Source organism: Corynebacterium provencense, from assembly GCA_900049755.1.
In the GTDB taxonomy this organism is placed as follows: Bacteria; Actinomycetota; Actinomycetes; order Mycobacteriales; family Mycobacteriaceae; genus Corynebacterium; species Corynebacterium neomassiliense.
Genome location: LT160592.1, coordinates 822866 through 880536, shown reverse-complemented (window position 1 = coordinate 880536; position 57671 = coordinate 822866). Strand labels below are relative to the sequence as shown.

Genomic DNA, 57671 nt, shown 5'->3' with positions numbered 1-57671 from the left:
CGGGGGAACTCCTGCATGTCGACAACAGTGACGTCCATCCCGGCGAGAGCCGCGGAGGCCGCCACCGCTGATCCGGCGGGGCCCCCGCCGATGACAAGGAGGCTGCAGTCGGACGGAAGGGGGGTGGTGTTCACAGCGGACCATTGTCGCATGCGGCAGGCACCGCGGTATAGGAACACCGGGCTCCGCTGGGATATGGTTGTTCCTCAGTGTGCGACCGTGCGCGGGCGGCACGGTGACTGACGGACGACGGACAGAGGCTACGGAATTCATGGCACGTACTAACTCCGGTGAACAGATGGGGTTGGATCTGGGGGACGCCGCCCTCAACGACTTCATCACGGAAGGGATGGCCCGTGTCGAGTCGACCCTCCAGACATCCCTGTCGACGGGGGAGAGCTTCCTCACCGACAAGGTGCGGCATCTGGCTCTCGCCGGCGGCAAGAGGTTCCGCCCCATGTTCGCGCTGCTGGCGTCACGCTACGGCGACAGTGCGGGTTCTGCGGGTGACGGCGCCCCGGCACCGGCGCCCGGGCAGGTCATCAACGCCGCCGTGGTCGTCGAACTGACCCACCTCGCCACCCTGTACCACGACGACGTGATGGACGAGGCGGACCGCAGACGGGGCGCACCGAGCGCGAACGCACGGTGGGACAACTCGGTGGCGATTCTCGCAGGCGACTACATCTTCGCGGTGGCGTCCTCGATCATGGCGGACCTCGGCACCGACACGGTCAGGCACTTCTCCGAGACGTTCGGCGAACTCGTCACCGGTCAGATGCGCGAGACCGTCGGCTGCCCGCCCGACGAGGATCCGGTGGAGCACTACATGACCGTGATCCAGGAGAAGACCGGGGTGCTCATCGCCTCGGCCGGGTTCCTCGGAGCCCTGCACGGCGGGGCCACGGAGGACACCCGGGACGCGCTGTTCAACTTCGGCCGCAACCTCGGACAGGTCTTCCAGATCGTCGACGACATCATCGACGTGTGGTCCGACCCGGAGGAGTCGGGGAAGACCCCCGGCACCGACCTGCGGGAGGGCGTGTTCACCCTGCCGGTGCTCTACGCGCTGAAGGAGGACAGTGCGGGAGGTGCCCGGCTGCGGGAGATCCTCACCGGCCCGGTGACGGAGGACGCTCTCGTCGACGAGGCGCTGGAGCTCATCCGGGCGTCGCAGGGCCGTGAGCGCTCCCTGGCGGACGTGGAGCACTACCGCAGGCGCGGGGAGGCGGAACTGTCCCGGCTGCCTGAGGGGGCCGTCACGACCGCACTGCGCAGGCTCATGGACTTCTCGCTGGAGCGGCTGGGTTAGCGGGGACACCGGGGTGGGCGGGGCAGTCCCTGCCGTCCCTGCCGGACGGGTCCTCTCATTCTCTGATTTGTAGGTCGTTACCTGCAGGTTTGCGGAGGACTACAGGGTTCGTAGTAACGTATCCGGCGCAACGACAAGTGCTTGCCAGGTTGCCCGAGCGGCCAAAGGGAGCGGACTGTAAATCCGCCGGCATTGCCTTCAGAGGTTCGAATCCTCTACCTGGCACTGGTTGAGACACCAGGAACAACCGCCTTCCGGAAGTTTTCCGGGAGGCGGTTTTTCGTCTGCGGTCGCTTAGGCGGTGCCGGGTCTGGTCAGGCTGTGCCGGGCTGTCCGGAGTTGCGCCGGGCTCCTCGCGCGTCGTTCTCTGCCGTTCTCTGCCGTGACCTGTGGATTTGGTGTACTGTGGAGCAGCTGGTTATGCTATCCCAGGCTTCAGACGAGCGGCATATGCCGGGTGTCTGTGAGCATGCCCCCTTAGCTCAGTCGGCAGAGCGTTTCCATGGTAAGGAAAAGGTCGACAGTTCGATTCTGTCAGGGGGCTCCAGTCATTTTGCGATGACCGTGGCGGTGTAGCTCAGATGGTTAGAGCGCACGACTCATAATCGTGAGGTCCGGAGTTCGATCCTCCGCATCGCTACCAGATCTGGCCGGGGAACGCCCCGCGTCCGTCACAGACGGCCGCGGGGCTTTGCTCTGTCCGGGCCCGGGGCAGGAGTCCGTGTGCGCCGGACCATTTGTCCTCCCGCCCGGGCTACTGCTACACTTTCCGGGAGCTCACCCCGGCAGGAGTGAGTGGCACCGTCTAGGGGCGTGGCTCAATTGGCAGAGCAGCGGTCTCCAAAACCGCAGGTTGCAGGTTCAAGTCCTGTCGCCCCTGCACTGATCCCCGGCCCGGGGGACGCCGAAGAACATGATCGGCTAACCTGGGTCGGGGACTACTACGTTAAGGAGCACCGCCCGTGTCCGACGAGAACACCACCAACACCCGTCTGCGGCCTGCCGGTAAGCGGCAGATCACCGGTGCAGAGCAGGGGAGGACCGACAGGGTCGCATCCTCCAGGGCCACCGATGACGCAGACGCCCGCGGCTCCCGCGGACCGGTCGCCTACGTCAGTTCGGTGGGCAGGGAGATGAAGAAGGTCATCTGGCCCACCGGCCGGGAAATGGTCTCCTCGGTCATCATCACGGTGATCTTCCTCGTCATCATGGTCGCGCTGTGCGCTTCCGTCGACTTCCTCACCCACGAGGGCGTGGAGTTCATCTTCGGCTTCTGACCGTGCTAGAATCGGCGCAGATCACGACCGCCTCCGCCACTCCGGCGAGGCGGATTTTTCATGCGGGACCGTTGACCGGCAGGTGGTCGCACACGCCCCCGCAGAATGTCGAAAGGAGCAAGCCATGAGTGAGCAGAACGAGGCTTCGGCCGAGAAGCTCAGCGCGGAGGGTCTCGCGGCAGCCGCGCAGGAGGACGTCCAGCAGTCCGTGACGGAACTGCAGTCCTCACCGGAGGGAGAAGAGGCCGAGGTCAGTCCCGAGGACGCCGCCCTCGAGGCGTACAAGACCCGGCTCCGGGAGTTCATGCGGGCCCTCAAGAAGCTGCCCGGCCAGTGGTACATCATCCAGTGCTACTCCGGTTACGAGAACAAGGTGAAGACGAACCTCGAGATGAGGGCGCAGACCCTCGGGGTCGACCAGCAGATCCACGAGGTGGTCGTACCGATCGAGGAGGTCACCCAGGTCAAGGACGGCAAGCGTAAGCAGGTCAAGCAGAAGCTCCTGCCCGGCTACGTGCTGGTCCGCGTGGAACTCGACGACCCTTCCTGGTCCGTCATCCGTGACACCCCGGGTGTGACGTCCTTCGTCGGCAATGCCGGTGAACCGACCCCGGTGCGTATCCGCGAGGTCGCCAAGTTCCTTCTCCCCCCGGAGACCGCGACGGTCTCCCCGGACGCCGGGACCGATTCCGCGTCCGGTGTGGACGTCTCGTCCACGGGTGTGGCCATGGCACCGACCCCGGCCGCCAACCAGGTCGAGGTCGACTACGAGGTGGGGGAGTCGGTGACCGTGCTCTCCGGACCGTTCGCCTCTGTGTCGGCGACCATCTCGGAGATCGACGCGGCCAACAGCAAGCTCAAGGCACTGGTGTCCATCTTCGGTCGCGAGACCCCCGTGGAGCTGGAGTTTGATCAGGTGGAGAAGCTCAACTAAGATCTGGCAGGTTGCCTGCACGGTTCAGAGACCGTGCAGTCGGCATGACATGACATTCCCACCCGGTGGCCGGTACACAATCCGGCATCCGGTCAGACCGTCCCGTCGTCGCCACGACCGGACACGCTGAGTCTGATACCACGTGAAGAGGTGCAACATGGCGAAGAAGAAGAAGGTCACCGGCCTGATCAAGCTGCAGATCCAGGCAGGTGCCGCGAACCCGGCTCCTCCGGTCGGCCCGGCGCTCGGTGCGCACGGCGTCAACATCATGGAGTTCTGCAAGGCCTACAATGCGGCGACCGAGTCGCAGCGCGGCAACGTCGTGCCGGTGGAGATCACCGTCTACGAGGACCGTAGCTTCGACTTCAAGCTGAAGACTCCTCCGGCCGCCAAGCTGCTCCTCAAGGCAGCCGGCATCCAGAAGGGATCCGGCGTCCCCCACACCGACAAGGTCGGTGAGGTCACCTGGGAGCAGTGCCGTGAGATCGCCCAGACCAAGTTCGAGGACATCAACGCCAACGACCTGGAGAACGGCGCCCGCATCATCGCCGGCACCGCCCGCTCCATGGGCATCGTCGTCACCGGAATCCCGGCCAAGTAAGGCCGTCTCCGGTCACGTCCGGTGGTCCGCCATGCAGGTGGGCCACAGGACCGTCACCGTGGCAGGGCCCGCTCCGGCCCGCACCACATTCCCGTCCACACTGATTGGAACCTGAAATGAGCAAGAACTCGAAGGCCTACAAGGCCGCCGCCGAGAAGATCGACTCCGATCGTCTCTACCGTCCTCTCGAGGCAGCGAAGCTGGCCAAGGAGACCTCCTCCAGCAATTTCGACGCCACCGTCGACGTCGCTGTCCGCCTGGGAGTCGATCCCCGCAAGGCTGACCAGCTGGTCCGCGGTACCGTCTCCCTCCCCAACGGCACCGGCAAGAATGTCCGGGTCATCGTCTTCGCCGAGGGCCCGAACGCCACCGCCGCGGAGGAGGCCGGGGCCGACGCCGTCGGAACCGCTGAGCTGATCGAGAAGATCCAGGGCGGCTGGACGGACTTCGACGCCGCCATCGCGACCCCGGACCAGATGGCCAAGGTCGGCCGTGTGGCACGCGTCCTCGGCCCGCGTGGTCTGATGCCGAACCCCAAGACCGGCACCGTCACCACCGACGTCGCCAAGGCCGTCACCGAGATCAAGGGCGGCAAGATCTCCTTCCGCGTCGACAAGGCTGCGAACCTGCACGCCGTCATCGGCAAGGCGTCCTTCTCCGAGAAGGCACTGGCAGAGAACTACGGCGCCCTCGTCGACGAGCTTCTCCGCCTGAAGCCCTCCGCGTCGAAGGGCATCTACCTGAAGAAGATCACCGTCTCCACGACCTCCGGTCCGGGCATTCCCGTGGACCCGACCGTGGTCAAGGCGTACGCAGAGTAGTTCTGCCCGGTCGGCCCGGCTCCGGCCAGGCTCCGGTCTGACCTGACTGCTTCTCCGGCAGGCCCCGTCCGCGTTCACTGACGCAGGGCGGGGCTTTCCGCGTCCGCGGGGGAGTTTCCGGCGGCAGTCGCCCCTGTGCCCGCAGGGGCGGTGGCGGAGACGGTGGAGGACGCCGCATTCCTCCGTTTCCCGACCGCCCCCCACAGCGGTACCACGGCGCCCCTGACCGTCGGACGACGTCTGCGGTAGTCCCCCTCGGGGCCGTGGTCGAGTGCCTCCAGCGCGATGTCGAGGGCACGGGGCGAGTAGAGCAGCGCGAGATGTTCGCTGAAGTCCCGCCCGTTGCCCTCGTCCTGGACGAGGATGTTGCGAACCACCGCTCCCTCTCCGGCGTCCATCTGCTGGGTCCGCCACGGGGTGACGACCTCGTCGTAACGTGAGCAGATCATGGTGTAGTCGACACCGGGGACGGTGTCGCCGTCGCGGTTGATGTGGGCCATGGTGGCGGAGCCTGTCATCTGGTCTTCGGCACACCGTCCCAGGATCCTGCGCAGGGGTGCGTACCATCCGCGTGCGAGGAGCGTCTTTCCCAGGGTCCCGACCCCGGAGGCGGTGGTGCCGTGATGGGACGCCGCGAATCCGACGAGTCGCCGTACTTTCGGCGCGACGCCGTCGCCGGGTCTGCCGGCCCCACCGAAATCGGTGAGGTAGAGCCTGGCCTGGGCCACCCCCTGGGAGTGACCGACCAGGTCGACCTGGCGGGCACCGGTCCGCTCCAGGACGGAGTCGATGAATTCCGCGACCTCCGGGGCAGAGTCCAGGAGCGCGGCATTGCCGAAACAGGCCGGTGACCTTCCGAGGAGGCATGAGGGGTCACGCCCGTAGTCGAGGGCGAAGACCCGGTGGCCGGCGGCGAGCAGTTCCGGTACCAGTCCGGACCATGTGCAGTAGCTGTTCATCCAGGTGCCGTGGATGAGGATGACCGGGACTGATCCGGGTCCGTCGGGGTCCAGCGGGGTGTCCCAGTCGTTGATCCCCCGGGGCATCAGTCCCGGATGTCGTCGGGACTGGAGGAAGGCGCGCAGGAAACTGTGTGATCCGGCGTCGGTGTGTGCGCCGGTGGTTGTCCGGGTCGACGATTTCATTTTCCGCACCATACCGTACGACCGGATGTCGGGGGCGTGATGCCGCAATTTTGACTTCCGGCCCGGAGGGTCTAGAGTTCAGCACGAAGTTTGACCGCGGGGTACACCCGCGGACGTTCAAGTTTCACCGAAGACCGTCGGTCACCGCCGTCCCCCAGGGGACAGTGGCGAAGGACCATCGACAGTGATGGCGGCCCGCGCAGGAGAAACACGAGGAACGTCAGGTCGGTCAGCCGGGTCACGCCCGGGGAAGACGACCTCCGACGCGCCCCGTGCCTCTGCGGCACGGGGCGCGTCGTCGTTCCGGTGGCCCGGCGGTCACGACACTGACAGACATCAGGAAGGAGGCGAGAGTATGGCAAACGCGAAGAACACCGAGTCCGTGGCGGAGCTCACCGCACGTTTCGAGGACGCGTCCGCCGCGATCCTCACCGAGTACCGCGGACTGACGGTCGCCGAGACCACCGAGCTGCGCAAGGCGCTGGGTGCCGACGTGACCTACTCCGTCGCCAAGAACACCATGATCAGGCTGGCCGCGAAGCAGGCCGGCGTGGAGCTCGACGATGCTCAGCTGACCGGACCGACCGCTATCGCGTTCGTCCGTGGCGAGGCTGTCGACGCCGCCAAGGCCATGAAGGCCTTCGGTGGCGAGCACAAGAGCTTCGTGATCAAGGGCGGCAACATGGACGGCAACACGCTGTCCGCCGCCCAGGTTGAGGCAATCGCCGAGCTGGACAACCGCGAGACCACCCTGGCCAAGCTGGCGGGCGCCCTGCAGGGCTCCCTCACCAAGGCCGCGCAGCTGTTCAACGCCCCGGCTTCCCAGGTCGCACGGCTCGCTGCCGCGCTCCAGGAGAAGAAGGAGGCCGCGTAAGCGGCGTCCTTCGGCAGAAGACCTGTTCCACACCCCACTGTCCCGCCGACCGGCGGGTCACATGAACGAAAGGAAGCCATCATGGCTAAGTTCACCAACGACGAGCTCCTCGAGGCTTTCAAGGAAATGACCCTCATCGAGCTCTCTGAGTTCGTCAAGCTCTTCGAGGACACCTTCGACGTCACCGCCGCCGCTCCGGCCGCCGTCGCTGTCGCCGCCGGCCCCGCTGCCGCCCACCTCATCCACCACCGTCAGGCGGTGTGTCACCGGTAGGAGATCCCGCGTGTGTCGAGGATGTTCTTCAACCGGGTCGGGTAGTCGGTGATGATGCCGCCGGCGCCAAGAAGATCGGCGTCATCAAGGTCGTCCGCGAGATCGTCTCCGGCCTGGGTCTGAAGGAGGCCAAGGAGCTCGTCGAGTCCGCTCCCAAGGCCATCCTCGAGGGCGCCAACAAGGATGACGCCGAGGCCGCCAAGACCAAGCTCGAAGAGGCCGGCGCCAAGGTCACCCTGAAGTAGCTCTGCACGGGAACGGCTCCGCCGTACCCCTCCGACCCCCGTCCACCGCACCACGAGTGCGGAGGCGGGGGTTGTCGCATATACGATGGTCCGCATGCTCCCGAAGTCCCGTATCACCGCAGTGCTCGTTCTCGGCCTGGGCTGTGTCCTCCTGGCGGTGGGACTGCTCCTTCCGCGGTTCGTGGACGCCAGGGGTCCGGTGCCGCTGGATCTCGCCGAGACGTCCCTGTCGGTGACGGACCCGGCGGCCACCATCGGCAGGGCCTATCTGGCGGGTGCCGGTGACCGGGACCCGGAGACTGTCACCGGGGAAGTGTCCCGGAACTTCGCGGTGACCTTCGGCGAGCCGGTCGACGGTGACGAAGCGGCGGCGACCGTGGGTGTCTCGACCCTGCGTGACGACATGGCGAAGTCGTTCGGGGACCAGGCCGGGCTGCTGGACGCCGAGGTCTGGACCATGCGTGTGGACCGCCGGACCGGGGAGGCCGTGGGGGAGGGGGACACCAAGGTCGCGGAGACACTGGGGTCTCCGGCGCAGGACGCGACCGTGGAGGGGCAGTGGCTGAAGTTTCCCGCCGACCCTGAGAAGCGCGACTACCGCTACTTCGATCCGCTGCTGAGGCGGGCGGTCCCGGCGTCCTTCAGCAGGGAGGACGAGGTCGACGGCCACCGGGTCTACGTGTACCGCCAGGAGATGACGGCGGAACCGGTACTGACCGCCCACCCCGGGTATGCGCGCTTGACCAGCACTGTCGTCACACCTGCGCGCAGGGACGCCGAGGGCAGGGAGACCGCTCCGGCGACCTCGACTGTCTCCACCCTCCATCGCAGCGGTACCCGCGAGATCACCGTGGAGCCGTCGAGCGGTCTCATCGTCTCGGTGCGGGAGGATCTCCACGACTACTACGCGGCCGCGGACGGCACCGAGACCGGGCTGCTTCTGGACATGCACGGTGAGACGCCCGGGGACGAGAGGACGGCGCTGCTGGAACAGGCGGTGTCGGTGGGCGGGGAGCGACACGTCGGGGCGTGGGGTATTGCGCTGGCGGCGATCGGTGCTATCGTGACTGTCGCTGCAGGAATTGCGGCTCTCCGACCGCAGCGGAGAGACGAACGGGCAGGGGGCCCGCGGGGACGGGGGAGCGGGGACTGACCGGAGGGGACCGGGCAGACCGGGGCGGGTGGACTTTCGCGCGCATGTGATATAGGGTTGACGTTTGCGCTGGACTGACTTCCGGCGGTTCTGCGGAGAACACCGACGACCTTGGCGGGTGATGCTTGTGAAAACACCACTTGACAAGGTCCATCAGTTGTCTCTGCCTGCGGGTTGACTCCCGCTGCCCGCAGACCCGACGGGACGTCAGTCCCTCACAGACCATCACAGACCGTACGCTCAAGCAACCGTGCCCCGTCGCGACGTCAGTCCCGGCGGACACGTGAGGTGCTGGAAGGACCCATCTTGGCAGTCTCCCGCCAGACCAGTTCCACGGCCGGAATCCCCGGGGCTTCACATCGTTACTCCTTCGCGAAGATCGATGCCCCGATCGAGGTACCCGGTCTTCTCGACGTTCAGAGAGAGTCCTTCGCCTGGCTCGTCGGCACGCCCGAGTGGCGTGCCCGCCGGCAGGCAGAGGCAGAGGAGGGGACCCGCGTCACGAGCGGTCTCGAGGACATCCTCGACGAACTGTCCCCGATCGAGGACTACTCCGAGAACATGTCCCTGACCCTGTCCGAGCCCCGCTTCGACGACGTGAAGAACACGATCGACGAGTGCAAGGACAAGGACATCAACTACTCCGCGCCGCTGTACGTGACCGCGGAGTTCACCAATGCGCTGTCCGGTGAGATCAAGAGCCAGACCGTCTTCATCGGTGATTTCCCGATGATGACCGACAAGGGCACGTTCATCATCAACGGCACGGAACGTGTCGTCGTCTCGCAGCTCGTCCGTTCCCCGGGCGTCTACTTCGACGAGTCCATCGACCCGTCCACGGAGCGTCCCCTGCACGCGGTGAAGGTCATCCCGTCCCGTGGTGCATGGCTCGAGTTCGACGTCGACAAGCGTGACACCGTCGGTGTCCGTATCGACCGCAAGCGTCGTCAGCCCGTCACCGTCCTGCTCAAGGCACTGGGCCTGACCACCGAAGAGATCACCGAGCGTTTCGGTTTCTCCGAGATCATGATGTCCACCCTCGAGAAGGACGGCGTCGCCAACACCGACGAAGCCCTGCTGGAGATCTACCGTAAGCAGCGCCCGGGTGAGTCACCCACACGTGACTCCGCCCAGGCCCTGCTCGAGAACAGCTTCTTCAAGGCCAAGCGCTACGACCTGGCCAAGGTGGGCCGGTACAAGGTGAACCGGAAGCTCGGCTTCGACGGCGACACCGGTGCCATGACCCTCACCGAGCAGGACATCCTCACCACCATCGAGTACCTGGTGCGCCTGCACGCCGGCGAGAAGTCCATGACCTCGCCCGACGGGGTGGAGATCCCGCTCGGCGTCGACGACATCGACCACTTCGGCAACCGGCGTCTGCGTACCGTCGGCGAGCTGATCCAGAACCAGATCCGGGTGGGACTGTCCCGCATGGAGCGCGTCGTCCGCGAGCGGATGACGACCCAGGACGCCGAGTCGATCACCCCGACTTCCCTGATCAACGTCCGCCCGGTCTCCGCCGCGATCCGTGAGTTCTTCGGCACCTCGCAGCTGTCGCAGTTCATGGACCAGAACAACTCACTGTCCGGCCTGACGCACAAGCGGCGTCTGTCGGCGCTGGGTCCCGGCGGCCTGTCCCGTGAACGCGCGGGCCTCGAGGTCCGTGACGTCCACGCGTCCCACTACGGCCGTATGTGCCCGATCGAGACCCCTGAGGGGCCGAACATCGGCCTGATCGGCAACCTCGCCACCTACGCGCGGGTCAACCCCTTCGGATTCATCGAGACCCCGTACCGCAGGGTCGTCGACGGTGTGATCACCGACCAGGTGGACTACCTCACCGCTGACGAGGAGGACCGTCACATCATCGCGCAGGCGAAGACCGCGGTGGACTCCGAGGGCCGTTTCGTCGACGACGAGATCGAGGTCCGTCTGCGCGGCGGTGACGTCGAGGTCGTTCCCGCCGGCGAGGTGGACTACATGGACGTCTCCCCGCGGCAGATGGTCTCCGTGGGTACCGCCATGATTCCCTTCCTGGAGCACGACGACGCCAACCGTGCCCTCATGGGTGCGAACATGCAGAAGCAGGCCGTGCCGCTGCTCCGCTCCGAGGCCCCGTACGTCGGAACCGGTATGGAGCTCCGCTCCGCCTACGACGCCGGTGATGTCGTCATCACCCCGAAGGCCGGTGTCGTCGAGTACGTCTCCGCCGACTACATCACCGTGATGGACGATGACGGCGTGCGTGACACCTACATGCTGCGCAAGTTCGAGCGCACCAACCAGGGCACCTGCTACAACCAGAAGCCCCTGGTCGACCAGGGTCAGCGAGTCGAGGCAGGTCAGGCCATCGCCGACGGTCCCGGCACCCACAACGGGGAGATGTCCCTCGGACGCAACCTCCTCGTCGCCTTCATGCCGTGGGAGGGTCACAACTACGAGGACGCCATCATCCTCAACCAGCGGATGGTGGAGGAGGACCTCCTCACCTCCATCCACATCGAGGAGCATGAGATCGATGCCCGGGACACCAAGCTCGGTCCCGAGGAGATCACCCGTGACATCCCCAATGTCGGTGACGACGTGCTCGCGGACCTCGACGACCGGGGTATCGTCCGCATCGGCGCCGACGTCCGCGACGGCGACATCCTGGTCGGCAAGGTCACCCCGAAGGGTGAGACCGAGCTGACCCCGGAGGAGCGGCTGCTGCGCGCTATCTTCGGTGAGAAGGCCCGCGAGGTCCGTGACACCTCCATGAAGGTTCCCCACGGTGAGACCGGCAAGGTCATCGGCGTCCGCGTGTTCTCCCGCGAGGACGACGACGATCTCGCCCCCGGCGTCAACCAGATGGTCCGCGTCTACGTCGCCCAGAAGCGCAAGATCCAGGACGGCGACAAGATGGCGGGACGCCACGGCAACAAAGGCGTCGTCGGCAAGATCCTGCCGGCAGAGGACATGCCCTTCCTGCCGGACGGTACCCCGATCGACATCATTCTCAACACCCACGGTGTGCCGCGTCGTATGAACATCGGTCAGGTCCTGGAGACCCACCTCGGTTGGCTGGCGAAGAACGGCTGGAAGGTCGACACCCAGTCCGAGGACCCGAAGGTCCGTGCGATGCTGGAGACCCTTCCGGAGGAGCTTTACGATGTTCCGCCGGAGTCCCTCGTGGCGACACCCGTGTTCGACGGTGCCGAGAACGAGGAGCTGTCCGGTCTGCTGCGTTCGGTCCGTCCCAACTCCGACGGCATGGCACTGACCGACGAGTTCGGCAAGGCCGTGCTCATCGACGGCCGTTCCGGCGAGCCGTACCCGTACCCGATCTCGGTCGGTTACATGTACATGCTGAAGCTGCACCACCTCGTCGACGAGAAGATCCACGCCCGTTCGACCGGTCCGTACTCCATGATCACCCAGCAGCCGCTCGGTGGTAAGGCACAGTTCGGTGGCCAGAGGTTCGGTGAGATGGAGGTGTGGGCCATGCAGGCGTACGGTGCGGCCTACACCCTCCAGGAGCTTCTCACCATCAAGTCCGATGACGTCGTCGGCCGCGTGAAGGTGTACGAGGCGATCGTGAAGGGCGAGAATATCCCGGATCCGGGTATCCCGGAGTCTTTCAAGGTCCTCCTCAAGGAGCTGCAGTCCCTGTGCCTCAACGTCGAGGTTCTCGCGGCTGACGGAACTCCGATGGAGCTGAGCTCGACCGACGACGACGAACTCGACCACGCGAATGCTGCTCTCGGGATCAACCTGTCCCGGGACGAGCGTCCTGACGCCGAGAGCGACGCGATCTAGCTCCCAGCCCCGGTCCCGCCGCCCCGCCGACGGGACCCCCAGACACCTTCCCACTTTTCACCGCACTACCGCCCTCCGTACACCGGAGGGGAAAGGGAGTCCACGTGCTGGACGTCAACTTCTTTGACGAGCTCCGCATCGGTCTCGCCACCGCCGACGACATCCGTCGTTGGTCCCACGGCGAGGTCAAGAAGCCCGAGACGATCAACTACCGCACCCTGAAGCCCGAGAAGGACGGCCTGTTCTGCGAGCGCATCTTCGGCCCGACCAGGGACTGGGAGTGTGCCTGCGGCAAGTACAAGCGTGTCCGCTACAAGGGCATCATCTGTGAGCGCTGCGGCGTCGAGGTGACGAAGTCCAAGGTCCGTCGTGAGCGTATGGGCCACATCGAGCTGGCCGCGCCGGTCACCCACATCTGGTACTTCAAGGGCGTGCCTTCGCGCCTCGGCTACCTTCTGGACCTGGCTCCGAAGGATCTCGAGAAGATCATCTACTTCGCGGCGAACATCATCACCTCGGTGGACGAGGAAGGTCGTCACAACGACCAGTCCACCCTCGAGGCTGAGATGCTCCTCGAGAAGAAGGAGGTCGAGAACGACCGCGACGCCGAACTGGCCGAGCGTTCCGAGAAGCTCGAGGCCGACCTGGCAGAGCTCGAGGCCGCCGGCGCCAAGGCCGACGCCAAGCGTAAGGTGCAGACCGCCGCTGAGCGGGAAATGCGTCACATCCGTGAGCGTGCGGAGCGTGAGGTCGCCCGCCTCGACGAGATCTGGAACACCTTCGTCAAGCTCGCACCGAAGCAGATGATCGTCGACGAGGGCATCTACAACGAACTTGTCGACCGTTACGAGGACTACTTCACCGGCGGTATGGGCGCGGAAGCCATCCAGACCCTGATCCGGTCCTTCGACCTCGAGGCCGAAGCGGAGAAGCTCCGTGAGACGATCCGCTCCGGCAAGGGACAGAAGAAGCTCCGTGCCCTGAAGCGGCTGAAGGTCGTCGCCGCGTTCCTGCGTTCGGGCAACGATCCTGCCGGCATGGTCCTCGACGCTGTCCCGGTGATTCCGCCGGAGCTGCGTCCGATGGTCCAGCTGGACGGCGGCCGTTTCGCGACCTCGGACCTCAACGACCTCTACCGTCGCGTCATCAACCGCAACAACCGCCTCAAGCGCATGCTGGATCTCGGTGCCCCCGAGATCATCGTGAACAACGAGAAGCGCATGCTGCAGGAGTCCGTTGACGCCCTGTTCGACAACGGCCGTCGTGGCCGCCCGGTCACCGGGCCGGGTAACCGGCCGCTGAAGTCGCTGTCTGACCTGCTGAAGGGTAAGCAGGGCCGGTTCCGTCAGAACCTGCTCGGCAAGCGTGTCGACTACTCCGGTCGTTCCGTGATCATCGTGGGTCCGCAGCTGAAGCTGCACCAGTGCGGTCTGCCGAAGCAGATGGCGCTGGAACTGTTCAAGCCCTTCGTGATGAAGCGGCTGGTCGAGAAGCAGTACGCGCAGAACATCAAGTCCGCCAAGCGCATGGTGGAGCGTCAGCGTCCGGAGGTGTGGGACGTCCTCGAGGACGCCATCTCCGAGCACCCGGTGATGCTCAACCGTGCACCGACCCTGCACCGCCTGGGTATCCAGGCGTTCGAGCCGATCCTCGTCGAGGGCAAGGCGATCCAGCTGCACCCGCTGGCCTGTGAAGCCTTCAACGCCGACTTCGACGGTGACCAGATGGCCGTGCACCTGCCGCTGTCCGACGAAGCGCAGGCCGAGGCGCGCATCCTCATGCTCGCCTCGAACAACATCCTCTCCCCGGCGTCCGGAAAGCCGCTGGCCATGCCCCGTCTGGACATGGTCACCGGTCTGTACTTCCTGACCCTGGAGAAGAAGCCCGACGAGCTCGGGGGGCAGGGCAGGTACACCCCGGCGGACGAGAACGGTCCGGCCAGGGGTGTCTACACTTCCCTCGCCGAGGCGATCATGGCCCGCGACCGCGGCGTCCTCGGACTCCAGGCACCTATCCAGGTGCGGATCAGCCACCTGCGTCCGACCCCGGAGATTGAGGCGGAGCAGTTCCCCGACGGCTGGAAGAAGGGCGACACGTGGACCGCGCACACCACTCTGGGACGTGTGCTGTTCAATGAGCTGCTGCCGTGGAACTACCCGTTCGTCGACGGTGTGATGGCGAAGAAGCCGCAGGCCGCGATCATCAACGACCTGGCTGCCCGCTATCCGATGATCACTGTCGCCCAGACGGTGGACAAGCTGAAGGACGCCGGCTTCTACTGGGCCACGCGGTCCGGTGTGACCATCACCATGCACGACGTGCTGGTCCTGCCGAACAAGAAGGAGATCCTCGACAAGTACGAGGCCCGGGCGAGGGTCATCGAGAAGAAGATGGCGCGAGGCAAGATCAACTCCGCCGAGCGCTACAACTCCCTCGTGGACCTGTGGAAGGAAGCCACGGACTTCGTCGGTGAGTCTGTGGAGAAGCTCTACCCGGACGACAACCCGATCCCGATGATCGTGAAGTCCGGCGCGGCCGGCAACATGCGTCAGATCTGGACGCTGGCCGGTATGAAGGGCATGGTCACGAACTCGCGGGGTGACTACATCACCCGCCCGATCAAGACCTCCTTCCGTGAGGGCCTGTCGGTGCTCGAGTACTTCAACAACTCCCACGGTTCCCGTAAGGGCCTGGCCGACACCGCCCTGCGTACCGCAGACTCCGGTTACCTGACCAGGCGTCTCGTCGACGTCGCCCAGGACGTGATCGTCCGCGAGGACGACTGCGGCACCAGACGCGGGGTCACCATGCCTCTGGCAGCCCCGGTGCTGGACGCCGAGGGTGAAGAGACTGGCTCCTTCCGCAGGGCGGAGTTCGTCGAGACCGCGGTACAGGGCAGGTTCCTGGCTGCGGACGCCGTCAACGACGCCGGCGAGGTCATCATTCCTGCAGGTGTCGACCTCGGCGACCCGGAGATCGACCGGCTTGTCGCGGCCGGTGTGCGTGAAGTCAAGCTGCGGTCCGTCATGACCTGTGAGACCTCGACCGGTGTCTGTGCGACCTGCTACGGCCGTTCCATGGCGTCCGGCAAGAAGGTCGACATCGGAGAGGCCGTCGGTATCGTGGCCGCCCAGTCCATCGGTGAGCCCGGCACCCAGCTGACCATGCGTACCTTCCACCAGGGCGGTGTCGGCGGTGACATCACCGGTGGTCTGCCCCGTGTGCAGGAACTGTTCGAGGCCCGTGTGCCGAAGGCAAAGGCGCCGATCGCGTCCGTGGACGGTACCGTGCGTATCGAGGACGACGACAACTTCTACACCCTCACCATCGTCCCCGACGACGGTTCCGACGAGGTCGTGTACGAGAAGCTGTCGAAGCGTCAGGGTCTCGCCGTCATCAAGGTCGGTGACTTCGAGCGCCAGATCAGGCAGGGTGACCACGTCTCGGTCGGTCAGCAGCTGCTCAAGGGTTCCGCCGACCCGCATGAGGTCCTCCGGGTCCTCGGTCGTCGCGGTGTGCAGCAGCACCTCATCAACGAGGTGCAGAAGGTCTACCGCGACCAGGGTGTGGCCATCCACGACAAGCACATCGAGATCATCGTCCGTCAGATGCTCCGTCGCGTGACGGTCATCGACTCCGGTTCGACGGAGTACCTGCCCGGTTCTCTCGTCGATCACGCCGACGCGGTCGCCGCGTCCAAGGCTGCCGTGCAGGCGGGCGGGCGTCCGGTCGAGGTGCGCGCGGAGATCATGGGTATCACGAAGGCTTCACTGGCAACCGACTCGTGGCTGTCGGCCGCCTCCTTCCAGGAGACGACGAGGGTTCTGACGGACGCCGCAATCAACAAGCGGTCCGACAAGCTCATCGGTCTCAAGGAGAACGTGATCATCGGTAAGCTGATCCCGGCCGGTACGGGTATCGCGAAGTACCGGAACATCTCCGTGGAACCGACCGCCGAGGCCCGTGCCGCGGCGTTCCAGATGCCTGACAGCTACGGCTCCGGCTTCTACGGCGACGACGGTTTCGGTGACTTCACCGGTGCCGCGGTGCCGCTGGACGACATCGACATGAACTGATCCCGTGTCACCGGGGTGAGGGCTCTGAGGCCGCTCCCGGTGTCGTCCGGTCATCCGTGAGGGGGTGTCCGTGCGGTGAGGAACTTCTCACCGTGCGGGCACCTCCTTTTCGTTTCCCTGCACAGTCGGCACAGTCGGTACAGTCACATTGCCAGCAGTGCGTCTCCTCGGGCAGAGGGACGCCGGCAGCCGGGACGGTTCAGTCCTGATTTGGCTGCGTACGTGTGATGCGGTAGTGTCGGCACTCAGTCCCCGTATATCAGGACCATCCGGCCGCCGGGAGGCGGTGCGATCCCTGGATCGCCGAGAAAATTCAGCAGGATGAAACTCACCCCGTAGGCCAGCGAGAGCGGCTGAGGGGTTTCGGCACGTTTAAAATAAAGTGCGCCGAGGTTCCGGGGAGAGGTCTCGTTGGCCGGCAGTGTCGACGGCACCGTCGACCGAAGTACTGAACAGAACAAGAAAGTCGGTTCATGCCTACAATCCAGCAGCTGGTCCGTAAGGGCCGCCACGACAAGACGGCGAAGGTGGCCACCGCCGCCCTGAAGGGTTCCCCGCAGCGCCGGGGTGTGTGCACCCGCGTGTACACCACGACCCCCAAGAAGCCGAACTCCGCGCTCCGTAAGGTCGCGCGTGTCCGGCTGACCTCGGGTATCGAGGTCTCCGCCTACATCCCCGGTGAGGGCCACAACCTCCAGGAGCACTCCATGGTGCTTGTCCGCGGTGGTCGTGTGAAGGACCTCCCGGGTGTCCGCTACAAGATCGTCCGCGGTTCCCTCGACACCCAGGGTGTCAAGGACCGCAAGCAGGCCCGTTCCCGCTACGGCGCGAAGAAGGAGAAGTAGAGCATGCCTCGTAAGGGTCCCGCCCCCGCACGCCCGATCGTCAAGGATCCGGTGTACGACGACGTCATCGTGTCCCAGCTGGTCAACAAGATTCTGCTGGACGGCAAGAAGTCCACTGCCGAGCGCATCGTCTACGGCGCTCTGGAGACCTGCCGGGAGAAGACCGGCACTGATCCGGTCCTCACCCTCAAGAAGGCACTCGACAACGTGAAGCCGGCCCTCGAGGTCCGCTCCCGTCGCGTCGGTGGTGCCACCTACCAGGTCCCGGTCGAGGTCCGCCCGGGTCGTGCCACCACCCTCGCACTGCGGTGGCTGGTGACCTTCACCCGTCAGCGTCGCGAGAACACCATGACTGAGCGTCTGGCCAACGAAATCCTGGACGCGTCCAACGGTCTCGGTGCCTCCGTCAAGCGTCGTGAGGACACCCACAAGATGGCCGAGGCCAACCGCGCCTTCGCCCACTACCGCTGGTAACACACAGACCTTAAGGAACCACAGTGGCACAGGAAGTGCAGAAGGATCTCAGCAAGGTCCGCAACATCGGCATCATGGCCCACATCGATGCCGGTAAGACCACGACCACCGAGCGCATTCTCTTCTACACCGGTATCAACCGCAAGGTCGGAGAGACTCACGACGGAGCCTCCACCACCGACTGGATGGAGCAGGAGAAGGAGCGTGGTATCACCATCACCTCCGCCGCCGTCACCTGTTTCTGGAACAGCAACCAGATCAACATCATCGACACTCCCGGTCACGTCGACTTCACCGTCGAGGTTGAGCGCTCCCTGCGTGTCCTTGACGGCGCTGTCGCCGTCTTCGACGGCAAGGAGGGCGTGGAGCCCCAGTCGGAACAGGTGTGGCGCCAGGCGGACAAGTACGACGTCCCGCGCATCTGCTTCGTCAACAAGATGGACAAGCTCGGTGCGGACTTCTACTTCACCGTGCAGACCATCATCGACCGGCTGGGTGCGAAGCCGCTGGTCATGCAGCTGCCTATCGGTGCCGAGGATGATTTCGACGGCGTCGTCGACCTCCTTCAGATGAAGGCCATCACCTGGCGCGGCAAGGTCGAGGTCGGTGCTGAGCCGACCATCGAGGAGATCCCCGCCGATCTCGCCGACCGGGCCGCCGAGTACCGCGAGAAGCTGCTCGAGACGGTCGCCGAGTCCGATGAAGGGCTCATGGAGAAGTACTTCGCCGGTGAGGAGCTCTCCCTCGAGGAGATCAAGGCCGCCATCCGGAAGATGACCATCGCGTCGGAGATCTACCCGGTGTTCTGTGGTACCGCGTACCACAACAAGGGTATCCAGCCGGTTCTGGACGCCGTCGTCGATTTCCTCCCGTCCCCGCTGGACGTCGAGGCGATCGAGGGCCACAAGCCCGGCCACGAGGACGAGATCCTCACCCGGAAGCCCTCTGATGACGAGCCGTTCTCCGCGCTCGCCTTCAAGATCGCCGCCCACCCGTTCTTCGGCAAGCTCACCTTCGTGCGTGTCTACTCCGGTTGCGTCGAGCCCGGTGAGCAGGTCCTCAACGCCGTCACGGGCAAGAAGGAGCGCATCGGGAAGCTCTTCCAGATGCACGCCAACAAGGAGAACCCGGTCGACAAGGCCCATGCAGGCAACATCTACGCCTTCATCGGTCTGAAGGAGACCACCACGGGTGACACCCTGTGCGACATCCAGAACCCGATCCAGCTGGAGTCCATGGACTTCCCGGATCCGGTGATCAAGGTGTCCATCGAGCCGAAGACGAAGTCTGACCAGGAGAAGCTCGGTGTGGCCATTCAGCGCCTCACCGAAGAGGATCCGACCTTCACCGTCGAACTCGACGAGGAGACCGGCCAGACCATCATCGGTGGCATGGGCGAGCTGCACCTCGACGTTTTCGTCGACCGGATGAAGCGTGAGTTCAAGGTCGAGGCCAACGTCGGCGCCCCCCAGGTGGCCTACCGTGAGACGATCCGTAAGGCTGTCGACAAGGTCGAGTACACCCACAAGAAGCAGACCGGTGGTTCCGGCCAGTTCGCGAAGGTGATCATCGGTATCGCCCCGTACAACCCGGATCCCGAGGAGCTTGAGGAGGGTGAGAACCCGAACTACAAGTTCACCAACGCTGTGACCGGTGGCCGTATCCCCCGCGAGTACATCCCGTCGGTGGATGCCGGTATCCAGGACGCCATGCAGTACGGCTACCTGGCAGGGTTCCCGCTGGTCGACATCGAGGCGACGCTCATCGACGGCGCCTACCACGAGGTCGACTCCTCCGAGATGGCGTTCAAGATCGCCGGTTCCCAGGCTCTCAAGGCCGCTGTCGCCAAGGCGAAGCCGGTCCTGCTCGAGCCGTTGATGGCTGTCGAGGTCACCACACCCGAGGAGTTCATGGGTGAGGTCATCGGCGACATCAACTCCCGTCGCGGTCAGATCTCCGCGATGGAGGACCGTTCGGGCGCCAAGATCGTCAAGGGCAAGGTTCCGCTGTCCGAAATGTTCGGGTATGTCGGTGACCTGCGGTCGAAGACCCAGGGTCGCGCGAACTACACGATGATCTTCGACTCCTACGGAGAGGTCCCCTCCTCCGTGGCACAGGAGATCATCGCCGAGCGCAACGGCAACGCCTGACATACTGTCACGTTGTCCTGTCACCTTGTCTCCCGTGGACCGGTCGGGCGCGGATTTCCGCCGCCGTCGGGTCCGCGGGGGGTAGGGGCCTGCACTCCGTATACCTCACGTCCACCCCGTTTTTCACCGTCGGGGGAAGTGCGTTAGGATGCTGGGTGCTGGCCGTTACCCAGCCGCAGTGTGTCCGGTGGGACCGACCTCGGTTCGGCCGGAAGGTCCGGGTGTAACCCGTCCGACAGCACACTGTCAGATGCTGTAACCGGCACTAGTAAGGCCCGGAACAGATCACCGCAACCGGCGGTGCACCCCTGTAGCGGGAGTTTCAGTCAAGTGGTCGCGAGAGTCGTGGCCACCGAGAAGTCCAGGAGGACAAAAGTGGCGAAGGCTAAGTTCGAGCGTACGAAGCCCCACGTTAACATCGGCACGATCGGTCACGTCGACCACGGCAAGACCACCACGACCGCCGCCATCACCAAGGTTCTGGCTGACACCTACCCGGACCTCAACAAGGCCTTCGCCTTCGACGCCATCGACAAGGCGCCGGAGGAGCGTGAGCGCGGTATCACGATCAACATCTCCCACGTGGAGTACCAGACCGAGAAGCGCCACTACGCCCACGTGGACGCCCCGGGTCACGCCGACTACATCAAGAACATGATCACCGGTGCGGCTCAGATGGACGGTGCCATCCTCGTGGTCGCCGCCACCGACGGCCCGATGCCGCAGACCCGTGAGCACGTGCTCCTGGCCCGCCAGGTCGGCGTTCCCTACATCCTCGTCGCCCTGAACAAGTGCGACATGGTTGACGACGAGGAGCTCATCGAGCTCGTCGAGATGGAGGTCCGGGAGCTCCTCGCCGAGCAGGACTACGACGAGGACGCCCCGATCATCCGCATCTCCGCCCTGAAGGCTCTCGAGGGCGATCCCAAGTGGACCCAGTCGATCCTCGACCTCATGCAGGCCTGCGACGACTCCATCCCGGATCCGGTGCGCGAGACCGACAAGCCGTTCCTCATGCCGATCGAGGACATCTTCACCATCACCGGCCGCGGTACCGTGGTCACCGGTCGTGTGGAGCGTGGCGTCCTGAACATCAACGAGGAGGTCGAGATCCTGGGTATCCGCGAGAAGGCCCAGAAGACCACCGTCACCTCCATCGAGATGTTCAACAAGCTTCTTGACACCGCTGAGGCCGGCGACAACGCCGCCCTGCTGCTGCGTGGTCTGAAGCGTGAGGATGTCGAGCGTGGCCAGGTCGTCGCCAAGCCGGGCGCCTACACCCCCCACAAGAGCTTCGAGGGTTCCGTCTACGTCCTGTCCAAGGACGAGGGCGGCCGCCACACCCCGTTCTTCGACAACTACCGTCCGCAGTTCTACTTCCGGACCACCGACGTGACCGGTGTCGTCAAGCTGCCCGAGGGCACTGACATGGTCATGCCGGGCGACAATGTCGAGATGACCGTCGAGCTCATCCAGCCGGTCGCCATGGACGAGGGTCTGCGGTTCGCCATCCGTGAGGGTGGACGTACCGTCGGTGCCGGTCGTGTGACCAAGATCAACGACTAGTTTCTGCTTCACCTGCACAGTCCGGAGTTTCCGGACTGCCGGCGGGTGATCGCCGGTAGCACCGGCATGCAGGACGTGGGAACCCCCGTCCGTCCCTTTCAGAGGGACGGGCGGGGGTTTTGCCGTAGCTTCGCAGCCAGGGGAGGGGTCGGACTCACCGGGAGGCCCCGCTGAGGGGGTCAGTTCCGGTGCCGGACCTGTTCGACCTGAAGCAGGAAACGCGGCCGTATGTCCTGGTCCGGGAAAGCAGCGCGGATGTCGGCCGCGGCCAGGCGACAGGCGTCCCGTAGTGCGGTGATGTCTGTTTCCGCCGCGGACCGTACACGGATCTCGATGACGTCCGTGGCACGGTCCCGCAGGGCGCGGAAGGTGGCCGAGGTGACGTCCGGCCGGTTCTCGAAGGTCTGGGCGACGGCGGACCCCAGGTCGGCGGGGTGGAGGCGTAGTTCCCCTGAGGGGTCGGACAATGGGGAGGTGATCCGGCCGAGCCTGCGGCGTCCGACGTTGACGAGTAGGAGCAGCAGTCCGACGGTGACGAGGACGACGGCGGCGACACGCAGGATGTCGTCGTAATTGTCCCGGAGCGGCAGCTCCCGCCAGAAGTCTCTGTCGGCGTGGTCGGAGATGCGTGAGGCGAACGGCGCCCCCGCTGCCGTTCCGATACCCCATACCGCGAGGAACGCGAAAACAAGCGCGACGATGAAAATGACCAGTCTGTCGAAGGCTGCCCTGCCTCTGTTCATCTCTTGTCTCCTCCGGTGGTGGGTGAGGTGATTTTCACGGTGACGGTGGGCGTCGGGTCGAGTAGAGAGGCGACGTTTCCGACCTCCCGGGTGACGGCGGTGGTCACGGCGTCCCTGTCAGCGGTGTCCCGGGCCGCACTCGTGACGGTGACCGTGATCTTCTTCCTGGTCGCCACTGTCGAGGCCCTCAGTACGCCCCGCGCCCGTTCAGCTGCGGCGGTACTGAGGCGGGCGATGTCCACGGGACGCGCATGGAGTGCCGAATCTCCCGCGAACGAGAGATGGGTCCGGGTGCGTGGCCGAAAGGCAGCGACCAGCAGCAGCAGCGCCAGTACGGCGCTGACAACGGACGCAGGAAAGATCCAGGGTGCGTAGTGCAGGTCGGCGATCCACGTGTACGCCGGGGTGAGCCACTGGCTGTCCGAGAGCGATCCGCGGACGACGAGCAGATCGTGGACGGCAGCTGCCCCGGCAGCGACGAGCAGAAGACCGAGCAGCATGGTCAGCCACCGGGCACGGGGGGACGCCGCGGGACGGGGAGCCGGGTCGGCAGAAGGGGGAGTGTCCCTGTTGTCCGTGACCGCCCGGTCAGTGGACGACGGTCGGGTTCCGGTGTCAGTGATCTCGGTGCGGCTCACGGTTGATCTCCTTGCTGGGACGCCTGTGCTGCGCCGGGACCCGGGGTGTCTCCGCGATCGCCGGCCTCCACTGCGGCCCTCCTGCCCGTCCTACTCCTGCGGTTGACGGTGACCGGGGTGAGTGGGGGATGGTTGACCGTGACCGGCGTGAGACCGCGCCGTGTCACCTGGGGAAAGACAGTCACAGGCAGTCCTTCCGGTGTGGGTATGTTGGACACAGGAAGGCCGTCGGGGGTGGGAACGTTCTCTATCCGCGGCCCCGGGGGAGTGGGGATATCGTGCAGTACGGGGCCGTGCGGGGGAATCTCCGGTGACCGGGGCGGTCGGTGCACGGTGATGACGGGCGTCGGTCGGGGGGTGGCCGGGGTCTCCGGGATCTGTACCGGTGGTCGCGGACTCACCGTCACCGGTGCCAACGCGCCATGGTAGGGGACAGTGACGGGCACCGGCAGGTGCGGTGGAGGTACCGGCACTCCCAGAACCGTGGGTGGTACGGGCGTACCGACAGGGCGCAGTTGCGGAGGCGGAGGTACCGGGACATGCTCCGGACGGACCGGGCGACCTGCGCGCACCCGGACAGGACGGGGGCGGACCGGTGCTGCAGGTCGCAGTGGGTTGACGACGGCCCTGTTGACCTGCGGTGTCGAGACGGCAGGTGGGACGGCGGTGACGGGTGTGAGGTGCGGTGCGGGTTTCACCCGGTCAAGGTCCCCGCCGGTGACGCGTTGTCCCGGAACGGGGACGACCGCGGCGACGTCGACGTTGACTACGGCGGCGTCCACTCCGACGGCCGCGGTGATCCAGGTGGACACGGTCGCGCGCACGGTGGCGGCGACATCCACCACCGGTGCCGGCCAGACGACGGCGATCTGGATGTCCACCCAGACACCTGTCCTGGCTGCGTTCCACCGCACGTCGGCCCGGGGAAGATGACGACCGGTGATCCTGTTGATCCCGGACGCGTGGTCGATGACGCCGGGGACGCTCAGCGCCGCCTGCATCGCATAGGCTCGGACCACACGGTCGTCGACGGTCACGGGGGAGTCAGACACGGCCGGTCACCCGCGTCCGCGGTGCCCTGAGCTGAAGACGGCCCGCAGGTCGATGATGCCTTCGAGATGTGCTCCGACGACTCCGCCGACGGTGCACAGGACGGCGACGACGAGGAATCCGGTGACGCCCGCCCACAGTGCCCCCACTGCAAGCAGGAAACCGAAGAGCACGCCGAGAACTGTCGCATACTTCATTTCTTCTCCGTTCTGTTGGTTCCGGTCGAGGTGTACCTTCGCGCCCCCGGGAACCGTCGGGGCAGGTGCTCCTGGACCGAGCGGACGACAGTGCCGGCGGTTCTGCCGGCTTCCCGTCTGAGCTTCCGGAGCCGGGGAGTCTGGGCCTCCACCACACGTCGTGCACGCTCCTGCATTTCCCCGGCACGTCTCAGGACTTCATCGGTGTACTGCTCGGCCAGGTCCGTGGCCTGACGGGCGACATCGTCCGGGATGAATCCCGGAAGCCGGATGTCCCCGAGCTCCGCACGGTGCCGGACACGGCGGCTCCAGCGCTCGTCAAGGTCAGCGAGTGCAGCGATGAGTGCCTCGTCCGACCCGCCCACATCGGGGTGGTTGTCCCGGATGATCCGGCGACGCGCGCGGAGGTACTCGGGATCGTCCCGGAAGGATCCGGATGATCCGGATGATCCGGAAGACCCGGCGGACCTGGAGGAGTGGGTCATGGTGTGTCCCTACTGGACGCGCGGGTTCTTCTCGGCGACAGGCTCCGGATCGTCCTCCTCGTCGTCACCGGGCAGGTGCACGTCGTGGACAGTGACGTTGACCTCGGTCACCTCGAGTCCGGTCATCTCTTCGACGGAGATGATGATGTTGCGGCGGATCGCCTCGGCAAGTTCGTGGATGGCCACACCGTATTCGGCGACGATGGAGATGTCGACGGCCGCCTGGCGTTCGCCGACCTCCACCGAGATGCCCTGCTGGACATTGACCCGACCACCGGGAATGCGCTCGCGAAGTGCTCCCAGTGCACGTGCGGTGGAGCCACCGAGATCATGGACCCCGGTGACCTCCCGGGCGGCCATGCCGGCAATCTTGGAGACCACCACGTCGGCGACGGAGGTGCGACCGTGGTCGGTCACGAGGTCGGAGCCGGTGCTCTCCGGGACAGCGGGGGAGGTGCCGCCGGTGGCGTCCGCCCCGGTGTCCGTCTTCGTGGTGCTATCGGGGACGTTGCTGGTCATGGGCGAGTCCTTTCCAGGTTCGGTGATGCGGGACGGTTGCTGGTCGGATGGGGCAACGGGCCGTCAGGTTCTCCTGTCCGGGCCCGGGTGTTCCCGACCCATGGTAGACGTTCTCACCGGTGGAGATCCCGAAAACGCCCGGGCAGGAGTCCGCCGGTCTCCTGACAGGACCTGTGATCGCCCCTGTGATCCTTCGCGTGATCTGTCCTGTGATCGGTGCTGCGGTCCGGGTCCCGGATCTCTGTTGTACGGAGGCGGTGTCGCGGAGGTGATCCGGCACCGGGTGGACCGCGCGGAACCGGTCGCGTGCAGGATTTGTCCTGTGCGCAGGCGACGTGGTTAAATCATCGACGTTGCTTTGACATGCCTCCTGCGTGCCCGGAACTCGCTTCCGGGGGCAAGACGGGGGTGATGGTGAAGTGAGCATGAACCACGGAGGCGGTCCCACGACCGTCCACGGGTTCCGACGCAGGGTCACGGTCGTCGATTCGTCGGTGGTCGTCCTGCGGGAGCCGGAGTGGGGCATGGCAAATAAACAGCGGCAGTTAAGCGAAGGTCCCGTACGCCAGATCATGGGGCTCTTCCTCGGATGACTCGGTTCACGACCGTCGTCCGGCACGACGGTGCAGCGGTGATTTGCCTCCCCTCCGTCGACCGGGCCAGACGTCGGAACCAGTGCGGTCATGAAGACACTGGCGTCTGTGCCAGCTTCATCAGCCGGACAGCGTTAACCAAGAAACTTGAAAGTTCCCACGCCATCGGGCCGGGACAAGGACACCGACCCGTCATGGAACGGGGAACGAGGAAGAGGACTAGCGTGGCGGGACAGAAGATCCGCATCAGGCTCAAGGCCTATGACCACGAGGCAATCGACGCTTCTGCCAAGAAGATCGTCGAGACGGTCACCCGCACGGGTGCCCGCGTGGTCGGCCCTGTGCCTCTGCCCACCGAGAAGAACGTGTACTGCGTCATCCGTTCGCCGCACAAGTACAAGGATTCTCGCGAGCACTTCGAGATGCGCACCCACAAGCGGCTCATCGACATTCTCGACCCGACGCCGAAGACCGTTGACGCCCTGATGCGCATCGATCTTCCGGCCAGCGTCGACGTGAACATCCAGTAACCCTGGGCTTGAGTCGGAACTGAGCAGCGGAGCAGAATAATGAGCGAAAACGAGATCAAGGGCATCCTGGGCAAGAAGCTCGGCATGACCCAGATCTTCGACGAGGACAACCGGGTCGTTCCGGTCACCGTCGTCGAGGCTGGGCCCTGTGTCGTCACCCAGGTGCGCACCAAGGACACTGACGGCTACGAAGCCGTCCAGATCGCCTTCGGCGACATTGACCCTCGCAAGGTCAAGAAGCCGCAGGCCGGTCACTACAAGAAGGCCGGAGTCACCCCGCGCCGTCACATGGTGGAGTTCCGCGTCGACGACGCGTCCGCCTACGAGGTCGGCCAGGACATCACCGCCGAGCTCTTCTCCGACGTCACCTACGTGGACGTCACCGGCACCTCGAAGGGCAAGGGCTACGCCGGCGCAATGAAGCGCCACGGCTTCGCCGGCCAGGGTGCCTCCCACGGTAACCAGGCCGCCCACCGCCGTGTCGGCGGCATCGGCGCCTGCGCCACCCCCGGTCGTGTCTTCAAGGGCACCCGGATGGCCGGCCGGATGGGCAACGAGCGAGTCACCCTGCAGAACCTCAGGATCGCCCGGGTGGACGCCGAGTCCAACCTGCTCCTGATCAAGGGTGCGATTCCCGGAATCAACGGCGGCATCGTGACCGTCAAGACCGCAGTGAAGGGCGGTGCACACGCATGAGCAATCTGACCCTCAACGTCCACACCGCTGACGGATCCACCAACGGCACCGTCGAGCTTCCGGCGTCGATCTTCGACGTCGAGCCGTCCGTGCCGCTGATGCACCAGGTCGTCGTGGCCCAGCTCGCCGCGAAGCGACAGGGTACCCACGCCACCAAGACGCGTGGCATGGTCTCCGGTGGCGGCAGGAAGCCGTTCCGTCAGAAGGGCACCGGTCGTGCCCGCCAGGGTTCCACCCGCGCCCCCCACTTCACCGGTGGTGGCACGGTCCACGGTCCGCAGCCGCGTGACTACGACCAGCGGACCCCGAAGAAGATGAAGGCCGCCGCGCTGCGCGGAGCCCTCACCGACCGTGTCCGCAACGAGCGGATCCACCTCGTCGAGGAGCTGGTCGCAGGCCAGACCCCGTCAACGAAGTCGGCACGTACGTTCATCGAGCGGCTCACTGACCGCAGGTCCGTCCTCGTGGTTCTCGGCCGTGACGACGTCACCGCCTGGAAGTCCGTGAACAACCTCTCCGGTGTCCACGCTCTGGCGGCCGACCAGTTGAACACCTACGACGTCCTCAACGCGGACGACGTCATCTTCTCTGTCGAGGCTCTCAACACCTTCGTCGAGCAGTCCAGCAGGAAGGAGGAGGCAAAGTGAGCACTGTCGCCGATCCCCGGGACATCATCATCGCCCCCGTCGTCTCCGAGAAGTCCTACGGTCTCATGGAGCAGAACGTGTACACGTTCCTGGTGAGGCCCGATTCCAACAAGACCCAGATCAAGATTGCCGTCGAGGAGATCTTCGGTGTGAAGGTCGCCAGCGTCAACACTCTGAACCGTCCGGGAAAGCGTAAGCGTTCCCGCACCGGTTTCGGGCGGCGCAAGGCCACCAAGCGCGCCATGGTCACCCTGGTCGCCGGCAGCGAGCCCATCGACATCTTCGGTGGTGCGACCGCCTGAGGGCAGTCGTCACCGACAGGTAAAGAGAGAGCAGAAGTATGGCTATTCGCAAGTACAAGCCGACTACGCCGGGTCGCCGCCAGAGTTCCGTGTCCGAGTTCGACGAGATCACTCGTTCGACCCCGGAGAAGTCTCTGCTGCGCCCGCTGTCCAAGACCGGTGGCCGTAACGTGCACGGTCACATCACCACCCGTCACAAGGGTGGCGGTCACAAGCGCCGTTACCGCGTCATCGACTTCCGTCGTGTCGACAAGGACGGTGTGCCCGCCAAGGTCGCGCACATCGAGTACGACCCGAACCGCACCGCGAACATCGCGCTGCTGCACTTCGCCGACGGTGAGAAGCGTTACATCATCGCTCCGAAGGGTCTGAAGCAGGGCGCTGTCGTCGAGACCGGGGCACAGGCCGACATCAAGCCGGGGAACAACCTTCCCCTGCGCAACATCCCGACCGGTACCACGATCCACAACGTGGAGCTCAAGCCGGGCGGCGGCGCCAAGCTCGCCCGGTCCGCCGGTGTCAGCATCCAGCTGCTCGGTAAGGAAGGCCCGTACGCGATCCTGCGTATGCCGTCCTCCGAGATCCGTCGCGTCGACATCCGTTGCCGTGCCACCGTCGGTGAGGTCGGTAACGCCGACCAGATCAACATCCGCTGGGGCAAGGCCGGTCGTATGCGCTGGAAGGGCGTCCGCCCGACCGTCCGCGGTGTCGTGATGAACCCGGTCGACCACCCGCACGGTGGTGGTGAGGGCAAGACCTCAGGTGGCCGCCACCCCGTCTCCCCGTGGGGCCAGCCGGAGGGCCGCACCCGCAAGCCCAACCGTCCGAGCGACAAGCTGATCGTCCGCCGTCGCCGTGCCAACAAGAACAAGAAGCGCTAAAGGAGGTAGTTGAGAATGCCACGCAGCCTCAAAAAGGGCCCGTTCGTGGACGAACACCTCCTCGCGAAGGTGGACGCCCAGAACGACGCCGGCACCAAGAAGGTCATCAAGACCTGGTCGCGCCGTTCGACCATTCTCCCCGATTTCATCGGCCACACTTTCGCCGTCCACGACGGTCGGAAGCATGTCCCGGTGTTCATCGACGACTCGATGGTCGGTCACAAGTTGGGCGAGTTCGCCCCGACCAAGACCTTCAAGGGTCACATCAAGGACGACAAGAAGGGTCGGCGATAGTCATGTCCGACACCATCAATTCCGCACGCGCCACCGCCAAGTTCGTCCGGGTCACCCCGATGAAGGCACGTCGCGTCATCGACACCATCCGCGGCAAGTCCGTGGAGGACGCGCTGGCGATCCTGCGCTACGCCCCGCAGTCGGCCTCTGAGCCGGTCGCGAAGGTTGTCGCATCCGCCGCCGCGAACGCCGAGAACAACTTCGGCCTGGACCCCCGCACGCTCGTCGTCTCCGAGGCTTTCGCCGACGAAGGACCGACGCTCAAGCGGTTCCAGCCCCGCGCCCAGGGTCGGGCCTTCCAGATCCGCAAGCGCACCAGCCACATCACCGTGGTTGTCGAGAGCCAGAAGGGAAGTGCTCAGTAGTGGGCCAGAAGATTCACCCCCACGGCCTCCGGCTGGGTATCACTTCCGAGTGGCGCTCCCGCTGGTACGCCGACAAGCAGTACGCTGACTACCTCGCCGAGGACATCAAGATCCGCGAGTTCCTGTCCAAGGGCCTCGATCGCGCCGGCATCGCCGACGTCGTCATCGAGCGCACCCGCGACCGGGTCCGCGTGGACATCCACACCGCCCGCCCGGGCATCGTCATCGGACGCCGCGGCGCCGAGGCGGACCGGATCCGTGGCCGTCTGGAGAAGCTCACCGGTAAGCAGGTGCAGCTCAACATCCTCGAAGTCAAGAACATTGACGCCAACGCCCAGCTCGTGGCCCAGTCCATCGCTGAGCAGCTGAGCAACCGCGTGGCCTTCCGCCGGGCAATGCGCAAGGCGATCCAGTCCGCCATGCGTCAGCCCCAGGTCAAGGGCATCAAGGTTGTCTGCTCGGGTCGTCTCGGCGGTGCCGAGATGGGCCGCACCGAGCGGTACCACGAAGGTCGCGTCCCGCTCCACACGCTGCGGGCCGAGATCGACTACGGTACTTTCGAAGCCCACACCACCTTCGGCCGCATCGGCGTGAAGGTCTGGATCTACAAGGGCGACGTCGTCGGTGGCCGCCGCGAGTCCCTGCTCAACGCCCGCGAGGACCGCGGTGCCCGCGGCAACCGTCGCGAGCGTCCGCACGCCCGCGAGGACCGCGGTGCCCGCGGCAACCGTCGCGAGCGTCCGCGTCGCGGAGGAGCTCGGCGTCCGCGTGCCGACCAGAAGCAGGAGGGTTAACCCATGCTTATCCCCAAGCGGGTCAAGTTCCGCCGCCAGCACCGGCCGCACCGTTCCGGTGTGTCCAAGGGCGGCAACCGCGTGACCTTCGGCGACTACGGCCTGCAGGCCCTGGAGCCGACGTACATCACCAACCGCCAGATCGAGGCTGCCCGTATCGCCATCAACCGCCACGTCAAGCGTGGTGGCAAGGTGTGGATCAACATCTTCCCGGACCGCCCCCTGACCCAGAAGCCGCTCGGCGTGCGTATGGGTTCGGGTAAGGGCCCCGTGGAGAAGTGGGTCGCGAACGTCAAGCCCGGCCGTATCCTGTTCGAGATGAGCTACCCGAGTGAGGAAGTTGCCCTCGAGGCGCTCCGTCGTGCGGGCAACAAGCTCCCCTGCAAGGTGCGAATCGTGAAGAAGGAGGATCAGTTCTGATGGCTACCGGTACACCGGCCCACGAGCTCCGTGACCTCAGCAACGATGAGCTGACCACCAAGCTGAAGGAGGCGAAGGAGGAGCTGTTCAACCTGCGCTTCCAGAACGCCACCGGTCAGCTGACCAACAACCGTCGCCTCGGCACCGTCAAGCGCGACATCGCCCGGATCTACACCGTGCTCCGTGAGCGCGAGCTGGGCCTGTCCACCGCTCCGGAGGGTGACGCAGCATGAGTGAGACCAACGTGACCAACCAGAACACCAAGGGTGCCCGCAAGGTCCGGACCGGCTACGTCGTGTCCGACAAGATGAGCAAGACCATCGTCGTCGAGCTCGAGGACCGTAAGAAGCACGCCCTCTACGGCAAGATCATGCGTACCAACACCAAGGTGAAGGCGCACGACGAGGACAACGTCGCCGGTATCGGCGACCTGGTCCGCATCGAAGAGACCCGGCCGCTGTCCAAGGACAAGCACTTCCGTCTCGTCGAAATCGTCGAGAAGGCCAAGTAGGCCGTACAGGACAAGCCGGCCCGGCAGGGCCCGGCTGGTTCTCTGCGGTGGCCGGCAGGCCCCGCACCGTGTCACTGGTCCCCGTCCCGGGAGAGTTCCGGGGCGGGGACCTTCGGCATATCCGGCGGACGTGGGCAGGGCCGTACCCCGCCCCGCCACGTACCGGCCCGCTGTTGACCGGCGCCGGATGTCCGGGCACTGAGCGCGTGTCAGCGGGTCTGCTGCTGCTTCTTCGACACCTTTCCCACACCCGTCAACGGGAAACTGTCGACAATGTCGATGATGTCAGGCACGGCGAAGCTGGCGAGGCCGGCGGCCCTGACGAACTTCCGCAGTTTTGTCGCGGTCAGGCCCGCGGCGTGCGGGTCCGCACGGAACTCGGGCCGGGGAATGATGAAGGCGTGGATCTTTTCCCCGAGTACCTCGTCCGGGGCGCCGACGACGGAGACGTCGTGCACGGCGGGGTGGGTCAGCAGCGCATTCTCGACAGCTTCCGGCGCAATCTTCTCCCCACCCCGGTTGATCTGGTCTTTCGCTCTGCCGACGACGGTGAGGCAACCGTCTTTGAACACGACGATGTCCCCGGTGCGGTAGAACCCGTCGGGGGTGAATGACCTGGCGTTGACCTCGGGGGCGCGGTGGTACCTCCGGATGGTGTAGGGTCCGCGGGTCAGCAGGTTGCCGGGCGTACCCTCGGGGACGTCCTCGTCATGGTCGTCGACGACCCGGATCTCGTCCCACGGGCTCATGGGCCGGCCCTGTGTGGAGACGGTCTCCTCGACCGTGGCGTCCAACGGGGTGTAGTTGACCAGGCCCTCAGCCATCCCGAACACCTGCTGCAGCTTCCATCCCAGTTCCGGGGTGACCCGGCGTGCCGCCGCCTCAGACAGTTTCGCCCCTCCCACCCACACTGTGCGGACAGTGGAGAGGTCATGGTCGTCACGGTCGGGGAAGTTCAGCAGGCTGATCAGCGCAGGAGGGACCAGGGCCAGGTGGGTGACCCGGTGTTCGGCGATGAGGGGTAGCACCTCGGTGGGCATGGGGTCGGGGGAGAAGACCACTGTCGCCCCGACGTGCACTGCGCCGAGGATGCCGGGGGAACTCATCGTGAAGTTGTGGGACGCCGGCAGTGCGACGAGAAGCACGTCGCCGTGGTGGAGGTCGCAGACCTCCAGGGAGGCGCGGACGGAGTAGAGGTAGTCGTCGTGGGTGCGGGGGATCTGCTTGGGTACCCCGGTCGTCCCGCCCGAGAGCTGGAGGAAGGCAAGCTCGTCGGCGGGTACTTCGGCGGGCGCGGGGACGGGGAGTTCGTCGGCGTGTAGGTCACCGGAGTTCCAGGGGTCTTCGGCCCAGGTGTCGACGTAGATGCCGGTGATGTCCGTCCTGGCGGCCACGGTGGCGTGTACCCGGCTGAGATGGCGGTCGGGCCGGGCTGTGGAGAGGTAGTGGCGGGCCGGCGCGTGAGACGCGAAATGGAGGATTTCGGAGGAGCCGTGCGCGGGGAGGGAGAACACGGGGACCGCACCGATCCGCCAGAGGGCGAACACGGCCTCGAGGTAGGCGACGCAGTTCGGCAGCTGGATGATGACGCCGTCACCGCGGCCCACCCCGGCGTCGGCGAGGACTGCGGCTGCCCGCGACACACCGTCGTCGAGTTCGGCCCAGGTCACGCTGCGGTGACGGTCGACGGCGGCGGGCCGTCCGGGCCACGCGTCGACGGCACGTCGGAAGAGTTTCCAGTGCGTGTCCCCGGTCCAGGCACCACAGGACCGGTAGCGTTCGGCGTCCTGTACGGGGACGCCGTTGGCGAGGACGCCGGGATCAGTCGCCGCCTCCAGGGCGTTACGGGGGTCGGCGGGGGAATCAGTCCCGGGAACAGTCGACGGGTTCGGGTTCACTGCAGTCCTTTCAGAATCGAGGGGGTCGAGGCGTCCCAGCCGGCATCGGTGGCCAGTCCGGCGTGGGTGAGGTCGAGTTCGAGGACGCGGGGAGGAGTGTCCAGGACACCGGCCCAGGCGGTGGCCGGATCCCAGACACCGGGTGCTCCGTGGAGTCCTGCGACCCGGGGGTCGGCACGGGTGGCGACGATGAGCTGCACCACGCCCGTGAATCCCGAGAGGTCGACGGGTGATGCCGAGCGAAGCAGACCGTCGCAGTAGGCGAGGTTCGCGCCCAGGGTGAGGGTGACCGCGTCGGCGGCCTCCGCGCCCCCGGGGAGGTTGTCGATGTCGGGAACCCCGGCCACAGCGGCGATCTGGGCGGCGGTGAGGTTGCCGCCCCGGCCTGCCGCGTCTGCCGTGCCTGCCGCGTTCGCCGCGTTCACCGCGTTCACCGCGTCTGCCGTGCTCCGGGTGACGGGACCGTGACCGGCGGGGTAGGCGTCCATGATCCCGAGCCAGGAGACCTGTTCACCCCGGCGGAGAAGTTCGGCCGTCATCGCCTGGGCGAGGACACCGCCGAAAGAGTAACCGAGCAGCCGGTAGGGGCCGTGGTCCTGCACCTGCATGACGGAGTCGACGTAGCCGGAGGCGAGTTCGGAGAGATCGGTGACCTCCGGGTGGGGGTCGGGGAGCTGCAGGCCGGTGACGGGGACGTCCTCGGCCGAAAGCCGGTCGGCGAGGCCACGGAAAGGCAGGGCGAAACCTCCGCCGGGATGGACGGCGAACAGGGGTGTCCGGGTTCCCGGGCCGAGGGGCAGGATCTGACTGCTCCCGCCCCCGCTCAGTCGTGCTGCCAGGGCAGCCGGTGAACCTGTCTCCACGATGTCCTGGATGGTGACGTCCTCGAGCCCCTCCCGGCGCAGTCTGCCCAGCAGTCGCATGGCGAGGAGGGAATGGCCGCCGATGTCGAAGAAGTTGTCGTGCTCACCGACGTGGTCCTTCTTCAGGAGGGACGCCATGACGCGGGCGACGGTCGAGCTGACTTCGCCCGGGTCAGGCACGTCGGCGGTACCGTCGGCGGCCGGGCGGCCACCGGAGTGGGAGGTGACGGCTGTGGTGTGCGCGGGAAGCGTGGAGTGGGCGGGGGCAGGTGCGGTGGTGGCGTCCTCCCGTGTCCACCGGGGAAGCCCGGCGAGAACATCGCCGACGGTGGGCTCCGCCGCCTCCGTGACCTCTCCGGCGCTCCCGGCGCTCCCGGCACCGGCGTCCGCGAAGTAGCCGAGAACCCGGGTCAGGACTGTCCGTGCCGCGTCGACGAAACGGGAGTCCACCAGATCGGGGCGGTGGGCCAGGACCACGCGCACCGGTTCACCCGGGGCCGCCGGCGGTGAGACCACTGACACCGGGAAACTGGTCATGCCGTCGACCTGCACGTCGGTGACCCCGATCCTGCCCCGGGACAGTTGTTCTCCGGTGACCGGCGGCAGGGAGGGGAAGTTGTCGACGACGACGAGGGAGTCGAACAGTGCACCGGCACCGGCGAGCTGCTCGATCCGGCTGAGCGGTACCTGGTCGTGTGCGGTCATCCTGGCCTGGATACGTCCGACGTTGCGGAGTGTGTCGGTGAGGGTCTGCGAGGGGTCGAGGGTGACCCGTGCAGGCAGTGTGTTGATGAACAGTCCGACAGTGTCCTCGATACCGGGCAGCTGGGTGGGACGCCCGGAGACCGTGGTCCCGGAGACGATGTCGTCCGCACCGGTCAACGCAGACAGCGTCAGGGACCAGGCCGTCTGCAGGAGGGTGTTCACGGTCACTCCGGCGTGCCGTGCCCTGGCCGCGAGGGAGTCGGGGACGGTCAGTTCGTCGACGGACTCTCCGGTGACGCTGCCTGCCCTTTCGAGGTCGTCAGGGGTGGCCGGGGCGATGTCGCGGATCAGGGTGCCGTGGTCGAGACCGGCGAGGCGTTCACGCCAGGCGTCCTCGTCGGCGGCCGTTTCCCCGGAGTCTTCCCTGGACGCGAGCCAGTCGAGGTAGTCGGAGTACGGGGCGGCCTCCGGGAGGGGGTCACCGTGGTAGAGGGCCAGGAGGTCGCGGACCATGACCGGGGTGGACCATCCGTCGGTGAGCAGGTGGTGGTTGCCGAGGACGAGACAGGCGGACGCGGTGAGCAGGTCCTGCTCCGGTACCGCGGAGGAGGCGCCGGCCGCGCCGGCCGCCCCGGCACCGGGGCCTGCGCTGGGGCCGGCAGTCTGGCCGGCGCTGTTTCCGGGCCCGCTGTCGGGGAGGGGCTGCCGGGGCAGAAGAATGAGCTCCGCCGCGACGAGCGGACCGGTGGCGAGATCGATCCTGCGGGCAGCCATGGCCCGCAACCGGTCCTTCACGGCTCCTGCGGCGGCGTCCGCGGGCAGGTGGGAGAAGTCCACCGTCCGCCAGGGCAGTGTGACCCGGCGGGGGATGAGCTGCACCGGTTCGTCGAGGGAGTCGGAGTCGAAGCGGGCGCGCAACAGACCGTGGCGGCGGAGGACCGCCCGGAACGCGTCGTGGAGACGGTCCACGTCGACCTCCCCCGCGAGGTCGATACCGGCGGAGAGGACGTACCCGTCCCCTCCCGCGACCGCGTGGTAGAGGAGTCCCTCCTGCAGGGGGGACAGGGGGAGGACATCGGCCAGGGGGCCGTGCGTACCCTCCCAGAGGTCGATGAGGTCCCGGCTGACCGGCCGGAGGTTCGGCGGCAGGTGCACCAGGTCGGAGGGACTGCAGCCCCCCTGACCTGTCCGGGCGAGGACGGCCAGGGCGACAGCGGCCCCGGTGAGTCGTTCCACGAGTTCGGGGGAGCCCTGGTAGAGCCTGGCGGTGAGCACCGTCGTCTGCCCCGTGTCGGGGGCGTCCCCGGTTCCGGTGCTGACGAGCAGGTGGGATGCACCTGCGGTGAGCAGTACCCGCCCGGCGGGCAGCAGGCTTCCCGGGACGGACGACACTGTGAGCGCGGGGGTGTCCTCAGCCGGTCGCCCGGTTCTGAAGGCCTCCTTGACCCCGAGGAGGACAGACTTCGCCCTGTCTGATTTTCCTTCCCGTCCGTCCAGGTCGGAGGCTCCTGCCGCTGCAGGGACGACCCGGGTCCGGGTCAGGGAACCGAGGACGCCCCGGGCAGCGGACGGCCTGTCACGCAGGCCCACCGGGGCCCCGGTGGCAAGGGAGGCGAGCGCGGTGAGAACTTCCCCGACACCCGTCCCGTACTGCTCCGGGAGCAGTTCGGTGAGAGCCTCCGGATCAGGAAGGTCGAAGACCAGCGGTGACGCGGCCGACCCGGTGACAGGGGCGACCCGCACCGGGAGTTGTGCGGCTGCCCGCCACGAGCCGGGGGAGGGCTGCAGCGGCAGTCCGGTGAGCGCCCGGTGCAGTTCCCCGAGGAAGATGTCCGCTGCACCGGGGTCGAGGACGCCACGGTGGACGCAGACCCGTACCTCACCCTCGGCGTCCGGTGGGGTGATCTGCCACACGAGTCCACGTTCCGGCTGCAGTGCCGCGGTGAGCGCGGCGTCCTGTCCGGGGCCGGCCGGGGCTTCGCAGATGACAGCGTCGGGGACGGTCAGCGGGGTCCGCGGGACAATGAACCGGGGGCCGTCGTCGCCGGTGGGGTCGAAGACGGCCCGCAGTGCCCCGTGGGTGGTCATCATGTTCTGCACCGCGGCGAGGAGTCCGGCACGACCTCCGGGCAGGCCCAGTTCCGGGTCGATTCCGTGGAGGGTGCCGCACAGGGCGGTGTCAGCGGGGAGCGGCACGGTCGGCAGTGCCCCCGTGGCGACGGCGGTACCGCCGCCGGCCTCTCCGGCCGGGCGTGTGCCGGAGACAGTACCGGAGGTGGGGGCGGACAGGGCTCCGGCGGGTGTGACAGGTTCCGCGGACGTGGCGATGTCCGAGAGCAGGGTCCCGGTGAGGAACTCCCTGGCGGGCACCGCGTAGCCGCGCATCCGTAGTCTTCCGGAGGCGGTGAGGGCGGCGATGCTGTCGCCGCCGAGGGAGATGAAGTCGCGGTCGAGGGGAACCTGCGCCGCGTCGGAGAGACCGAGCAGCGGGGCGAGGACTTCGGCGAGCACAGGACCCGCACCTGCAGGTTCCACGGTGTCTCCGGGACCGGGGTCGGCGGGGAGGCCGGGGGCGTCAGCAGCAGGGGTACCGGCGGCACCTGCCGCACCACCGGCACTGCCGTTCAGGGCCTCCCACTCCTCCAGTGCCCGCCGGTCGACTTTTCCGCCGACGGTGAGGGGAAGCCTGTCATGGACCCGCACCCTCGTCGGGACCAGGTGGGAGGGCACCGTGGCGGCGACAGCGGAACGGACGTCGAACGGGGGCACCTGGGAGGACGCCTCCCGGGTGAGGCAGACATGGGCGACCAGCCGCAGCGCGCCAGGCCCACCGAAGGTTCCCACCGCCGCCGCGGTGACCTCGGGCAGTGCGAGAAGGGCTGCCTCAACCTCCCCGGGTTCCACCCGGTGTCCGCGGATCTCCAGCTGGTCGTCCGCCCGGCCGAGGAACAGGGTCGCCCCGGAGTCCTCCGAACCGCCTCGGCCGGGAACCCACCGGACGAGGTCGCCGGTACGGTAGCGGCGCACCCCGCCCGTGGCGTCCTTCCCCTCCTGAGGGCCGTCCGGGTCCGGTCGGGCAGGACGGACGGTGTCGAAGACCTCGGCGGTCCGTTCCGGCATCCCCCGGTAGCCCACAGCGGTCTGGGGACCGGACAGGTACAGTTCACCGGTCTCGTTGTCAGGGACGGGTTCACCGTCGACGTCGAGGATCTCGGCGACGGTACCGGGCACGGCGCGGCCGATGTTCACCGGACCGGGGGCGACCCGGGCCATGAGGGCGTCGACGGTGGATTCGGTGGGACCGTAGACGTTCCAGGCACCGAACCGGCCCGGACGTGCGCCGGAGTCCCCGCCGACCGACACCAGGCGGTCCCACAGTGACTGCGGTACAGCCTCTCCTCCCAGGATCACCGTCGACACGTCCGAGCTTTCCAGGGCACTTCCCAGGGCACCGGAGTCGATGAGCGCCCCGGCCAGTGAAGGGGTGGCGTCGAGCACCGAGATACGGTCGCGCAGCAGTGCGGCCCGCATCGCGGCGGGATCCCCGACGGTGTCCCTGTCGTAGAGGTGGACGGTGGCCCCGGTGAATATCCATGCCAGCTGGTCGAGTGCGGCGTCGAAGGAGAAGGACGCCGTGTGCGCGACATCGAGCCTGCCGTCGACGGAGCGGGACCAGGCGTCCTTCCACAGGTGCACCGAATGACCGGCCAGCAGTGCCTCGACGGCGGACCTGGTGATCTGCACCCCCTTGGGCGTACCGGTCGTCCCGGAGGTGTACAGGAGATAGGCCAGGTCAGGGACCTCGACGTCGTCGGCGGAGGGGGCGCGGACCCCGGTGGGCCGCAGGACGGCGGACTCCCCGAGGACGGCGACGGCCCCGGAGTCGGTGAGGATCCTGGCGCGCCGGGCCTGCGGATGCTCCCGGTCCAGGATGACGAAGGCCCGGTGTGCCCTCCACACGGCGAGGACGGCCACCGCCAGTTCCGGGGACTTCGGAAGGTCCAGTGCGATGACCGAGCCCGGGGGCGTGTCCGCCGACAGAGTGCGGGCCAGGGCGGCGACCCGGGCAGCGGTCTGCGCCGCGGTGAGTTCCGTGGCCCCGTCGTCGGAGACGAGCAGGGGACGGGTCTCATCCTCCCAGCCGTCCCGGGAGGCCAGGGAGTCGATCCTCCCGTCGAGTCCGGGAACCGGTCGGGGGAGCGGTTCACCGGCACGCGCGGCCGCGGTCCGTGCCCGCGTCTCTGCGTCCCGGAGTCGGATCTGTGACAGAGGGGTCGACCCGGGGACGTCGAAGAGCAGGGCGTGGATGTCCCGGAGACGCCGGAGTGCCGTCGGGGCGTCCACACTGCGTGGATCGGTCTCGAAGGCGATGTCCGTGCCACCGTCGGCGGCGGGGGTGACCACGAGGACGAGGTCCTCGGGAGGACCGCCGGCAATGTTGCGCAGGACGCCGACCGTGCCGTTGAAGTCGAGGGAGAAGTCGAAGGTCTTGAGATTCAGCCCGATGCCGTGCAGGACGGCAGGGTGTCCGAGGTCCCGGGCCAGCTCAGAGCCGGGGAAACGCTGGTGGGGCCGGACGGTGTCGAGCGCGGCCCCGGCCTCGGCGGCGACCTCGTCGAGGGTGGCGTCACCTCGGACGGGGAAGCGGACCGGAAGCATGTTCACCAGCATCGCCGGGGTACGGCGCAGCACTCCGCTGGTCCGGGCCATCATCGGCATCGCCAGCAGGGCTTCGGCGTCAGAACCGGTGGAGCTGACGGAAGGGACGGAAGGGATGAGGCCGAGTTTGCGCAGCCACGCCCCGTACGCGGCCATGACCAGGTCGGACCAGACCAGTCCCTGAGACTGGGCCCGGGTGCGCAGGGCGTCCATCTCCGCCGCGGTGATCCGGAGTGTGGTGGTGGTCGATGACGTGCCGGCTCCGTGGACGTGGTCCTCCCTCCCGGTGGTGTCCGGGGCGGGGGTGAGATAGTCGTGCCAGAAGGCACGGTCGGCGTCACGGCCGGAGGGGCCCTCGTCGGTGGTGTAGTCGCGGTCTGCCGCGACAATGTCGGCGACCGGGGAGAACCTGTTCCGGCGCGCGGGGCGTCCTCCGGCAAGCTCTGTGTAGTGGGCGGCGGTACGACGGGTGAGCAGGGCGGCACTGTACCCGTCGACGATGATGTGGTGGTAGAGCTGGATGCACCACACGGTGCGGCCCCTGTCCGGGTCACCTCCGGTCCAGCCGAGGTCGAGGATGAGGTACCGGTGCAGTTGTCCACCGGTCATCGTGCACCAGTGTTCCCCGCAGGACGCCTTCTCCGCGTCGATCACGGCCGAGGCCAGCAGTCGCGGGTCGGGTGCGTCTGACAGGTCCCGGACCTCGGGGAGCGGTGCGGGGGTGTCGTCGACGTACTGGCGTGGCCCGTCCGGGGTGTCCGTGAAACGCAGTCGCAGTGTCTCCGATTCGTCGACGGTCAGCCGGACCGACTCCGCCAGGATGTCGACGGGTGACCTTCCGTCTGCTCCGGGGGTCAGTCCCTCCAGTTCCAGGACCTCACCGACGACGTAGTACGGGGATGCGGGGTCGAGCAACTGGGCGTTCCAGATGCCGCGCTGGGCGGCTCCGAGTTCGAGGTGTGCGGGTGAAGACACGGTCTGGTGACCTTTCAGGTCTGGTGAGGCTTAGCTGATCCGGGTGGTAGAGTGCGCGCGGTACGTCCGCGTGCACGCAGAGAACTGGATGGAGAAGGGAACTATGTCTGAACAGGACGACAGGACAGTCGGGACGACCGGGACGACCGGGGACGCCGGGGGTGCAGTTCCGGCCGGTGCGGGGACTCCGGGGGCGGGCCCTGCGGAGCTGGACGCCGTGATGGATCGGCTCACCGCGAAAGTTGCCGGGCTGATGAACATCGGGGTCTCCGAGATCGACCCGGAGGAGGAGCTCATGGACCAGGGACTGGATTCGGTCCGGCTGGTCGAGGTGGTCTCCTTCCTCCGCGAACAGGGGTACCGGGCGGATTTCGCCGACCTCGCCGAGGACAGTTCACTGTCCGCCTGGCGTGAACTCCTGGAGGATCTGGGGGAGGATCTGGGGGAGGATCTGGGGGACTGAGCCCGGCAGACCGGCGGGCACCGGCCGGGCCGGCAGGTCGACGGACGGTGCCGCGGATCACCCGGGGTTCTGGACCAGATCTGCGAGCGCTCTCCGGTCCAGTTTGCCGTTGGCGTTCACGGGCAGTTCCGTGATGACCGAGATCTGCGACGGCACCATGTACTCGGGCACGGTACCGCCGAGCTGCGCGGCCAGTGCGGTGACGTCAGGGGTGGCGTCCTCTTCGGCGACGACGAAGGCGACCAGTGCCCGGGAACCGTCCTGGTCGACGGCGACGGCGGCGGCCTGCCGGACACCGGGCAGGTCCCGCAGGTGCGCTTCGACCTCACCGAGCTCCACGCGGTTGCCCCTGATCTTGACCTGGTCGCCGATACGGCCGAGGAACTTCAGCACGCGGCGTCCTCCCACGGTCGTCCAGGCGACGATGTCGCCGGTCCGGTACATCCGCCCACCGTCAACTTCCGGGTGCAGGGAGGGGACGAACGCCGCGGCGGTCTGCTGCGGCCGGTTGAGGTAGCCCAGGCCGACCTGCGGTCCGGCCAGACAGAGCTCGCCGGGGATGTCCCCGTCATCCGGGGCCACCTCCGTTCCTTCCTCGGTCACCACGTAGCAGGCCACGTTGTCCTCGGGAAGTCCGAGCAGGCTGGCGGTGTCGTCGAAGTCGGAGGCTCCGACCAGGTCGTGGGTGTACTCCACCCAGGTGACGTCCATGGCGGTCTCGGTGGGGCCGTAGAGTCCGTAGACCCGGCAGCCGATCTCGTCGAGGGAGCGTCGGACGATGTCGGCGGGCACCGCCTCACCGCCGAAGATCATGTGACGGATGTTGGAGAAGGTGGACAGCGGGACCCCGAGGTCGTCGAGGACGTCGAAGAGTACCCGCATCAACGAGGGGACCATCGACATGACTGTGACGTCATATCCGGCGATCATCTTCACCAGGGCGTCGACGTCCCCGGGCCACCAGTCCGGTGGCGGGACGACGACGGCACCACCGGTGGCCAGCGGGCCGATGAGTTCCCCGACGCCCACGTCGAAGCTGACCGGGGCCTTCTGGAGCATACGGATGGGGGTGGTGGTGTCACCGACACTTGTCAGGGCCCGTCCCATCCACTGCATGTGTGCACTGACACCCCGGTGGGTGTTCACCGCACCCTTCGGCGTCCCCGTGGTACCTGAGGTGTAGATGATGTAGCAGGGGTCCTCCCCGGTGAGCGGACGGGACTGCTCGGCGCGGGTGAAAGTGCCGACGGTGGACCATGCGGGGTCGGCGGAACCGTCGATGAGGGCCCTGCCCAGGGGGGAATCGTCCGTGACGGTCGCTGTGACAACCCCCGACTTCGTCAGTCTCTCGGCGAGGTCCTCCGGCAGGGAGGCGCCCCCGAGGGCGAATGCGGCGGCCGGTTCACAGTCGGAGAAGATGAAGCTGACCCTCTCCGCAGGGTAGGACGCATCGACGGGGACGTACACCGCGCCCGCGCGGATGATTCCGGTGACGACGGCGGACATCCAGCCGCAGCGGTTGGCCACGACGACGACCCTGTCACCGGTTCCGATGCCCCGGTCCCTCAGATAGCGGGCCACGGCGGTGGCACGACGGTCGACCTCCGCGAAGGTGAGCGGACCGCCGTCGCCGACGACCGCCGTCTGTTCCGGGACCCGGGCGGCGGTCCGGGCGAGAAGTTCGTCGAGGGTCCCGGGTTCGACCGGGTGTGCCGGGCCGAAGCGCAGGTCGTCGCGGCGACCGGTGTAGACGGGACTGGGGGCGCTCACTGGGTGATCCTTTCGGAGGAGGGGAAGGTGCCGGTCGACAGGTCCGTCGGCACACCGCCGGCGGCGGGGGACTGTGCCGGGCCGGCGGCGGGGGACTGTGCCGGGCTGACGCCGAGACCGGCGAGGACACGGTCGGACAGTTCGCCGAGGCAGCTCAGGTTCGCGAAACCGGGTCCCTGTCGGAAGCCTGCGAGGGAGGGCAGGAACAGGGTGGGCCGCATGCCGCCCAGGCTCAGGTCGGGGGTGATCCGGTCCTCGACGGCGGCGGTGGTCACAGGACCGCCGCAGGCGGAGATCAGCGAGGCGACGACCCTGTCGTCCATCATGCGGGTGAACCACAGCGGGGAGTTCCCCCGGGCATCGATGACGAGATCGAAGATCTCGGTGTGCTCCGCGACCTGCCCCCCGGGAAGACTGCGGGCAACGTGGACTGCCGCCGAGCCGTGGTGGTCATTGACGGAGAGGACGCGTCCACGCAGGTGACTGACCCGGTCCTCGGCCATGAGACTGGTCTGGACCCGGCCGGAGAACACTCCACGGTCGCACCGTGCGATCACGTCACGGCGGGCGTCCTCGTCGAGCTCGACCCACTTGCGCGGGTCCGTGTAGATCTCGTTCTCGAACACCCCCTCCCCGCGGGAGAAGATGGTCGCCGTGGGGGAGATCACGGAGATGTCCACGACGGTGTGACGGATGATCTCGTCGGTCACCGACGCCGCGGTCTCCCCTCCGCCGATGACGGCGACCCGGCTGGCGGCGGGAAGACTGCCGGATCCGACGGCGGACCAGAAGCCGGAGACGGACATCACGGTCGGAAGTGGTGCGATGCGCCGGTCGGAGCGGCCGGGTCCGGTCACGAGCAGGGCGTCGGCGGTGATCCGGGTGGTTGACCCGTCCGCCAGATCCACCGAGAGTGACCATCCGTCGGCGTCGCGCAGTCCGGTGCGTCGGGCGTTCCTCAGGCCGATCCTGGTGACCTGTCCGTTGACGAGGTCCATCCTGGTGTTCACGGCCGCCCAGCGCAGGTAGTCGGCCCAGAGGTAGTGGCGGGGGGCGGGATGCCCCCGGTCGACCCATGCGGCGTAACGGTCGGTGGCCACGAGGAAGGACGGCCACGACACCGACATGAGCTCACGGTCGACGGCACGGTTGAGAGGGTCGGCCTCCGTCCTGCCGGCGATTCTGGTGCGGTAGGGGAATCCCACGTCCTTGGTGGGGGAGGTTCCGAGCTGGTGGCGACCATCGGTCCAGCCTCCACCGGACCTCCAGTTGCCGCCGATTCCCTGGTAGTCGATGACGGTGATGTCGGGGGCAGGTAGTCCGAGGCGGCGCAGTGCGTGCGCCTTGGCCTGCACGGCGACGGCCTTCGGGCCGGCACCGAGGATGGCGAGTGACTTCACGGTAGGGCGAACTCCTGACGGCTTGGCGGATGACGACGGACAGGCTACCCTGTGCTGACCACCCTGATCAAAGGGTAGGATTACTTATGTCCAGAGAAAGTGAATTCTTGTGACCGACAATCAAACTCCGGGTCCTGTGACCGGCCCCGGTGCGGCCGGATCCGGAGACGACGGTCTCGTCCCCGGTGACAACGGAACTGTGGATCTCAGTATTCTGCACAGACTTCGCACAGATATTCCTGAGTCTGAGTTCCTCCCGGATCCCCCTCCTGTACCGCAGACTCTGGGACAGGGACTGGACGACAACTTCGCCCTCCGGACCGCTGACCCGGACCGTGACGCCGAGATGGTCAGCAGATGGATGAAGACCCCGGAACTTGAGGCTGCCTGGGAGCAGCCCTGGGAGCCGGAGCGGTGGGCCGCGGACTGGCGGGCGAAACTGTCGACCACCTACTCTGTGCCCGTCATCGTCTCCTACAACGGCAGAGATGTCGGATACATGGAGATCTACCGTCCCCACCGGGACGAAATCGGCAAGATCTACCGCTCTGACCCGCATGATTTCGGCTGGCATGTGGCCGTCGGGGACGCCTCGCTGACGAGCAGGGGGATCTTCGGGCCGTTCCTGCAAGGGCTGACCCGGGCGCTGGTTGACGCCGACCCCCTGTGCCGGCTGGTGATCGTTGAACCGGACGCCTCCAATGTGCGCGTACACCACGGACTGCGGGCCTTCGGGGCAGTGGACGCAGGGGAGTGGCAGCAGCGTGCGGACCGGCGTGTCCGCCTGTTCCTCTGGCCGGAGCGCGGAGAAGTGGCTGAGAACCGCTTGTACGAGAGGGAGGACTGAGAGGGGAACCTGAGGATTTCCTGCTTCGGGCCTCCCCTGACCCGGAGGGGCGGCCGCAGCTGACACCGCCGGGACGCGAGGCCCCGGAACCCCGGCACCGTAGCTGCCGTCACAACTGGGGGCCGAGCACGGGGGACCTGCCCGTGAGAGCCTCACGACCCAGGACGGCAAGTTTGTCCCGCCGCCGTTCATGCAGGGTGTGGGTGCGCAGGTCCCTCCAGTACCGGTCGAGTCCGTTCTCCCCGTGGACCGCGGCCCCGCGGGTTCCGGTCAGTTCGTAGACCCGGGACGCCAGATCCACGGTGAGTTCGCCGGTCGTCACCTTCGCGGCGGCGGTCTGCAGGGCGACCCGGGTGCGCAGATCGGGGGAGGGGTCGTCAGCCGCCCACAGTGCGTCGAGGGAACGTCCGGCTTTCTCGACGACTGCTTCGGCGGCGAAACGCCGTGCGACAAGCTCACCGGCCAGGTGGGCGGTCAGATCGTCGGGGTCGGCGTCCTCCTGTCCAGCGGAGGATGACTGCAGGGCCCCCGGCTGTCGATGTACGGGCCGGGCGCCGGGACCGGTGCGGCTGCCTGTGACGAGTGCGAGGGCGGCGTCGAGTGCGGCCCCGGCCACACCGACGTCAATTGCCGCGTGGAGGAGCTGTGCGAACGCCCCGTAGCCGGGCAGGGCGAGAGCACGCCCGAATGCGTACGCCCGCCCGGAGGGGACCGGCACCCTGTGGAAGGACACCGTGCCGGAGCCTGTGTAACGCTGGCCCAGGGCGTCCCAGTCGTGGTGTACCGTCACTCCCGGGGCATCAGCTTCGACGAAGACCGCAACCGTCTGTCCGTCCGCCGGGGCGGTCTCCGCCGCCGGCCGACCGGTCACCGCGAGGACGTCGGCGTACGGTGACCCGGTGCAGAACACCTTCACCCCGTCGACGGTGTCGCCGACGGTGACAGGGTCACGCTCTGCCTGGGCGTTGGCGACCAGTGTCCCCGAGATCAGCCTGTCCGCCCAGTACTGTTCACTCTCCGGATGCTCACCGTCGAACAGCCACCGGCTGAACGTGAAGTGGGACTGGGGGATCTGTGCCAGAGAGCCGTCCGCGGACGCCAGGACGCGGAGAGCTTCGGCGATACGGGAAGGTGGCGCGCCGGGTCCTCCGAGACGTCGGGGTACCGTGGCGGCGAGCAGGCCTGAGGTCTTCAACGCCTTCACCGCCCCGGCCACGACCTCTGCCCGGTCAGCACCGGGACCGGCTGCGTCGACCACCTCGGCCACAGAGCGAGCCCCGTCGACGGGATCGGCTGTGCCGTTTGTGCCGGTCGTGCCACTGGGGTGATGACGTGGATCCGGCGCTGTGCGCACCGTCACGGGACCGGGGAGGGGACGGGGGTTTCCGAGGCTCGGAGAGGAGCGATGATCTCCCGGCCGAAGCGTTCCAGCTCCTCCTGGAAGTTCAGGTACCCGGTCAGTACCAGGTCCACCCCGATCTCACGCAACTCACTGATCCTGTCGGTGATCTGTTCCGCCGTCCCGATCAGACCGGTGCGGAAACCGTCGTTGTACTGCACAAGATCCTCGAAAGAGGAGTTGGCCCACATTCCCTTGCCGTCGGAGGAGGACTGTCCGGCCTGGCGCACGGATTCCGCGAAGCCTTCGACTGCGTCCCGGTCGGCCCGGTCGATGATCTCACGCAGCCTTGCATGGGCTCCGGCCTCGGAGTCGTCGAGGATGACGAAGGCGTTCACCCCGATCTTCGTCTCCCTGCCGGCCTTCTCGGCATGGCGGCGGACCTGGGCGATCTGGTCGGCAAGTTCATCGACCGGGGCACCGTTGAGGAAGTACCAGTCAGCGTAGCGTCCCCCGTTGACCTGGGCGGCGCTGGAGTTTCCCCCCTGGAACAGTTCGGGGGCGGTCGTCGGTCGGGGACTGACCGAATAGTCGTGGAGACGGTAGAAGTCACCGGAGAACTCCGCATGGTCGCCGGAGAAAATTGCTCGGAGAACCTGGAGGAACTCCGCCGAACGGCGGTAGCGTTCATCGTGTTCCAGCCAGGGCTCCCCGAACTTCCGGAACTCCTCGCGAAGCCAGCCGGACACGACGTTGAGTGCGAAACGACCGTCATAGAGTTCACCGGCCGTGGTCGCCAGGTTGGCCAGGACCGCAGGATGCCAGAGACCGGGGTGTACGGCGGCGATGACCCTGAGCCTTTCGGTGGCCTCCAGCAGTGCCAGGGAGAAACTCACTGACTCATGCTGCGACTCTGCACCGTAGGAGCCGAGATACCGGACCTGGGTGAGTGCGTAGTCGAAGCCGACCTGCTCAGCGGTGCGCGCGAGACGCCGGTTGTAGTCGATGCCCCAGTCGGTGGTCTGCTCGATGTCCGAGACGACCAGACCGCCGGAGACGTTGGGTACCCAGTAGGCGAAGCTGATGCTGTCGGTGACGCGTGCGGTGGACATCAGATCCCTCCCACGCTCGACACCTGGGAGCCGTGGAAGACCAGCGGCGCGGCGGACGGGGCACGGGAGATGACCCGGTCGACCTGGAGTATGGCGGTGACGTGGTCACCGGTCTCGAGTTCCTCGGTGATCTGTCCGGTGAGGTGGACCACGGCGTCCTCGAGCAGGACCGCCCCGCGGTCGTCCTCCCACCCGATCCCGGTGAACCTGTCGTCCTGCGGGCCGGCGAGCTGCCGGACCAGCGGCGCGTGGTCGGTGGTGAGCACGGAGACCCCGATGTGTTCTGCGCGGCGGATCAGGGGCCACGACCGTGAACTCTTCTGGATACTCACCGCGACGAGAGCCGGTTCGAGGGAAAGACCGACATATGATCCGACGATGAGCCCGACCGGAGCGCCGTCCACGACCGCGGCGACGGTGGTGATCGGTGTGGGGATGGACGCCCAGGCGGCGCGGAGTTCGGTGGGGGAGAGCGGGGCGGCGGAGGAGAGTTCCGGTGCTGTCGGCGCAGCTACACCGGTCAGGGTCGTGCCGGTCGTGCTGTCGGTTCGGGCGGTTTGTGTGGTTGTCGTTGTCATGACCACGAGTAGACCACTCGGTCTGTGACTGCCGCCAGGGTTCGCCAAACCCCTGAATGGAAGGGTCAGCGACGTACTCCGGCACTCCAGGCGAAAGGCAGGCCCTCCCCGGTGAGATGGAACTCGCCCACCGCACGCTGCTTGTACACCACAGGATTGTGCACGCCCAGGGTCCTGGCGTTACGCCAGTGCCGGTCCAGGTCCAGCTTCTCGGAGACCACCGATGATCCACCGGTCTCGAACACCTCCGAGACCGCTGAGAGCACCAGCGGGACCAGCACGACCTGGGCCTCCGCTGCGGCGAGTTCCGCGGCGTCCACAGCCGCTGTGTCGTCGGGTGACGCCAGAGCCACAGCCACCGCGTCGGCCACCGCCAGGACCGAGGCGCGGGCCACCGAGGCAGCGGAATACGCCCGGCCCAGCACGGCCTGCACCAGAGGATCCTCGCGTGGCAGGTCGGCGGAGGCGTGACTGTAGGTCCGCTCCCGGGTGGCCACCCTGTCACGTCCGTCGTCCGCGGCGCGCCGGGCGATGCCGGCCAGTGCGGCGAGATGGAACAGCTGCAGATAGGCGGTGTCCGGGACATGCCCCGCATCCCCGTAGCCGCCCACGGTCACGGCGGAAGCGGGTACGGACACGTCGTCGAAGACGGTGGTGCCCGAGCCCGTGAGACGTTGCCCGAACCCGTCCCAGTCGTCGAACTGGTGCACCCCCTCGGCATCGGCGTCGACCAGCACCGTGGCGCGTTGTCCGTCGAGGTCGGCAGCCACACTGACCACGTCAGCGTAGAGGGTGCCGGTGGAGTAGAACTTCGTGCCGTTGAGCAGGTAGCCGCCGTCCGGTCCCGGGGTGAGCCGGGTCTGGTAGCGCTCCACCGCCCCTGTCCCCTTCTCGGAGATGGCGTTGCCGAAGATCTTCCCCCCGGCGACGCCGCGCAGTCCCGCCTCGTCACCGGAGGAGATGAAGCCTTCGACGGTGAAGAAGTGCACGCGCAGTGCCTGGGTGAGGTTGGAGTCGGCGGCGGCGAGGTCGGTGAGGAGGGCGAAGCTCTGTCGTACGGTCGCCCCGAGACCCCCCAGTTCCACCGGGACACGCAGGGCGGTGAACCCGGCGTCCCTCAGCTGCCGGATCTGTTCCCGGGGCAGTTCACGGTTGCGGTCGCGGTCGGCGGCGCCCAGGGCGATGCCCTCGAACACCGGGCGGAAGCGGTCGGTGAGATCGGAGTCTGTCGGGGTGGGGGATACGGTGGTCACAGGGTTTCTCCTGACTGGGCGGGGACGGCGGTACGGTAGGCGGCGGCCGGGTGGTTGTCGGGGACCCGGTCTGAGCCGAAGAGTTTCCGGCGCAGCGTTCCCGGGGTGTACTCTTCCGGGTATTCGCCCCGGGCCTGGAGAACCGGGACGACGTACTCCACAATGTCGCGGAAAGTACCCGGGGTGACCGCGTAGGCGAGGTTGAAACCGTCGACACCGGTGGCGTCGACCCACTCCTCCAGCTGGTCGGCGACCGATTCGCCGGAACCGACGACCACCGGACCGGTACCTCCGATACCGCCGAACTCGGCGAGTTCTCGGACCGTCCACTCGCGGCCGTCCTCCCCGGCGGAACGCTGAAAGGCCGCCACGGCCGACTGGATCGCGTTCGACTCGATCCCGGCGACAGGGTCGTCCAGGTCGAAACGGGAGAAGTCGACGCCCATCCACCCTGACATCAGTGCCAGCGCACCCTCCGGGTCGACATAGCTGCGGTACTCTGCGGCCTTGGCCTGTGCCTCCTCCTCGGTGGCACCGGTGATGACGGTCAGCAACGCGTAGATCACCACGTCAGAGCGGGATCTTCCGGCCTCCTCCAGCTTCGTGGTGAGGGTGTTGACGACCGCGGCGAGCTTCTCCCGGGTGGGGGCCGCGACGAACACAGCTTCGGCGTGGGTCGCGGCGAAGGCGCTGCCACGTGAGGACGCCCCGGCCTGGAAGATCACCGGCGTCCGCTGCGGGGAGGGCTCGGTGACGTGGATTCCCGGGACCGTGTACCGGGCCCCGTGGTGGTTGACCGGGTGGACTTTCGACGGGTCCGTGTACACCCCGGTCAACGGGTCGGCGATCACGGCGTCATCTTCCCAGGAGCCTTCCCAGAGTTTGTAGAGGACTTCCAGGTACTCGTCGGCGTGGTCGTAGCGGGCGTCGTGGTCGAAAGTGTCGAGCTGTCCCCGGGACTGCAGGTTCTCTGCGGCGGAGGGGAGGTATCCCGTGACGACGTTCCATCCGAGCCGGCCGTCGGTGAGGTGGTCGAGGGTGCTGATCCGGCGGGCGAAGGGGAACGGGTGCTCGAAGGCGGTGCCGGTGGTCAGTCCGAACCCCAGGTTGTCCGTGACCGCAGCCATCGCGCTGACCAGGGGAAGCGGGTCAGTGACCGGTACCTGTGCCCCGGAGCGGAGCGCCTGGTCGGGGGAACTGCCGTAGATGTCGTAGAGTCCGAGGACATCGGCGATGAAGATGCCGTCGAAGATCCCGCGCTCCAGCAGCTGCGCCAGGTCGGTCCAGTAGCGCAGGTCGGTGTATCGGTGGGACTGGTCCTCGGGGTGACGCCACAGACCCGGGGACTGGTGGACGACACAGCTCATGTCGAAGGCGTTGAACCTGATGCGGCGGGTCATGCAGGAACCTCCGAGGACGCCGGGGAGACGCGGAATGTTCCGGCCAGGTCGGCGACGTCCTGTGCGGTGCGCAGGGTCAGTGCGGGGGCCGGTTCGGAGAACAGGGAGAACAGCGCGGTGGCGTAGGCGGGGTCGGTGGCGGCACCGCCGAAGAAGGCTCCGGCGACGTCGGTGTACAGCGGATCTCCGAGGAACAGGGAGGTCACGGCAACTCCCGCGGCGGCGTGGTCCGACCAGTGCTGTTCGAACAGTTCGGTGAGCAGGTCGGCGTCCCAGTCGCGTCCGGCGGAGGCTGCGGCGGTGAGCCCGCGCACCAGTCCGGCGACCTGCCGGTCGCCGAGCTGCGCCCCCTGGCAGTCCGGCGACCTGCCGGTCGCCGAGCTGCGCCCCCTGGCCGGCGATCGGATCAACGGCGACGGCGGTGTCGCCGAGTGCCGCGAGCAGGTGGCCGCCGTCGGTGAACCCGACGGGACGCCTCACCCGGGGGGTGACGGCACCCTTCAGCCAGGAGTGCGGGTCCGACGGGATGGTCCTGAGCCGGTCGAGGTCTCCGGCGACGTCCGGGAGTACCCGGTGGTGGAGCTCCTGCAGGACACGCAGTGCGGAGGCGGAGTCGGTGGCGGAACGGAATGCTGCCTCCGTGTCCGTTCCGAGCCTGGCCCAGGCTAGCAGGACCCAGGCGTCCTGCCCGTCGGTCGAACGGGCGAGGTCCTTGTGGAGGTACGGTCCGACGAAGACCTCCCCCTCCTCGTGGAGGGACAGCAGGGCGTTGTTGACGGGGCGTCCGGAGCTGTCGGTGAGCCGGCCGGAACCGGTTCTGCCGGTGAAGACGTGGTCTGCGGGCAGCCCGGTGGTGGTGACGGTGAGCAGGTAGCGCTGTGGTTCGGTGTAGGGGGTCCGTTCGTTGTCGGTGGCGAAGGCGTCGCCGAGTCCTCCTTTTCCGGTGGCGACGAGTGTCAGGTCGTGTTCGGCGGCGATCCGGTCGAGGTCGGCGGGTGTGACAGTGCCGACGTGGAAGCGGCTGCCGGGGGTGTCTCCGGTGTCGGCGAGCCGCTGGAACTCGGCGATCCGGTCATCGGCGCGGAGTCTGGCGTCGACGGACTGTGCCTCGTAGTTGTAGGACGCCGGGAAACTGTCGACACCGGTGCTGCTGTCCGGGTTCGCCAGTCCGGCGGCGCTGGCGCCGAAGTGGGCTGTGGGGACTCCGGCGTAGAGATCGTCGATGATCTCGGCGTCGGCTTGCCTCGATGCTCCGAAGAGGATTGCCGTGCCGGTGGCCGGGACGTCGTTGAGCAGGGCGTCCCGGGTGCGGTCGGAGTAGAGGTCGACCCGGAACCCTGCGCGGGTGAGGGCGAGAGCCGCTCCGGCTCCGGCGAGACCGGCCCCGATGACGGCGATGCTGCGCCGGGGGAGGTCTGTGCCCGGTCCGTGACTGGTCTGGTGCTGGTCTGGGGTATCTGTGGTCATGGTCCACAAGTAGACCAGTCGGTCTGTCGGGTCGGCCACGTATCGGAGCACAGTGAAATAAAAGGACGCCGGAGCGCGCGGAACGTAGGGTGGGGTGACGGTCGGAACGGTCGGGAACGGTCGGGGAGAACAGGGGACAGTAGGGGAAGGAAGAGGGTGGCAGGGAATGCAGGGGAGACGGTGGAGGACGCCGACAGGTTCGCAGGGGTGCGCCCCAGGTGAACGTGGCGCCCCTTCCCTCACCGGGGTGTCCACCGCCGTCGTGGCTACGGTGGCGGTCGTGGTGTCCCTGCTCCTCGTACCGGTCACCGGTGGGGTGTCCCAGCTCGCGGCGCTGCGGGGTGACACTCCGCGGCAACCGGCCCCGGGAGGGGTCACCGGGAACGTGACTGCCCTGGGCAGTGTGGAGATCTCCGCGTCACCGAAGACCCGTGAGGGAATCTACGGGCGTGTACCGGTCGGCGGACTGTCCGGATTCGACTGTGACACTTCCGGGGACACGGCGGTGACCTGTCTCGCCGTCAGTGATGATCCGGGAAACCGCGGACCGGTCCGCGCATACCCGCTGGATCCGGTGACCGGTACGGTGGGCACCCCGGTGGTATTCACCGACTCCGCGGGCGTTCCCTACCGTCCCGGCACAGTTGAACCGGAGAGCATCCGTCTCCTCCGTACCGGCCCCGGCCCTGTTTCAGGGATGGTCTGGTCGGCGGAGAGGTCCGCCACGGTCACGGTCGCGGACAGGTCCGGTCGTGCCCGGTACACTCTGCCGGTTCCGGAGGGGACCCGTCCGGCGCAGGGCCTGGAGGGGCTGGCCGTCGTCCCGCAGGAGGGCGGTGGGGTGTCGGTGGTCACTGCCACGGAAGCGGCCCCGGCGGGCCGCAGTCATCCTGTCGTCACCGTTCACGGGCAGGACGGCCCGACCGTCTTCGAATGGCCGGGGCGGGGTATCTCCGAAATTCTTGACGGACCGCAGGGCAGTCTTCTGGTGCTGGAACGCGGCTACTCGGCGGGTGAGGGGAACTCCGCCGTGCTGTGGCGCACGGACTGGAAGACGGACGCCGGCGGTGACCGGTTGCTCGTCCGCCGACCTGTCGCCGACCTGGGCGTCCTCTTCGGTGCCGGTCGTGTCGGCAATGTCGAGGCCCTGGCGTGGGGTCCCCGTGGGCAGGACGGGCGCCGGGTTCTCTATGCGGGCACAGACGACAACTTCAGTGCACCGCCGGAGGGTACGCAGCGGGCGGTGGTCCACTCTCTCCTCCTCGACGCCCCTGACAGTCGGTTCTGACAGTCTTTTCGGACAGTCTTTCCTGACACCGGTCACCGGGAAGCGGTTGCCGCGACCGGTGTCGACGTCTCAGAGTAGGTTGGTCGGGTGCGTAAGAACCTCACTTTCCTTCTTCTTGTCACGGCGGTTGTCGCCGCCGCGGTGAATCTCCGTGCCGGAATAGCCTCGCTGGGGCCGGTGCTCGACGCCGTTCTCGACACCTTCGGTGCGTCCGGCTCGTTGGCGGGGGCGATCACGGCGATGCCGGGGATCCTCTTCGGGGTCATGGGACTTGCGGCGGTGCCCCTGGCCACCCGGGTGGGACTGAGCCGGGCCCTGTTCGGCGGAATGGTGCTGACCGTGGTGGGTCTCGCGCTGCGGCCCTGGGTGGGTGACATCTCCCTGTTCCTCGTGCTCACCGCATGTGTGGTCGGCGGAATCGCACTGGGGAACGTCCTGCTTCCGGCGTGGGTGAAAAGCCACGGGGGACGCCACGCCGTGGTACTGATGACACTCTATTCCGTGGGGCTGGGCGCTTCGGGGGCACTGGGGCCGCTGTCTGCGATGTGGTTCTCCGGTGGAGATGCGTGGCGGTGGGCCCTGGCGGTGTGGACGGTGCTCGCGGTGGTCCAGGTACTGGTCTGGGCGGTGGTGCTTCCGAAGGTGGGGCGCGACGTTCCCGGGGCGGGCCCGTCCGAGGTTGTGGCCGACGCCGAGACTGCCACGAAACTGAAGGAGACCTCCCTGTGGCGTTCCCCGACGGCCCGGTTCCTCATGCTCTTCTTCGGACTCCAGGCCATGAACGCCTACATCCAGATGGGGTGGTTGCCGAAGATCTACACGGACAACGGCGTCAGTTCCTCCACCGCCAGTATCGGACTGTCTGTCATCGGTGCGTTGAATATCGTCGGTGGCCTGTTCATGCCCGTGGTCATTGAGCGTGTGAGGGACCTGCGGCCTTTCCCCGCCGTCTTTGCCGCGGTCACTGCTGCGGGGTACGTGGGGCTGTGGGTGGCCCCGTCGACGGTTCCGTTGCTGTGGTCGGTTCTGCTGGGGATCGGGGGCTGCTGCTTCCCCACCGCCATTGCGCTGATTCCGGCGCGGTCGAGGGCGCCGTTGGTCACGGCGCGACTGTCCGGGTTCGTCCAGCCTGTGGGGTACTTCATCGCCGGGGTGGGCCCGTTCCTGCTCGGGGTGGTCCATGAACAGGTCGGTTCGTGGGACGGCATTCTCGTCGCACTGGCGGTGATTTCTGTGGTCATGGGTGCCGCCGGGATCCGGGCCGGGAAGCAGACCGTCATCGACGACGAGCTGACGGACACCCACTGGCGGGAGTTGGCAGGTCACTGAGGGCCCTGACCGGCCCCGACCGACCCTGACCGGCGTTGTCCCGGTCAGTCCGGACGCCTACGGCCTACGGGCGGGGGCGTCCCTCGATCCAGTAAGCGACCCAGTCGACGAAGTCACGGTCCACGTCCCACTCGTCGACGGCGACTCCCCGCACTGCCTTGGCCATCCCCGCCTCCCCGGACGCCCACACGTACTCGGGCGACGCGGCCGGGTGCCCTGCCCCGCGGTCACGGCGCAGGGCCGCACACACCGCCTCTGCCTCCATGCCGGGAGAGGCGTAGACGATCGACAGGGAGCCGACCCGTTCACCCCACTCTTCCGCCAGTCCGGGTTCCAGTTCATCAGGGGTGTGGGCGACGACTCTGACGTGGTAGAGGGAGAGGTCGTCAGGATGGTGGTCCTCGGTGAACTCCAGGATCGCGCGGAGGGCGGGGACCGCGGAGGCGTCTGCGACGAACAGGGGTCGTTCGGCATGACGGATCCAGATGGCGTTGCACAGCCAGACGGCTGCACTGTCTCCGACGGTGGCGTCGGCGATCCACCGGGCCCCGGGCCCGGGGTGGTCGTCGTGCATGACGACATCCAGGTCTATCTCACCGACGGTTCCACCGTCGTTCCGGTGTACCTCCTGCCGGAAATGGCGGACCGTGTACCAGCGCAGACCCGGGCGGCTTTCCTCGGGCAGGGCCGCGACGGCGGCACGGATGTTCATGCCACCGGTCTCCAACGGAGGGACCGTGGCCCCGGGTTCGGGCATGAGCAGTCCGAAGTATTCGTCAGGGCCGGTGAGAACGAGTGAGGCAAGTCCAGGGCCCTGCAGGGTGACCCTCCTGAGAGAGGGTGCCACCTGGGTGACTGCGGTGACGGACACGGGTACCAGCCGCCCGGGGCCGGCGAGATCCCGACCGGGATGGGTGCGCAGGGCGGTGTCGGCGACGGCGGAGGATGGGATTGTCGTCACCGGTCAGCTCCTGTTCCTGAGCCCGTGCGGGTCGTTGGGGACAATGAGGGGACCGCCGACGACCGGGTCCTCGATGACGGTGGCGTCGAGGTCGAAGACGTCCATGAGAAGTTCCGGGGTGATCACCGACTCTGGTGTACCGGTGGCGATGAGGTCTCCGTCGCGCATGACGACGAGGTTGTCGGAGTAGCGGATTGCCAGGTTGAGGTCGTGAAGCACCATCACCACCGTGCGGTCGAGTTCACGCCGCAGACGGTTGACGAGGTCCAGGACCTCGATGGAGTGTGCGAGGTCAAGGTAGGTCGTGGGCTCGTCGAGGAAGAGGATCTCGGTGTGCTGGGCGAGCACCATGGAGATCCACACCCGCTGCCGTTGACCGCCCGACAGGGAGTCCACGGGCCGGTCGGCAAGGTCTGCGACGTCCGTCATCTCCAGGGCTGCCATGACCTCCTTCTCGTCGGAGGAGGACCACTGCCTGATCCAGGACTGGTGGGGGTGGCGTCCCCGCGAGACGAGGTCGGAGACGATGAGCCCGGGAGGGGCGATCGGCGCCTGGGGGAGTACCCCGATGGTCCTGGCGATGTCCTTGCGCCTCATTGAGCTGATGTCCGTCGCTCCGAGGGTGACTGTGCCGGCCTGGGAGGGGATGAGACGGCCGACGGCGCGCAGGAACGTGGACTTGCCGCAGCCGTTGGGTCCGATGACCGTGGTGACTCTTCCTCCGGGGATGTGGACGGACAGATCGGTGATGACCGGGTTGTCCGGCGTATATCCGACCTTGAGCGAGGACACCGTCAGGGCGTGGGCGTGGGCGGGCAGGTCCCCACCGGCGGTGGGGTCTGCGGCGTTTGCGGCGTCTGCGGCGTCTGCGGTCGCCGGGACGGCCGTGGTGGAGGAAGAGTTGTCGGGGTGGGGGATGTTGGTCATGAGGTCGTCGTCTTCCGGTTGGTCTTGATGAGCAGGTAGATGAGGAAGAGGCCGCCGACGGCGGAGGTCAGCAGGCCGACGGGTAGTTCGACGGGCAGCCAGGTCTGTGTGATCACGTCCGCTGCCAGCAGCAGGGACGCCCCGAACAGTCCGGACGCCACCACCGGCGGCGTGTCACGGCCGCAGATGAGCCGGGCGATCTGGGGAGAGACGAAGGCGACGAACCCGATCGGGCCGGCCGCGGCAACAGCCATCGCCGCGAGAATAACCGACAGGACCAGGAGCAGGGCCTGCACGACGGTGACGTTCTGGCCGAGACCTCTGGCGACGTCGGGGCCGAGCACGTTCGCGAAGAGCTGGAAGGTGATCCAGACGAAGAACGGTGTGAGCAGCACGATCACCGCGAGAACCGGTCGGGCACGGGACCAGTCGGCGGAGTTGAGTGAACCGGCGAGCCACATCTGTGCGCTGGTGGCGTCGTTCAGGTCCGCCCGGGTCATGAGGTAGTTGATGACCGCGGACAACAGGGCGGAGATGACGATACCGGCGAGGACGAGACGGAACGGGTCGATACCGCGACGGTAGGCGAGCATCCAGATCACGGCGCCGGTGAGGAAGGCGCCGACCAGCGCGGCCAGGGGAATACCGATCTCGGAGAGCCATCCGACGACCCCGGTCGAACCGCCCCCGAGCACGATGACGGCGACCGCCGCAGCCGAGGCGCCGGTGGTGATGCCGAGAATATCGGGACTGGCCAGCGCATTGCGGGTCACGGACTGTGTCAGTGCCCCCGAGATACCCAGGGCGGATCCGACGAGAACGGCGGTGAGAGTGCGCGGCATACGCCAGTCGAAGACGACGAGGTGCTCGATCCGGGTTCCACCGTTGGTCACGACAATCTCGGCCACGCGCAGGGGACTGATCGGGTAGTCACCCAGTCCGAGGGACACTGCACCGAGGACGAGCAGGACAATGATGAGGCTGACGGTGGCGAAGAACTGTCGCGGCCTCCAGACAGTGGAGATCGGACCGATCCGGAAGGCGGGTCGGGCGGGGACAGTGGCGTCCGAGACGTAGCGGTACAGACCGCGGGTGCGGGTGTCGCTCACAGTTCCACCACCTTTCTCCTCGTGATCATCCAGATGAAGATCGGTGCGCCGACGAAGGCGAGGACGATGCCGACCTCAAGTTCCCCGGGACGGGTGATGATGCGGCCGAGCACGTCGGC

The 57671-nt window shown here is 67.1% G+C and carries 50 protein-coding genes, 4 tRNA genes and 1 pseudogene (2 of these 55 running past the window's edge); 34 read left to right on the top strand and 21 right to left on the bottom strand.

Features of this window, described 5'->3' with window-relative positions; genetic code table 11:
- Window positions 1-152, bottom strand: the start of a protein-coding gene (locus tag BN3906_RS04030) for a geranylgeranyl reductase family protein (RefSeq protein WP_066584434.1). It extends 1234 nt beyond the left edge of the window; 152 of the gene's 1386 nt are visible here — the first part of the coding sequence; the start codon lies at window positions 150-152; its stop codon lies beyond the left edge, outside the window.
- Between the two features lie 119 nt (window positions 153-271).
- On the opposite strand from BN3906_RS04030, the gene BN3906_RS04025 reads away from it, so the two are divergent.
- The 9 genes from BN3906_RS04025 to rplA all read left to right on the top strand — a co-directional run bounded on the left by BN3906_RS04025 (window position 272) and on the right by rplA (window position 4945).
- Complete coding sequence (locus BN3906_RS04025; RefSeq protein WP_066584431.1) at window positions 272-1312, top strand: polyprenyl synthetase family protein; 1041 nt, start codon at window positions 272-274, stop codon at window positions 1310-1312.
- 143 nt (window positions 1313-1455) lie between these two features.
- Window positions 1456-1537: transfer RNA gene (locus BN3906_RS04020), tRNA-Tyr, on the top strand.
- Between the two features lie 246 nt (window positions 1538-1783).
- Window positions 1784-1859 (top strand) — tRNA-Thr (locus BN3906_RS04015).
- Between the two features lie 19 nt (window positions 1860-1878).
- A tRNA-Met gene (locus BN3906_RS04010) sits at window positions 1879-1955 on the top strand.
- A gap of 164 nt (window positions 1956-2119) precedes the next feature.
- Window positions 2120-2192, top strand: a tRNA-Trp gene (locus BN3906_RS04005).
- Between the two features lie 82 nt (window positions 2193-2274).
- A complete protein-coding gene (secE, locus tag BN3906_RS04000; protein WP_078057090.1) occupies window positions 2275-2589 on the top strand; it encodes a preprotein translocase subunit SecE in 315 nt (104 codons plus the stop codon).
- A 124-nt stretch (window positions 2590-2713) separates the two neighbouring features.
- Complete coding sequence (nusG, locus tag BN3906_RS03995) at window positions 2714-3523, top strand: transcription termination/antitermination protein NusG (protein WP_110481015.1); 810 nt, start codon at window positions 2714-2716, stop codon at window positions 3521-3523.
- A 157-nt stretch (window positions 3524-3680) separates the two neighbouring features.
- Complete coding sequence (gene rplK, locus BN3906_RS03990) at window positions 3681-4124, top strand: 50S ribosomal protein L11 (protein ID WP_066584425.1); 444 nt, start codon at window positions 3681-3683, stop codon at window positions 4122-4124.
- 116 nt (window positions 4125-4240) lie between these two features.
- The gene (rplA, locus tag BN3906_RS03985; RefSeq protein WP_066584423.1) at window positions 4241-4945 is read left to right on the top strand and encodes a 50S ribosomal protein L1; all 705 of its coding nucleotides are present in this window, start codon (window positions 4241-4243) and stop codon (window positions 4943-4945) included.
- A gap of 74 nt (window positions 4946-5019) precedes the next feature.
- On the opposite strand, the gene BN3906_RS03980 is transcribed toward rplA, so the two are convergent.
- The gene (locus BN3906_RS03980; protein ID WP_078057218.1) at window positions 5020-6090 is read right to left on the bottom strand and encodes an esterase/lipase family protein; all 1071 of its coding nucleotides are present in this window, start codon (window positions 6088-6090) and stop codon (window positions 5020-5022) included.
- 355 nt (window positions 6091-6445) lie between these two features.
- On the opposite strand from BN3906_RS03980, the gene rplJ reads away from it, so the two are divergent.
- From rplJ to tuf, 9 genes and pseudogenes are all read left to right on the top strand, one after another.
- Window positions 6446-6964 carry a 50S ribosomal protein L10 gene (gene rplJ / locus BN3906_RS03975; protein ID WP_066584421.1) on the top strand — a complete coding sequence of 173 codons (519 nt, stop codon included), beginning with the start codon at window positions 6446-6448 and terminating at the stop codon, window positions 6962-6964.
- Between the two features lie 81 nt (window positions 6965-7045).
- Window positions 7046-7482: pseudogene (locus BN3906_RS03970) on the top strand (ribosomal protein bL12).
- Window positions 7483-7576: 94 nt separating this feature from the next.
- Window positions 7577-8635 (top strand): cell envelope lipid trafficking protein PgfA, encoded by a 1059-nt coding sequence (pgfA, locus tag BN3906_RS03965; protein ID WP_261796830.1) that lies wholly within the window; start codon window positions 7577-7579, stop codon window positions 8633-8635.
- A gap of 288 nt (window positions 8636-8923) precedes the next feature.
- Window positions 8924-12433: a DNA-directed RNA polymerase subunit beta gene (gene rpoB / locus BN3906_RS03960; RefSeq protein WP_066584404.1), complete on the top strand. Its 3510-nt coding sequence runs from the start codon at window positions 8924-8926 to the stop codon at window positions 12431-12433.
- A gap of 104 nt (window positions 12434-12537) precedes the next feature.
- The gene (locus BN3906_RS03955; protein ID WP_066584400.1) at window positions 12538-16509 is read left to right on the top strand and encodes a DNA-directed RNA polymerase subunit beta'; all 3972 of its coding nucleotides are present in this window, start codon (window positions 12538-12540) and stop codon (window positions 16507-16509) included.
- Between the two features lie 473 nt (window positions 16510-16982).
- The gene (rpsL, locus tag BN3906_RS03950; RefSeq protein ID WP_014010904.1) at window positions 16983-17354 is read left to right on the top strand and encodes a 30S ribosomal protein S12; all 372 of its coding nucleotides are present in this window, start codon (window positions 16983-16985) and stop codon (window positions 17352-17354) included.
- 3 nt (window positions 17355-17357) lie between these two features.
- Entirely contained in the window at window positions 17358-17828 is a 471-nt protein-coding gene (rpsG, locus tag BN3906_RS03945) for a 30S ribosomal protein S7 (RefSeq protein ID WP_066584397.1), read from the top strand.
- A gap of 23 nt (window positions 17829-17851) precedes the next feature.
- On the top strand, window positions 17852-19978 hold the full coding sequence (fusA, locus tag BN3906_RS03940) for an elongation factor G (protein ID WP_066584394.1): 2127 nt from the start codon (window positions 17852-17854) through the stop codon (window positions 19976-19978).
- Window positions 19979-20353: 375 nt separating this feature from the next.
- The gene (tuf, locus tag BN3906_RS03935) at window positions 20354-21544 is read left to right on the top strand and encodes an elongation factor Tu (RefSeq protein ID WP_066584391.1); all 1191 of its coding nucleotides are present in this window, start codon (window positions 20354-20356) and stop codon (window positions 21542-21544) included.
- 179 nt (window positions 21545-21723) lie between these two features.
- Here the strand turns inward: tuf and BN3906_RS03930 are convergent, their stop codons facing one another.
- From BN3906_RS03930 to BN3906_RS03905, 6 genes are read right to left on the bottom strand one after another with little or no spacing between them, the layout of a single operon-like run.
- Window positions 21724-22287, bottom strand: coding sequence for a hypothetical protein (locus BN3906_RS03930; protein WP_066584389.1), 564 nt, complete (start codon window positions 22285-22287; stop codon window positions 21724-21726).
- Complete coding sequence (locus BN3906_RS03925; protein ID WP_261796825.1) at window positions 22284-22925, bottom strand: DUF6286 domain-containing protein; 642 nt, start codon at window positions 22923-22925, stop codon at window positions 22284-22286. Before BN3906_RS03925 ends, BN3906_RS03930 begins: the two co-directional genes overlap by 4 nt.
- Complete coding sequence (locus BN3906_RS03920) at window positions 22922-23977, bottom strand: Asp23/Gls24 family envelope stress response protein (RefSeq protein WP_066584387.1); 1056 nt, start codon at window positions 23975-23977, stop codon at window positions 22922-22924. The genes BN3906_RS03925 and BN3906_RS03920 overlap by 4 nt, the downstream gene beginning before the upstream one ends.
- A 6-nt stretch (window positions 23978-23983) precedes the next feature.
- Window positions 23984-24172 carry a hypothetical protein gene (locus BN3906_RS03915; protein WP_066584380.1) on the bottom strand — a complete coding sequence of 63 codons (189 nt, stop codon included), beginning with the start codon at window positions 24170-24172 and terminating at the stop codon, window positions 23984-23986.
- On the bottom strand, window positions 24169-24657 hold the full coding sequence (locus BN3906_RS03910; RefSeq protein WP_066584374.1) for a hypothetical protein: 489 nt from the start codon (window positions 24655-24657) through the stop codon (window positions 24169-24171). Before BN3906_RS03910 ends, BN3906_RS03915 begins: the two co-directional genes overlap by 4 nt.
- 9 nt (window positions 24658-24666) lie before the next feature.
- Window positions 24667-25176, bottom strand: a complete 510-nt coding sequence (locus BN3906_RS03905) for an Asp23/Gls24 family envelope stress response protein (protein ID WP_066584371.1) — start codon at window positions 25174-25176, stop codon at window positions 24667-24669.
- 425 nt (window positions 25177-25601) lie between these two features.
- Here BN3906_RS03905 and BN3906_RS14655 point away from each other — a divergent pair, with 425 nt between their 5' ends.
- The 12 genes from BN3906_RS14655 (at window position 25602) to rpsQ (ending at window position 31209) form a co-directional block, all read left to right on the top strand.
- Window positions 25602-25769 (top strand): hypothetical protein, encoded by a 168-nt coding sequence (locus BN3906_RS14655; protein ID WP_154669487.1) that lies wholly within the window; start codon window positions 25602-25604, stop codon window positions 25767-25769.
- A gap of 224 nt (window positions 25770-25993) precedes the next feature.
- Entirely contained in the window at window positions 25994-26299 is a 306-nt protein-coding gene (gene rpsJ / locus BN3906_RS03900) for a 30S ribosomal protein S10 (RefSeq protein ID WP_010120790.1), read from the top strand.
- 39 nt (window positions 26300-26338) lie between these two features.
- Window positions 26339-26995, top strand: coding sequence for a 50S ribosomal protein L3 (gene rplC / locus BN3906_RS03895; RefSeq protein WP_066584369.1), 657 nt, complete (start codon window positions 26339-26341; stop codon window positions 26993-26995).
- Window positions 26992-27642 carry a 50S ribosomal protein L4 gene (gene rplD, locus BN3906_RS03890; protein ID WP_066584363.1) on the top strand — a complete coding sequence of 217 codons (651 nt, stop codon included), beginning with the start codon at window positions 26992-26994 and terminating at the stop codon, window positions 27640-27642. The genes rplC and rplD overlap by 4 nt, the downstream gene beginning before the upstream one ends.
- Complete coding sequence (rplW, locus tag BN3906_RS03885) at window positions 27639-27944, top strand: 50S ribosomal protein L23 (RefSeq protein ID WP_066584360.1); 306 nt, start codon at window positions 27639-27641, stop codon at window positions 27942-27944. Before rplD ends, rplW begins: the two co-directional genes overlap by 4 nt.
- Before the next feature lie 38 nt (window positions 27945-27982).
- Window positions 27983-28825, top strand: coding sequence for a 50S ribosomal protein L2 (gene rplB, locus BN3906_RS03880; RefSeq protein ID WP_066584354.1), 843 nt, complete (start codon window positions 27983-27985; stop codon window positions 28823-28825).
- A 15-nt stretch (window positions 28826-28840) separates the two neighbouring features.
- Window positions 28841-29119, top strand: a complete 279-nt coding sequence (rpsS, locus tag BN3906_RS03875) for a 30S ribosomal protein S19 (RefSeq protein ID WP_066584351.1) — start codon at window positions 28841-28843, stop codon at window positions 29117-29119.
- 2 nt (window positions 29120-29121) lie between these two features.
- Window positions 29122-29484 carry a 50S ribosomal protein L22 gene (gene rplV, locus BN3906_RS03870; RefSeq protein ID WP_066584349.1) on the top strand — a complete coding sequence of 121 codons (363 nt, stop codon included), beginning with the start codon at window positions 29122-29124 and terminating at the stop codon, window positions 29482-29484.
- A complete protein-coding gene (rpsC, locus tag BN3906_RS03865) occupies window positions 29484-30278 on the top strand; it encodes a 30S ribosomal protein S3 (protein ID WP_066584347.1) in 795 nt (264 codons plus the stop codon). Before rplV ends, rpsC begins: the two co-directional genes overlap by 1 nt.
- A 3-nt stretch (window positions 30279-30281) precedes the next feature.
- A complete protein-coding gene (rplP, locus tag BN3906_RS03860) occupies window positions 30282-30698 on the top strand; it encodes a 50S ribosomal protein L16 (RefSeq protein ID WP_066584337.1) in 417 nt (138 codons plus the stop codon).
- Window positions 30698-30931 carry a 50S ribosomal protein L29 gene (rpmC, locus tag BN3906_RS03855; protein WP_014010886.1) on the top strand — a complete coding sequence of 78 codons (234 nt, stop codon included), beginning with the start codon at window positions 30698-30700 and terminating at the stop codon, window positions 30929-30931. Before rplP ends, rpmC begins: the two co-directional genes overlap by 1 nt.
- On the top strand, window positions 30928-31209 hold the full coding sequence (gene rpsQ / locus BN3906_RS03850; RefSeq protein WP_066584335.1) for a 30S ribosomal protein S17: 282 nt from the start codon (window positions 30928-30930) through the stop codon (window positions 31207-31209). The genes rpmC and rpsQ overlap by 4 nt, the downstream gene beginning before the upstream one ends.
- Before the next feature lie 209 nt (window positions 31210-31418).
- Here the strand turns inward: rpsQ and BN3906_RS03845 are convergent, their stop codons facing one another.
- Together BN3906_RS03845 and BN3906_RS03840 are read right to left on the bottom strand one after the other, a co-directional pair.
- Window positions 31419-33107 carry a (2,3-dihydroxybenzoyl)adenylate synthase gene (locus tag BN3906_RS03845; RefSeq protein ID WP_261796822.1) on the bottom strand — a complete coding sequence of 563 codons (1689 nt, stop codon included), beginning with the start codon at window positions 33105-33107 and terminating at the stop codon, window positions 31419-31421.
- Window positions 33104-40309, bottom strand: coding sequence for a condensation domain-containing protein (locus BN3906_RS03840; protein ID WP_066584334.1), 7206 nt, complete (start codon window positions 40307-40309; stop codon window positions 33104-33106). The genes BN3906_RS03845 and BN3906_RS03840 overlap by 4 nt, the downstream gene beginning before the upstream one ends.
- 103 nt (window positions 40310-40412) lie before the next feature.
- Between BN3906_RS03840 and BN3906_RS03835 the strand changes: the two genes are divergently transcribed.
- Window positions 40413-40772: a phosphopantetheine-binding protein gene (locus tag BN3906_RS03835; protein WP_187119883.1), complete on the top strand. Its 360-nt coding sequence runs from the start codon at window positions 40413-40415 to the stop codon at window positions 40770-40772.
- Window positions 40773-40829: 57 nt separating this feature from the next.
- Here the strand turns inward: BN3906_RS03835 and BN3906_RS03830 are convergent, their stop codons facing one another.
- Together BN3906_RS03830 and BN3906_RS03825 are read right to left on the bottom strand one after the other, a co-directional pair.
- Window positions 40830-42542, bottom strand: coding sequence for an amino acid adenylation domain-containing protein (locus BN3906_RS03830; RefSeq protein WP_066584331.1), 1713 nt, complete (start codon window positions 42540-42542; stop codon window positions 40830-40832).
- The gene (locus BN3906_RS03825) at window positions 42539-43942 is read right to left on the bottom strand and encodes a SidA/IucD/PvdA family monooxygenase (RefSeq protein WP_066584328.1); all 1404 of its coding nucleotides are present in this window, start codon (window positions 43940-43942) and stop codon (window positions 42539-42541) included. Before BN3906_RS03825 ends, BN3906_RS03830 begins: the two co-directional genes overlap by 4 nt.
- A 109-nt stretch (window positions 43943-44051) precedes the next feature.
- On the opposite strand from BN3906_RS03825, the gene BN3906_RS03820 reads away from it, so the two are divergent.
- Complete coding sequence (locus BN3906_RS03820) at window positions 44052-44789, top strand: GNAT family N-acetyltransferase (protein ID WP_147592744.1); 738 nt, start codon at window positions 44052-44054, stop codon at window positions 44787-44789.
- 109 nt (window positions 44790-44898) lie between these two features.
- On the opposite strand, the gene BN3906_RS03815 is transcribed toward BN3906_RS03820, so the two are convergent.
- From BN3906_RS03815 to BN3906_RS03795, 5 genes are all read right to left on the bottom strand, one after another.
- Entirely contained in the window at window positions 44899-46047 is a 1149-nt protein-coding gene (locus tag BN3906_RS03815) for an acyl-CoA dehydrogenase family protein (protein ID WP_261796821.1), read from the bottom strand.
- A gap of 98 nt (window positions 46048-46145) precedes the next feature.
- Window positions 46146-47240 (bottom strand): dimethylsulfone monooxygenase SfnG, encoded by a 1095-nt coding sequence (gene sfnG, locus BN3906_RS03810; RefSeq protein WP_066584321.1) that lies wholly within the window; start codon window positions 47238-47240, stop codon window positions 46146-46148.
- A complete protein-coding gene (locus BN3906_RS03805; protein ID WP_078057216.1) occupies window positions 47240-47818 on the bottom strand; it encodes a flavin reductase family protein in 579 nt (192 codons plus the stop codon). The genes sfnG and BN3906_RS03805 overlap by 1 nt, the downstream gene beginning before the upstream one ends.
- Window positions 47819-47883: 65 nt before the next feature.
- The gene (locus tag BN3906_RS03800; protein ID WP_066584313.1) at window positions 47884-49071 is read right to left on the bottom strand and encodes an acyl-CoA dehydrogenase family protein; all 1188 of its coding nucleotides are present in this window, start codon (window positions 49069-49071) and stop codon (window positions 47884-47886) included.
- Complete coding sequence (locus BN3906_RS03795) at window positions 49068-50471, bottom strand: LLM class flavin-dependent oxidoreductase (protein WP_066586022.1); 1404 nt, start codon at window positions 50469-50471, stop codon at window positions 49068-49070. Before BN3906_RS03795 ends, BN3906_RS03800 begins: the two co-directional genes overlap by 4 nt.
- Before the next feature lie 1714 nt (window positions 50472-52185).
- On the opposite strand from BN3906_RS03795, the gene BN3906_RS03790 reads away from it, so the two are divergent.
- Entirely contained in the window at window positions 52186-53226 is a 1041-nt protein-coding gene (locus BN3906_RS03790) for an esterase-like activity of phytase family protein (RefSeq protein WP_066584311.1), read from the top strand.
- Between the two features lie 87 nt (window positions 53227-53313).
- On the top strand, window positions 53314-54555 hold the full coding sequence (locus BN3906_RS03785) for an MFS transporter (protein WP_066584309.1): 1242 nt from the start codon (window positions 53314-53316) through the stop codon (window positions 54553-54555).
- 64 nt (window positions 54556-54619) lie between these two features.
- On the opposite strand, the gene BN3906_RS03780 is transcribed toward BN3906_RS03785, so the two are convergent.
- The 4 genes in view from BN3906_RS03780 to BN3906_RS03765 are tightly spaced (at most 3 nt apart) and all read right to left on the bottom strand, a layout consistent with a single transcriptional unit that may run on beyond the window.
- Window positions 54620-55516, bottom strand: a complete 897-nt coding sequence (locus BN3906_RS03780) for a siderophore-interacting protein (RefSeq protein WP_078057085.1) — start codon at window positions 55514-55516, stop codon at window positions 54620-54622.
- Window positions 55517-55519: 3 nt separating this feature from the next.
- The gene (locus BN3906_RS03775) at window positions 55520-56443 is read right to left on the bottom strand and encodes an ABC transporter ATP-binding protein (RefSeq protein WP_078057084.1); all 924 of its coding nucleotides are present in this window, start codon (window positions 56441-56443) and stop codon (window positions 55520-55522) included.
- Window positions 56440-57552: a FecCD family ABC transporter permease gene (locus tag BN3906_RS03770; RefSeq protein ID WP_174217091.1), complete on the bottom strand. Its 1113-nt coding sequence runs from the start codon at window positions 57550-57552 to the stop codon at window positions 56440-56442. The genes BN3906_RS03775 and BN3906_RS03770 overlap by 4 nt, the downstream gene beginning before the upstream one ends.
- Window positions 57549-57671 carry the end of a FecCD family ABC transporter permease gene (locus tag BN3906_RS03765; RefSeq protein ID WP_078057083.1) on the bottom strand. 978 nt of this gene lie beyond the right edge of the window, so the window shows 123 of its 1101 coding nt (coding positions 979-1101); its start codon lies beyond the right edge, outside the window — the gene reads right to left on this strand; the stop codon is at window positions 57549-57551. The genes BN3906_RS03770 and BN3906_RS03765 overlap by 4 nt, the downstream gene beginning before the upstream one ends.

Excerpts from the sequence above, each read along its gene's own strand:
- BN3906_RS04025 (WP_066584431.1), top strand. The coding sequence starts at position 272 with ATGGCACGTACTAACTCCGGTGAACAGATGGGGTTGGATCTGGGGGAC.
- nusG (WP_110481015.1), top strand. The coding sequence starts at position 2,714 with ATGAGTGAGCAGAACGAGGCTTCGGCCGAGAAGCTCAGCGCGGAGGGT.
- rplK (WP_066584425.1), top strand. The coding sequence starts at position 3,681 with ATGGCGAAGAAGAAGAAGGTCACCGGCCTGATCAAGCTGCAGATCCAG.
- rplA (WP_066584423.1), top strand. The coding sequence starts at position 4,241 with ATGAGCAAGAACTCGAAGGCCTACAAGGCCGCCGCCGAGAAGATCGAC.
- BN3906_RS03980 (WP_078057218.1), bottom strand. The coding sequence starts at position 6,090 with ATGAAATCGTCGACCCGGACAACCACCGGCGCACACACCGACGCCGGA.
- rplJ (WP_066584421.1), top strand. The coding sequence starts at position 6,446 with ATGGCAAACGCGAAGAACACCGAGTCCGTGGCGGAGCTCACCGCACGT.
- pgfA (WP_261796830.1), top strand. The coding sequence starts at position 7,577 with ATGCTCCCGAAGTCCCGTATCACCGCAGTGCTCGTTCTCGGCCTGGGC.
- rpsL (WP_014010904.1), top strand. The coding sequence starts at position 16,983 with ATGCCTACAATCCAGCAGCTGGTCCGTAAGGGCCGCCACGACAAGACG.
- rpsG (WP_066584397.1), top strand. The coding sequence starts at position 17,358 with ATGCCTCGTAAGGGTCCCGCCCCCGCACGCCCGATCGTCAAGGATCCG.
- BN3906_RS03930 (WP_066584389.1), bottom strand. The coding sequence starts at position 22,287 with ATGAACAGAGGCAGGGCAGCCTTCGACAGACTGGTCATTTTCATCGTC.
- BN3906_RS03915 (WP_066584380.1), bottom strand. The coding sequence starts at position 24,172 with ATGAAGTATGCGACAGTTCTCGGCGTGCTCTTCGGTTTCCTGCTTGCA.
- BN3906_RS03910 (WP_066584374.1), bottom strand. The coding sequence starts at position 24,657 with ATGACCCACTCCTCCAGGTCCGCCGGGTCTTCCGGATCATCCGGATCA.
- BN3906_RS03905 (WP_066584371.1), bottom strand. The coding sequence starts at position 25,176 with ATGACCAGCAACGTCCCCGATAGCACCACGAAGACGGACACCGGGGCG.
- BN3906_RS14655 (WP_154669487.1), top strand. The coding sequence starts at position 25,602 with ATGAACCACGGAGGCGGTCCCACGACCGTCCACGGGTTCCGACGCAGG.
- rplC (WP_066584369.1), top strand. The coding sequence starts at position 26,339 with ATGAGCGAAAACGAGATCAAGGGCATCCTGGGCAAGAAGCTCGGCATG.
- rplD (WP_066584363.1), top strand. The coding sequence starts at position 26,992 with ATGAGCAATCTGACCCTCAACGTCCACACCGCTGACGGATCCACCAAC.
- rplB (WP_066584354.1), top strand. The coding sequence starts at position 27,983 with ATGGCTATTCGCAAGTACAAGCCGACTACGCCGGGTCGCCGCCAGAGT.
- rpsS (WP_066584351.1), top strand. The coding sequence starts at position 28,841 with ATGCCACGCAGCCTCAAAAAGGGCCCGTTCGTGGACGAACACCTCCTC.
- rplV (WP_066584349.1), top strand. The coding sequence starts at position 29,122 with ATGTCCGACACCATCAATTCCGCACGCGCCACCGCCAAGTTCGTCCGG.
- rplP (WP_066584337.1), top strand. The coding sequence starts at position 30,282 with ATGCTTATCCCCAAGCGGGTCAAGTTCCGCCGCCAGCACCGGCCGCAC.
- rpmC (WP_014010886.1), top strand. The coding sequence starts at position 30,698 with ATGGCTACCGGTACACCGGCCCACGAGCTCCGTGACCTCAGCAACGAT.
- rpsQ (WP_066584335.1), top strand. The coding sequence starts at position 30,928 with ATGAGTGAGACCAACGTGACCAACCAGAACACCAAGGGTGCCCGCAAG.
- BN3906_RS03835 (WP_187119883.1), top strand. The coding sequence starts at position 40,413 with ATGTCTGAACAGGACGACAGGACAGTCGGGACGACCGGGACGACCGGG.
- sfnG (WP_066584321.1), bottom strand. The coding sequence starts at position 47,240 with ATGTCCACCGCACGCGTCACCGACAGCATCAGCTTCGCCTACTGGGTA.
- BN3906_RS03805 (WP_078057216.1), bottom strand. The coding sequence starts at position 47,818 with ATGACAACGACAACCACACAAACCGCCCGAACCGACAGCACGACCGGC.
- BN3906_RS03795 (WP_066586022.1), bottom strand. The coding sequence starts at position 50,471 with ATGACCCGCCGCATCAGGTTCAACGCCTTCGACATGAGCTGTGTCGTC.
- BN3906_RS03775 (WP_078057084.1), bottom strand. The coding sequence starts at position 56,443 with ATGACCAACATCCCCCACCCCGACAACTCTTCCTCCACCACGGCCGTC.